This window comes from Aquisalimonas sp. (assembly GCF_007120195.1).
Classification (GTDB): domain Bacteria; phylum Pseudomonadota; class Gammaproteobacteria; order Nitrococcales; family Aquisalimonadaceae; genus Aquisalimonas.
The window spans coordinates 1-57,671 of record NZ_SKOG01000022.1 but is presented as its reverse complement, the minus strand read 5'-3'; the positions used below and the strand labels follow the sequence as shown (position 1 = coordinate 57,671).

Annotated in this window: 46 protein-coding genes (1 of these 46 running past the window's edge); 35 read left to right on the top strand and 11 right to left on the bottom strand. The window is 65.1% G+C overall.

The features are described 5' to 3' along the window. From QZT63_RS02605 to QZT63_RS02520, 18 genes are all read left to right on the top strand, one after another. Positions 1–271, top strand: the final stretch of a protein-coding gene (locus tag QZT63_RS02605; RefSeq protein ID WP_290648319.1) for a TIGR02270 family protein. The gene continues 959 nt to the left of window position 1, outside the view; the window shows 271 of its 1,230 coding nt (coding positions 960–1,230); the start codon falls outside the window, past its left edge; the stop codon is at positions 269–271. Between the two features lie 280 nt (positions 272–551). Next, on the top strand, positions 552–1,568 hold the full coding sequence (gene tssA / locus QZT63_RS02600; RefSeq protein WP_290648317.1) for a type VI secretion system protein TssA: 1,017 nt from the start codon (positions 552–554) through the stop codon (positions 1,566–1,568). Between the two features lie 118 nt (positions 1,569–1,686). Beyond that, on the top strand, positions 1,687–2,205 hold the full coding sequence (gene tssB / locus QZT63_RS02595) for a type VI secretion system contractile sheath small subunit (protein WP_290648316.1): 519 nt from the start codon (positions 1,687–1,689) through the stop codon (positions 2,203–2,205). Positions 2,206–2,208: 3 nt separating this feature from the next. Then, the gene (gene tssC / locus QZT63_RS02590; RefSeq protein WP_290648315.1) at positions 2,209–3,705 is read left to right on the top strand and encodes a type VI secretion system contractile sheath large subunit; all 1,497 of its coding nucleotides are present in this window, start codon (positions 2,209–2,211) and stop codon (positions 3,703–3,705) included. A 111-nt stretch (positions 3,706–3,816) separates the two neighbouring features. Further along, positions 3,817–4,299, top strand: coding sequence for a type VI secretion system tube protein Hcp (locus tag QZT63_RS02585; RefSeq protein WP_290648314.1), 483 nt, complete (start codon positions 3,817–3,819; stop codon positions 4,297–4,299). Positions 4,300–4,406: 107 nt separating this feature from the next. Next, positions 4,407–5,156 (top strand): type VI secretion system baseplate subunit TssE, encoded by a 750-nt coding sequence (tssE, locus tag QZT63_RS02580; RefSeq protein WP_290648313.1) that lies wholly within the window; start codon positions 4,407–4,409, stop codon positions 5,154–5,156. An 11-nt stretch (positions 5,157–5,167) separates the two neighbouring features. After that, positions 5,168–7,036 carry a type VI secretion system baseplate subunit TssF gene (gene tssF, locus QZT63_RS02575; protein ID WP_290648312.1) on the top strand — a complete coding sequence of 623 codons (1,869 nt, stop codon included), beginning with the start codon at positions 5,168–5,170 and terminating at the stop codon, positions 7,034–7,036. Continuing rightward, positions 7,033–8,040, top strand: coding sequence for a type VI secretion system baseplate subunit TssG (gene tssG / locus QZT63_RS02570; RefSeq protein WP_290648311.1), 1,008 nt, complete (start codon positions 7,033–7,035; stop codon positions 8,038–8,040). The genes tssF and tssG overlap by 4 nt, the downstream gene beginning before the upstream one ends. Next, entirely contained in the window at positions 8,033–10,750 is a 2,718-nt protein-coding gene (gene tssH / locus QZT63_RS02565) for a type VI secretion system ATPase TssH (protein WP_290648310.1), read from the top strand. The genes tssG and tssH overlap by 8 nt, the downstream gene beginning before the upstream one ends. Positions 10,751–11,044: 294 nt before the next feature. Continuing rightward, positions 11,045–11,323 (top strand): hypothetical protein, encoded by a 279-nt coding sequence (locus tag QZT63_RS02560; RefSeq protein ID WP_290648309.1) that lies wholly within the window; start codon positions 11,045–11,047, stop codon positions 11,321–11,323. A gap of 115 nt (positions 11,324–11,438) precedes the next feature. After that, positions 11,439–12,743 carry a type VI secretion system-associated FHA domain protein TagH gene (gene tagH, locus QZT63_RS02555; RefSeq protein WP_290648308.1) on the top strand — a complete coding sequence of 435 codons (1,305 nt, stop codon included), beginning with the start codon at positions 11,439–11,441 and terminating at the stop codon, positions 12,741–12,743. Between the two features lie 42 nt (positions 12,744–12,785). Beyond that, the gene (gene tssJ, locus QZT63_RS02550; RefSeq protein ID WP_290648307.1) at positions 12,786–13,343 is read left to right on the top strand and encodes a type VI secretion system lipoprotein TssJ; all 558 of its coding nucleotides are present in this window, start codon (positions 12,786–12,788) and stop codon (positions 13,341–13,343) included. Positions 13,344–13,460: 117 nt separating this feature from the next. Next, positions 13,461–14,807 (top strand): type VI secretion system baseplate subunit TssK, encoded by a 1,347-nt coding sequence (gene tssK, locus QZT63_RS02545; RefSeq protein WP_290648306.1) that lies wholly within the window; start codon positions 13,461–13,463, stop codon positions 14,805–14,807. Then, a complete protein-coding gene (icmH, locus tag QZT63_RS02540; protein WP_290648305.1) occupies positions 14,804–16,138 on the top strand; it encodes a type IVB secretion system protein IcmH/DotU in 1,335 nt (444 codons plus the stop codon). The genes tssK and icmH overlap by 4 nt, the downstream gene beginning before the upstream one ends. Then, on the top strand, positions 16,135–19,623 hold the full coding sequence (gene tssM, locus QZT63_RS02535) for a type VI secretion system membrane subunit TssM (protein ID WP_290648304.1): 3,489 nt from the start codon (positions 16,135–16,137) through the stop codon (positions 19,621–19,623). The genes icmH and tssM overlap by 4 nt, the downstream gene beginning before the upstream one ends. A 4-nt stretch (positions 19,624–19,627) precedes the next feature. Next, positions 19,628–21,112 carry a type VI secretion system-associated protein TagF gene (gene tagF / locus QZT63_RS02530; RefSeq protein WP_290648303.1) on the top strand — a complete coding sequence of 495 codons (1,485 nt, stop codon included), beginning with the start codon at positions 19,628–19,630 and terminating at the stop codon, positions 21,110–21,112. Between the two features lie 80 nt (positions 21,113–21,192). Beyond that, positions 21,193–22,770 (top strand): serine/threonine-protein kinase, encoded by a 1,578-nt coding sequence (locus QZT63_RS02525; protein ID WP_290648302.1) that lies wholly within the window; start codon positions 21,193–21,195, stop codon positions 22,768–22,770. A 237-nt stretch (positions 22,771–23,007) separates the two neighbouring features. After that, positions 23,008–24,807, top strand: coding sequence for a caspase family protein (locus QZT63_RS02520; RefSeq protein ID WP_290648301.1), 1,800 nt, complete (start codon positions 23,008–23,010; stop codon positions 24,805–24,807). 15 nt (positions 24,808–24,822) lie between these two features. Here the strand turns inward: QZT63_RS02520 and QZT63_RS02515 are convergent, their stop codons facing one another. The 5 genes from QZT63_RS02515 to QZT63_RS02495 form a co-directional block, all read right to left on the bottom strand. After that, complete coding sequence (locus QZT63_RS02515) at positions 24,823–26,190, bottom strand: energy transducer TonB (RefSeq protein ID WP_290648300.1); 1,368 nt, start codon at positions 26,188–26,190, stop codon at positions 24,823–24,825. Next, entirely contained in the window at positions 26,187–26,606 is a 420-nt protein-coding gene (locus QZT63_RS02510) for a biopolymer transporter ExbD (RefSeq protein WP_290648299.1), read from the bottom strand. The genes QZT63_RS02515 and QZT63_RS02510 overlap by 4 nt, the downstream gene beginning before the upstream one ends. Continuing rightward, positions 26,603–27,043, bottom strand: a complete 441-nt coding sequence (locus tag QZT63_RS02505; protein ID WP_290648298.1) for a biopolymer transporter ExbD — start codon at positions 27,041–27,043, stop codon at positions 26,603–26,605. The genes QZT63_RS02510 and QZT63_RS02505 overlap by 4 nt, the downstream gene beginning before the upstream one ends. After that, a complete protein-coding gene (locus QZT63_RS02500; RefSeq protein WP_290648297.1) occupies positions 27,000–27,722 on the bottom strand; it encodes a MotA/TolQ/ExbB proton channel family protein in 723 nt (240 codons plus the stop codon). The genes QZT63_RS02505 and QZT63_RS02500 overlap by 44 nt, the downstream gene beginning before the upstream one ends. Positions 27,723–27,789: 67 nt before the next feature. Further along, positions 27,790–28,200 (bottom strand): Tat pathway signal sequence domain protein, encoded by a 411-nt coding sequence (locus QZT63_RS02495; protein WP_290648296.1) that lies wholly within the window; start codon positions 28,198–28,200, stop codon positions 27,790–27,792. A 251-nt stretch (positions 28,201–28,451) separates the two neighbouring features. Between QZT63_RS02495 and rpoZ the strand changes: the two genes are divergently transcribed. The 13 genes from rpoZ (at position 28,452) to QZT63_RS02430 (ending at position 47,215) form a co-directional block, all read left to right on the top strand. Continuing rightward, positions 28,452–28,718 (top strand): DNA-directed RNA polymerase subunit omega, encoded by a 267-nt coding sequence (rpoZ, locus tag QZT63_RS02490; RefSeq protein WP_290648295.1) that lies wholly within the window; start codon positions 28,452–28,454, stop codon positions 28,716–28,718. Between the two features lie 26 nt (positions 28,719–28,744). Next, positions 28,745–30,904, top strand: a complete 2,160-nt coding sequence (spoT, locus tag QZT63_RS02485) for a bifunctional GTP diphosphokinase/guanosine-3',5'-bis pyrophosphate 3'-pyrophosphohydrolase (RefSeq protein ID WP_290648327.1) — start codon at positions 28,745–28,747, stop codon at positions 30,902–30,904. A 62-nt stretch (positions 30,905–30,966) separates the two neighbouring features. Then, entirely contained in the window at positions 30,967–32,661 is a 1,695-nt protein-coding gene (locus QZT63_RS02480) for an ExeM/NucH family extracellular endonuclease (protein WP_290648294.1), read from the top strand. An 84-nt stretch (positions 32,662–32,745) separates the two neighbouring features. After that, entirely contained in the window at positions 32,746–33,135 is a 390-nt protein-coding gene (locus tag QZT63_RS02475) for a RidA family protein (RefSeq protein WP_290648292.1), read from the top strand. Positions 33,136–33,139: 4 nt separating this feature from the next. Then, positions 33,140–35,230 (top strand): ATP-dependent DNA helicase RecG, encoded by a 2,091-nt coding sequence (recG, locus tag QZT63_RS02470; RefSeq protein WP_290648291.1) that lies wholly within the window; start codon positions 33,140–33,142, stop codon positions 35,228–35,230. 29 nt (positions 35,231–35,259) lie between these two features. Continuing rightward, complete coding sequence (locus tag QZT63_RS02465; RefSeq protein ID WP_290648290.1) at positions 35,260–35,859, top strand: chorismate lyase; 600 nt, start codon at positions 35,260–35,262, stop codon at positions 35,857–35,859. Continuing rightward, a complete protein-coding gene (gene ubiA / locus QZT63_RS02460; protein ID WP_290648325.1) occupies positions 35,856–36,734 on the top strand; it encodes a 4-hydroxybenzoate octaprenyltransferase in 879 nt (292 codons plus the stop codon). The genes QZT63_RS02465 and ubiA overlap by 4 nt, the downstream gene beginning before the upstream one ends. Before the next feature lie 80 nt (positions 36,735–36,814). Beyond that, the gene (gene cls / locus QZT63_RS02455; RefSeq protein ID WP_290648288.1) at positions 36,815–38,239 is read left to right on the top strand and encodes a cardiolipin synthase; all 1,425 of its coding nucleotides are present in this window, start codon (positions 36,815–36,817) and stop codon (positions 38,237–38,239) included. 236 nt (positions 38,240–38,475) lie between these two features. Continuing rightward, entirely contained in the window at positions 38,476–39,750 is a 1,275-nt protein-coding gene (locus QZT63_RS02450) for a nitrate regulatory protein (protein WP_290648286.1), read from the top strand. A gap of 365 nt (positions 39,751–40,115) precedes the next feature. Then, complete coding sequence (gene nirB, locus QZT63_RS02445; RefSeq protein WP_290648284.1) at positions 40,116–42,548, top strand: nitrite reductase large subunit NirB; 2,433 nt, start codon at positions 40,116–40,118, stop codon at positions 42,546–42,548. Between the two features lie 81 nt (positions 42,549–42,629). After that, positions 42,630–42,983, top strand: coding sequence for a nitrite reductase small subunit NirD (gene nirD, locus QZT63_RS02440; protein ID WP_290648283.1), 354 nt, complete (start codon positions 42,630–42,632; stop codon positions 42,981–42,983). 145 nt (positions 42,984–43,128) lie between these two features. Further along, positions 43,129–45,804, top strand: coding sequence for a nitrate reductase (locus tag QZT63_RS02435; protein ID WP_290648282.1), 2,676 nt, complete (start codon positions 43,129–43,131; stop codon positions 45,802–45,804). A 133-nt stretch (positions 45,805–45,937) separates the two neighbouring features. Then, the gene (locus QZT63_RS02430) at positions 45,938–47,215 is read left to right on the top strand and encodes a nitrate/nitrite transporter (protein WP_290648280.1); all 1,278 of its coding nucleotides are present in this window, start codon (positions 45,938–45,940) and stop codon (positions 47,213–47,215) included. Positions 47,216–47,225: 10 nt separating this feature from the next. On the opposite strand, the gene QZT63_RS02425 is transcribed toward QZT63_RS02430, so the two are convergent. Continuing rightward, a complete protein-coding gene (locus QZT63_RS02425) occupies positions 47,226–47,858 on the bottom strand; it encodes a glutathione S-transferase N-terminal domain-containing protein (RefSeq protein WP_290648279.1) in 633 nt (210 codons plus the stop codon). Between the two features lie 175 nt (positions 47,859–48,033). Here QZT63_RS02425 and QZT63_RS02420 point away from each other — a divergent pair, with 175 nt between their 5' ends. Beyond that, on the top strand, positions 48,034–48,261 hold the full coding sequence (locus QZT63_RS02420; protein ID WP_290648278.1) for a hypothetical protein: 228 nt from the start codon (positions 48,034–48,036) through the stop codon (positions 48,259–48,261). 3 nt (positions 48,262–48,264) lie between these two features. Here QZT63_RS02420 and QZT63_RS02415 read toward each other — a convergent pair whose 3' ends face one another. The 3 genes from QZT63_RS02415 to QZT63_RS02405 all read right to left on the bottom strand — a co-directional run bounded on the left by QZT63_RS02415 (position 48,265) and on the right by QZT63_RS02405 (position 51,331). Continuing rightward, positions 48,265–48,858 carry a tetratricopeptide repeat protein gene (locus QZT63_RS02415; RefSeq protein ID WP_290648276.1) on the bottom strand — a complete coding sequence of 198 codons (594 nt, stop codon included), beginning with the start codon at positions 48,856–48,858 and terminating at the stop codon, positions 48,265–48,267. Next, positions 48,855–49,091: a hypothetical protein gene (locus QZT63_RS02410; protein WP_290648274.1), complete on the bottom strand. Its 237-nt coding sequence runs from the start codon at positions 49,089–49,091 to the stop codon at positions 48,855–48,857. Before QZT63_RS02410 ends, QZT63_RS02415 begins: the two co-directional genes overlap by 4 nt. Before the next feature lie 89 nt (positions 49,092–49,180). After that, positions 49,181–51,331 carry a sodium:solute symporter family protein gene (locus QZT63_RS02405; protein WP_290648273.1) on the bottom strand — a complete coding sequence of 717 codons (2,151 nt, stop codon included), beginning with the start codon at positions 51,329–51,331 and terminating at the stop codon, positions 49,181–49,183. Between the two features lie 466 nt (positions 51,332–51,797). Here QZT63_RS02405 and QZT63_RS02400 point away from each other — a divergent pair, with 466 nt between their 5' ends. After that, the gene (locus QZT63_RS02400) at positions 51,798–53,666 is read left to right on the top strand and encodes a putative nucleotidyltransferase substrate binding domain-containing protein (RefSeq protein ID WP_290648272.1); all 1,869 of its coding nucleotides are present in this window, start codon (positions 51,798–51,800) and stop codon (positions 53,664–53,666) included. Positions 53,667–53,754: 88 nt separating this feature from the next. Further along, positions 53,755–55,875, top strand: a complete 2,121-nt coding sequence (locus QZT63_RS02395) for an exonuclease domain-containing protein (RefSeq protein ID WP_290648270.1) — start codon at positions 53,755–53,757, stop codon at positions 55,873–55,875. Between the two features lie 52 nt (positions 55,876–55,927). On the opposite strand, the gene QZT63_RS02390 is transcribed toward QZT63_RS02395, so the two are convergent. Next, positions 55,928–56,314, bottom strand: coding sequence for a hypothetical protein (locus QZT63_RS02390; protein WP_290648268.1), 387 nt, complete (start codon positions 56,312–56,314; stop codon positions 55,928–55,930). A 125-nt stretch (positions 56,315–56,439) separates the two neighbouring features. Then, positions 56,440–57,246, bottom strand: coding sequence for a class II glutamine amidotransferase (locus QZT63_RS02385; RefSeq protein ID WP_290648266.1), 807 nt, complete (start codon positions 57,244–57,246; stop codon positions 56,440–56,442). A gap of 117 nt (positions 57,247–57,363) precedes the next feature. Between QZT63_RS02385 and QZT63_RS19915 the strand changes: the two genes are divergently transcribed. Then, positions 57,364–57,671: ectoine synthase (locus tag QZT63_RS19915; protein ID WP_366635651.1), on the top strand; the 308-nt coding region annotated here is incomplete at its 3' end.

The following is a 57,671-nucleotide window of genomic DNA, read 5'->3' as shown; positions in this document are numbered from 1 at the left end:
CGTCGCCATGGATGCGGACGAGGATCTGCCGTGGCCGGATCCCCGGCTCATTGCCGACTGGTGGTCGCACCATCACGGGCGTTTTCCTCCGGGGCAGCGCTATCTGCTGGGCAAGCCAGTGACGCCGGAGCACCTGCAGTGGGTGCTGCGTTACGGCATGCAGCGCCAGCGGCAAGCCGCGGCCCTGGAGTTAAAGCTGAGCCATCCCGGTGAACCGTTGTTCGAGACCCGCGCGCCGGGGTTTGTGCAGCAACCCATCCTCGGCCTCTGAAGTGTCTCCGTTGAAGGCCAGTGCGCGGCCCGCTGCAGGACTGGCATATGTTCCCGCAGCGGCTACATTTTCAGGAGAGGTATGAGTTCCTCCGGGTGGTGCGGCTGCGCGGGTTGCTCGTGCCGAAGGTGAGGATGACGCAGCAGGGCTGCATGTGGGGTGCGCGCCCATTGCGTGGTCGTTATCGGCCGGGGTACAGGGTCCGTGGTACCGCCAGTGGCGTTGGCAGATCCGTAGGTTTTGCAGGCAGGATGCCCGGTGGTTCCCTGACGGGGGCGAAATGGAGCTGGATCGCATTCTAGAGCCGTTGTCGAATGATGCACCGGCAGACGTTGATCTGGATGCCGGAGGGGAAATCCTGGCTCTGGACATGCTCGCACAATGGGGTTATCCGGAGCGCGAACCTGACTGGCGCGAGCTGCAGCGCTCCTGCCTTGAGGCCCTCGAAAAGAGCAGAGATCTCCGCCCGGGCGCCTATCTCGCGGCTGCTTTGCTTCACACCGAGGGGCTGTCTGGGTTTGCCGATGGGGTGCACTGTCTGCGCCAACTTGTGGAGTCACAGTGGGACGCAGTCCATCCACCCCTTGATGAGGACGGGGACGCCACGGAACGTGCCAACGCGCTCTTCAACCTCACCAACTACCAAAAGGTCCTCAAGCCCTTGCGGCGAGTGCCCCTGGTGGATGACCGCGCGACGGGGCGATTCAGCCTCCTTGATATCGAGATCGCCGACGGCAAGGCGGATGTGCCCGAGGGCTACGAAGGCGACCCGCCCCGGCGCGAACTCATAGAGGCGGCATTTGAGGCGGTCGGCAACGACGCGCTGCAAGCCCTTGCATCCCCGGTCAAGCGAGCCGTTGACGATCTGGCGGCAATCGAAGCGGTGTTTCGCGATCGCTGTGGTGTGGAACAGGCCCCGGACCTGGCCCGTTTGAGGGACGTGCTCGGGCGTATCGACGGCGCCCTGCAGGCGTTCATGCCGGCGCCCGACCACGCTGCGCCGGAACCCCCGCTTGCGGACGCGTCGGCGGATCGACAGGGTAATCCCGGCCCCTCTGGGGTTGCGAGCGAGTCTGCGAGGGCGCCCGGGGAGATTCGCACACGTGCCGAAGCCGTGGCCGCCATGGACGCGATCGCCACGTACTTTCGCACCCAGGAACCCTCCAGTCCGGTGCCATTGCTGATCGAGCGCGCCAAGCGGCTGGTGGACATGGATTTCGTATCGATACTGCGCGATGTGGCACCGGATGCCGTGGATCAGGTGAAAAAGCTGCGTGGTGCGGACCCCGAGGAGTGATCGCCCCATGAGATCAGGCGCGATGCCAGTTAGCCGAACCTGGAGTGACCTAAGTGGCGTCGCCGCCCTGCGGATCTGCGACATGTTGAGTGAGCTTGAGTAGACGGAGAAGGCAACGATGGCCAAGCCCAGTTCTCAGAAGTTTATTGCGAGAAATCGTGCGCCGCGCGTGCAGATCGAGTACGACACCGAGATCTATGGTGCCGAAAAGACCGTGCAGTTGCCGTTCGTCATGGCGGTCATGGCCGATCTCGCCGGTGACAGCAAGGAGGAATTGCCCCCGGTGGATGGCCGCAAGCTGCTGGAAATTGACGTCGATAACTTCGATCAGCGCATGAAGGCGCTCAAACCGAGCCTCAAGTACGCCGTTGAGAACAAGCTTACCGGCGAGGGCAACCTGGAGGTGGAGCTCGCGCTCGAGAGCATGGAAGACTTCTCGCCGGCGGCCATCGCGCGGCAGATCGAGCCGCTGCGCAACCTCCTCGAGGCGCGCCAGCAGCTTGCCAATCTCGCGACGTATATGGACGGCAAGTCCGGTGCCGAGGAGCTGATCGCGAAGGTCTTGAATGATCCGTCATTGCTGGAGACGCTCAGTGCGCGCCCCAGCGAGGAGTCGGAGCAGAAAAGCGAGGGCTAAGCCGTGGCAGAGTCAGACAAGGAAACCCAGCAACAGCCGGAAGCGGAAGCGCTGACCGCCGACGACTTCACGCAACTGCTGCAGAAGGAGTTCCGCCCCAAATCGGATCGGGCGAGAGAGGAAGTCGAATCGGCGGTGCGCACGCTTGCCGAACAGGCGCTGCGGGAGACGACGGTCATCTCCGACGATGCGCTGAGCACCATCAATGCCATCATCGCCGAGATCGACCAGAAGCTCACCGAGCAGGTCAATGAGGTGATGCACCACGAGAAGTTCCAGGAGCTCGAGGGGGCCTGGCGGGGCCTCCACCATCTCGTCAACAACACGGAAACAGACGAGATGCTCAAGATCCGCTTTATGCCGATTGCGAAGAAGGAGCTGCACAAGACCCTGCGTAAGTACAAGGGCACGGCCTGGGATCAAAGCCCGATCTTCAAACGTGTGTATGAGGAGGAGTTCGGCCAGCTCGGCGGCGAGCCGATCGGTTGCATCGTGGGTGACTACCATTTCGATCACGGCCCGCAGGACGTCGAGCTGCTCTCCGGTATGGCACAGATCGCTGCTGCCGCCCACGCACCGTTTATCGCCGGCGCCGCCCCGGGGCTGCTGCAGATGGACTCCTGGCAGGAGCTGACGAACCCGCGCGACCTGGCCAAGATTTTTTCCACGCCGGAGTACGCGGGGTGGCGGTCCCTGCGCGAGTCGGAGGACTCCAAATACGTGGCCCTGGCCATGCCGCGATTCCTGTCGCGGCTGCCGTATGGCGCCAAGACCGAGCCGGTGGAGGAGTTCGACTTTGAGGAGGATACCGCGGGCCCGGACGCGAGCAAGTACACCTGGGCCAACTCGGCCTATGCCATGGCCGTGAACATCAATCGCTCGTTCAAGCAGTACGGGTGGTGTTCACGCATTCGGGGTGTCGAATCCGGGGGTGCCGTGGAGGGGCTTCCCGTGCATACATTCCCCAGCGACGATGGCGGTGTCGATATGAAATGTCCCACCGAGATCGCCATCAGCGACCGTCGCGAGGCCGAGCTGGCGAAGAGCGGTCTCATGCCGCTGATCCACCGCAAGAACACCGACATCGCGGCGTTCATTGGCGCCCAGACGCTGCACAAGCCGGCGGAGTACGACGACCCCGACGCAACCGCGAATGCGCAGCTCGGCGCCCGCCTGCCGTACCTGTTTGCCACGTGCCGGTTCGCGCACTACCTCAAGTGCATCGTGCGCGACAAAGTCGGCTCATTCAAAGAGCGGGAGGACATGCAGAAGTTCCTCCAGGGCTGGATCATGAAGTACGTCACCGGTGATCCGGCCAACGCCACGGAGGAGACCAAGGCGCGCAAGCCACTCGCCGAGGCGGAGGTCCGGGTCATGGAAGACGAGGCGAACCCGGGGTACTACAACGCGACGTTCTATCTCAGACCCCATTATCAGCTCGAAGGGCTCAGTGTGTCGTTGCGGCTTGTGTCCAAGCTGCCGTCGGCCAAGGGGCAGTAGCGCGAGCGTCGCCGAGTGGCTCGGGCCGCCGTTGCCCATGGCCTGTCGGTGGGGTGGCGGTATAGGGCGGCGAAAGGCGTGAAAGCGCCAATGGGAGTAAGGAGAGCAATCATGGCATCGGAATGTTTTCTGAAGCTGGAAGGAATTCAGGGGGAGTCCAGTGACCACGCGCACGAGGGCGCAATGGAGGTGACCGCCTGGAACTGGGGCGGAACCAATACCGGCTCCATGCACGAAGCCCGCGGTGGTGGTTCCGGGAAGCCCGAGTTCAAGGATTTGTCGGTAACGAAGTTTACGGACATGGCATCGCCGGCGCTGTGGCAACACATGGCCACCGGCAAGCATATTCCTTCCGGCGAGCTCATTATGCGCAAGACGGGTGGTGACCCGGTGGAGTTCCTGAAAATCGAGCTGGAGCAGATCCTGGTCAGTGGTATTGAGGCCAGTGGCGCCGAAGGCGAAAAGCGGGCAACCGAGGAGGTCAGCCTGAACTTCGCGCGGTGGAAGGTCATTTACACCCCGCAGGAGGCCGACGGCACTCCGGGGGCGGAGGTGGATTTCGGCTTCGATATCGCCAGGCACGAACCGATTTAACCGGGGCGCCCCACGGAAAATACCGGCGCTCGGTAGTGCCCTGCATAAGTCCGTCGGCGGAACAGGCCGCGGTGAACTGAATCAGGTAAGGTCTTCGGACATGCGCTATGGCGGAACTTGTCAGCGGCGAGAACCTGCAGCCTTCGCTACTGGATCGCCTGACGGATCGCTCGCGCTTTGTTGAGAGAATCACGCTTGCCTACCTCGTTGAGGCGCTCGCCGCAGCCGGTGGTACTGCGGATCAGATCCGCGAGATGCTGGGCTCCCTTGGTCTGCGTCGGGTGCGGGGTCTGGAGCAGGCCGACGTCGAGGTGTGGGATAACCATTCCAGCCGTTATGGTCTGCGCAGCATTTTGGAGCTGCGACCCCGCCCCGAGCTACCGCCGCTCGCGGACTTGATCGAGGTGCGCGGCCGCCAGTTGGTGCCCAATGTGGAGGAATCCAGGGAGGAGCGGCTCATCTCTTCGCGTCGGCTCCGGCAACTGGTGCTGCGGGATCTGGGCTGGTTGCTGAACACGGGCCAGCTTACCGCGGTGGTCCCCATGGAGAACTACCCGGAGGTCCGCCGCTCGGTGCTCAATTACGGGGTTCCGGATCTTGCCGGCATGAGCGTCTCCGGGGCGGATCTGCAGCGGCTCGCCGAGAGCCTGCGCTTGGCCATCACCACCTTCGAGCCACGGCTTCGGCATGTGAGCGTAACGCCCCTGGACGGCGACCAGGAGGGACGCCAGAACAGACTCTCATTTCGCATCGCAGGAGAACTCTGGGGCCAACCGCTGCCAGAGCAGCTGTATCTGCACACCGAGTTTGATCTCGAGGACGCCACTGTAACAGTACACGAGACGGATAACCGCTGAGGGGCCACGGGATGGATGCGCGTCTGCTGACGTTCTACGAACAGGAATTGCGCTTCATCCGCGAGATGGGTGCCGAGTTCGCCCGGGAGTATCCGAAGATCGCGGGCCGTCTCGGCATGGAGGGGCTGGATTGTGCCGATCCCTATGTGGAGCGGCTGCTGGAAGGCTTCGCCTTTCTCACCGCGCGCGTACAGCAGAAGATGGATGCGCGGTTCCCGGAGTTCACTCAGCAGTTGCTCGACCTGGTCTACCCGCACTTGACCGCGCCCCTGCCCTCCATGGCCGTGGTCGGGTTTCAACCGGATCTCAGTGCCGGCGCCCTGGGGTCCGGTTACCGGTTGCCACCGGGGACCGTGCTGCGCAGCCTGCTTGGCAAGGGGGAGCGAACCGCGTGCGAGTACCGCACCGCCCATGAGGTCACCCTGTGGCCGTTGCGGCTCGCCTCAGCCCGGTATCTCGCCAACCCCGGGGTCATGGCCGCCCGGGGCTTGCCCACCCCCGACGGTGCGCGCGCGGCCATACAGATCGATCTGGAGCTGACCAGCGGTGAACGCCTCGGGGATCTGCCTCTGGAGCGATTGCCCGTCTACCTGCGTGGTGGCGACGAGTTGCCCATGTGGTTGTACGAGGCGTTGCACGCGGGTTTCATGGGCGTGACGCTCCGCGATGACCCGGAGCAGCCGGCACGCCTTTGCCCCGGTGCCGCGCTGCGCCAGCCCGGCTTCGAGCGCGACGAGGCGTTGCTGCCTTCGGTCCGCCGTGCCTTTGATGGTTACCGGCTCCTGCAGGAGTATTTTGCCTGTCCCCAGCGGTTTCTCTTTGCCGAACTCACCGGGCTGGGCGCCGGAATCAAGCGTCTGGACGGCGCCCGGCTGGAGGTCACCGTCTTGCTTGACCGCAGCGATTCCCGCCTGGAACAGGCCGTGGATGACAAGGCCTTCCTGCTGTATGCCACACCGGCGATCAACCTGTTTCACCACACCGCCGACCGCGTGCATGTCAACCAGCAGGACACTGAGTTCCATGTCGTGCCCGACCGCAACCGGCCCATGGACTTCGAGGTCCACACGGTCCTGGGGGTGACCGGGCATGGACGCAGCCGAGACAGCGCCCGGGTGTTTCAGCCCTTCTATCGCGTGGACCGCGAGACGCAAGACCATGAGCCGGGCGCCTATTACGCCATCCACCGGCACCCGCGACTGCTCTCTGCGCGCCAGCGCCAGCGCGGCACACGAACGGGCTACCTGGGCAGTGAGGTCTATCTTTCGCTCGTGGACGGGGCCCAGGCGCCCTATTCCGGGGACTTGCGGCAGCTTGAGGTGCGAACGCTGTGTACCAACCGTGATCTGCCGATTCAGATGGCCGTGGGCAAAGGCACGACCGACTTTACCCTGGAGGCTGCGGCCCCGGTCAATTCCGTGCGAGTGGATACCGGGCCAACGCGGCCCAGGGCGGCCTTTCGCTCCGGGGAGACCACTTGGCGCCTGATCAGTCAGCTGTCGCTGAACTACCTGTCCCTGGCGGATACGGATCGCGACCGGGGGGCCGAAGCACTGCGCCAGCTGGTGGAGCTGTACGTGGACACCAACGACCCCTTGGCACGTCACGTGGAGGGCGTGGTTTCCGTAAGCTCCAAGGCCGCCGTGCGGCGCATGCCCACGCGGGGGCCCATCTGTTTCGGCAACGGGCTCGAGGTGCGCGTGCGCCTGGATGAGGACTGTTTCAGGGGCGTTGGAGCGTTTCTCCTGGGCGCGATCCTCGATCGATTCTTTGGCAAGTATGTCTCGGTGAACTCCTTCACCCAGACCGTCGTCGAGTCTTCACAGCGAGGGGAGATCATGCGATGGCCAGCCCGAGCCGGCCTGCGGGAAGTCCTGTGAGGTTGCCTGCGCGCCTGCAAGAAGCGCCGGAGCGGTTTTCTCTGTTCGCCGCCTTGCGCCTCCTGGAGGCGGCGGCACCGGAGCGGCCACGGCTGGGCCGTTCCCTGCGGGCCGCCGCGGACGGGGTGCGCCTGGCGCAGACCCCCTCCCTGCGCTTTGCGCCCGGGGAGATCACCCGCATTGTGGATGGACCGCTTCCCACTGTTTACGGAGAGGGCTTCGGCTTGCTCGGGCCCAACGGACCGCTGCCATTGCACTTAACGGAATACGCCGATGAGCGCCGGCGCCAGGATCACGACCCGGGATTCAGCGATTTTCTCAACCTTTTTCACCATCGCCTGGCCTCGTTGTTCTACCGCGCCTGGGCCGACGCCGAGCCCAGCGTGGAGGCCGATCGGCCGGACGACCGGTTTTCCTGGTATCTGGGCGCGTTGATGGGCCTGGGAACACCCGGGGTGCGAGGGCGCGATACCGTTGGCGATTGCGCCAAGCTGCATCGCGCCGGTCGCTACGCGGCGCTGCAGCGCTCGCAGGAAGGTCTCGAAGACATTCTCGAGGACCACTTCAACTTGCCGGTGCACGTCGAACCCTTTCGCCCCGCCTGGCTGGAGATTCCTCCGCAGGAGCGGCTGCGTCTGGGTCACACCGGTCCCGTGGGCCGTCTCGGCCGGGACGCCAACCTCGGGGGCCGCTCCTGGCAGTGCCAGTTCAACGTTCGTATCGTGCTCAGCCACCTCTCCCGGGAGCAGGCACAGCGCTTTCTGCCGGGGCAGCGGGATCTGGTCGCGCTGGGCGATCTGGTTCGCGCGTACCTCGGCGATGAATTTCGCTGGGACCTCGAGCTGCGTTTGGCACCGGGGCGCGCACCGCCGCTGCGCCTGGCCCGGGGCGTGCGCCTGGGCTGGTCGACCTGGCTGGGGCGCCGGCGCAAGGACCATGCGCGCATGCTTATTCGTGATGCGCATACGGGGGCTATGCCGTCGGGGAGGGTAAGCCATGACTGATATCAGTCGTACTGCCTTGTTCGGGAAGTTGCACCCACTGGCCTACAAGGCCATTGAGAGTGCGACCACCTTCTGCCGCATGCGCGGCAACCCCTACGTCGAACTCGTGCACTGGCTGCACCAGTTGCTGCAGTACCACGACTCCGACCTGCACCGCATCGTGCGCTATTTCGAGCTGGACCCCGCACGCCTGGCGCAAGACCTCACCCGCACACTGGATGGGTTGCCCCGGGGAGCGAGTTCCGTGACGGATCTGTCGTCCCACGTCGAGGACGCGGTCGAGCGCGGCTGGGTCTGGGGCACCCTCAAGTTCGGTGAACACCGTGTCCGCAGCGGTCACCTGGTGGTGGGCCTGCTTAAGACCAAAGGCCTGCGCGCTGCGCTTTCGGGCATCTCGGGCGAGTTCTCCAGGATCTCCCCCGACACGCTGGTGGACAACTGGGAAGCGATCGTCGGTGGCTCACCGGAGCAGGACCAGGAGGGCGGCGCCCACGCCACCGCCGCCACGGCCGACGAGGCGGCAGCTGGACCAGTCCCGCCCGCGGAGATGGGCAAGCAGGAAGCGTTGCGCCGCTATACCGTGGACCTCACTGAGCAGGCGCGGCAGGGAAAAATCGATCCCGTCATTGGCCGGGACGGCGAAATCCGCCAGATGATCGACATCCTCATGCGGCGGCGTCAGAATAACCCCATCCTCACCGGCGAGGCCGGCGTCGGCAAGACAGCGGTGGTCGAGGGCTTCGCCTCACGCATCGCCGAGGGGGATGTGCCGCCGCCGCTGCGGGATGTCTGCCTGCGCTCCCTGGACGTGGGCCTGTTGCAGGCCGGTGCCAGCGTTAAGGGCGAGTTCGAGAACCGGCTCCGCCAGGTTATCGAGGAGGTACAGGCCTCGGAGCGGCCCATCGTGCTGTTCATCGACGAGGCCCACACCCTGGTCGGTGCGGGCGGTGCCGCCGGCACCGGCGACGCCGCGAATCTGCTAAAGCCCGCCCTCGCCCGGGGCACCTTGCGCACCATCGGCGCCACCACCTGGGCGGAGTACAAGAAGTACATCGAGAAGGATCCGGCGCTCAGCCGTCGCTTTCAGGCGGTGCAGGTGCCCGAGCCCGAGGAGGAAAACGCCGTTGCCATGATGCGCACACTGGCATCGGTGCTGGAGGCCCATCATCGCATCCTGGTGCGTGACGAGGCGCTGACCGCTGCGGTCCGCCTGTCCCATCGGTATATCCCCGCGCGGCAACTGCCGGACAAGGCGGTCAGCCTGCTGGATACCGCTTGTGCCCGCGTGGCGATCTCCCAGGAAGGGGTGCCGGCGGAGGTCGAAAACTGCCGCCGCCGCATCGAGATTCTTGAGACCGAGTCGGCGATCATTGCACGCGAGCGCGCCGTCGGCTTACCCGTGGAGAACCGTGATACCAGCGTCGCCGAGGAACTGGAGACCGAGCGGGCGCGTTTGCAAGAGCTGGAAACGGCCTGGCAGGAGGAAAAGGCCATCGTCGATGACATCCTCGATCTGCGCGCAAAGCTCCGTGCCCAAACGGGCGCGGCAGACACCCCCGCGGAGGCCGCCGAGGCTGCCTCCGCAGCCGCTTCCCCGGGGGTGGAGGGTGAGCCGTTCGATGCCGAAACGGCCCTCGCACGGCTTGATACCTTGCAGAAGGAACTCGAAGAGCGCCAGGGCGAGACCCCGCTGATTCTTCCCAGCGCCGACGCCCAGGCGGTCGCCGGGGTCGTGGCGGACTGGACGGGTATCCCCGTCGGCCGCATGGTCAAGGACGAGATCACCACCGTGCTCAATCTCGCCGAGCGCCTGGCCGCACGGGTCAAAGGCCAGGACCATGCCCTGGAGATGATCGCGCGCCGGGTACAGACCTCGCGCGCCAACCTGGATAACCCGGGCAAGCCGGTGGGGGTCTTCCTGCTGGCCGGGCCCTCGGGTGTCGGCAAGACGGAATCCGCCCTTGCCCTGGCGGAAACGCTGTTCGGTGGTGAGCAGAACGTAATCACCATCAATATGAGCGAGTTTCAGGAAGCCCACACCGTCTCCACACTCAAGGGCGCACCCCCCGGATACGTCGGGTACGGCGAGGGTGGCGTGCTCACGGAAGCGGTGCGGCGGCGTCCGTACAGCGTGGTGCTGCTCGACGAGGTGGAGAAGGCCCACCCGGACGTGCACGAGATCTTCTTCCAGGTGTTCGATAAGGGGGTCATGGAGGACGGCGAAGGCCGGTTGATCGATTTCAAGAACACGCTGATCATCCTCACCACCAATGTGGGGACGGACCTGATTATGGAGGCGTGCGAAGCCGGTCGCGAGCGCCCTGACCTGGACGGGTTGAGCCGGGCATTGCGCGCGCCTTTGCTGGATGTGTTTCCTCCGGCCCTGCTCGGCCGCATCGTCGCGATTCCCTATTACCCCCTCAGTGACGACATGCTGCGCGACATCATCCGCCTGCAGCTCGGGCGCGTCGCGCAGCGGGTGCACGACGCTCACGCCGTACCATTGAGTTACGATGACGGTGTACCGGAGCTGATTCTGGAGCGGTGTACCGAGCTGGAAAGCGGCGGGCGCATGATCGACGCCATCCTGACGAATACGCTGCTGCCGGTGCTCAGTCGTGAGTTCCTGTCCCGACTCGCGGACCGCCGCCCTGTGGAGCGCGTTCACGTCGGCGTGGAGGAGGCCGAGTTCACCTACACGTTCCAATAGACAAGCGCTGCCTTGCAATCCTGGCACGCCTTGACGCCCTGGAACCCTTGGGCGAGGCTTTAAGTAAGGAATTGTTAAGTGTTCCATTCAACAGCAATGGCTTTTGGCAATACAGGTATTGCTAGTGTCCTGTCCCGTGAATAAGTTGCGAAAATTGGCGTGGATCCTGTCGGTTCCTGGCAAGGCGCGCCGACGAGGCGTAGCGGGGCCTACGGCGAGGAGGCGCAACGCCGCCAGGGGCCGTCAGGGCCGCGACAATCGTAACGTTATTTGCGGGACAGGACACTAGGCAATATGGCTAGAGCGCGCATGGTCGATGTGGACTTCTACAGCTTTCGGAAGTTGCTCAAGGAGGCGACGCAACGGGGAGGTCGCATCGACAAGCGTGATACGCAGCGCTGGAACGCCTACGTGAAGGAACACAAAGTCAATGAGGTGGCTGCCCGGGCGATCGCCGCCTCCCGATTCGACTCGCCGACACCGGTGATTATCGAGCTTGGAGGTGAGGGTGACGGGCTGTACGTGTACTCCGATATCGAAGAGGGGTGTCTGCGGTTGGTCTACCGGGACTGATTCGCCAGCCGGGCTTGCCCGGGCGCGGGTGGGACAGGTCCTGATGGTTGGCGGAGCCAACCACGAAGTGACTCTTGCACACCGCCTGTAGCGCCCGTTGCGTTGGAGTGACGGCATGCGGCTTACGCTGACAGTGATCAACGAGGCGGCCTCCCGTCTTGGCGCAAACGCCAGCTGTTGCTGGCGGGAGCGGGGCGGGACGCTTGGCCGTGCTGAGAACAATGACTGGACCCTGCCGGATCCGCACATGGAGATCTCGCGCTGTCACGGACGCGTTCGCTACCAGCAGGGCGAGTACTTTCTCGAGGATACCAGTGCCAACGGGATCATCCTGGCCGATGGCATCACCCGCATGGATCCCGCCGAACCGCGCCCGCTGCGCGACGGCGACGAGTTCCTGATCGGCGACTATCGCATTCGCGTGCGTCTTGGTGCCGAAGCGCCGTGTGCCCCGCCGGCTGACACAACCGACGCCTCGGGTCTTGCACAGGAGGGCAGCGTCGCTGATCCTCTCGAGCTGTTTGGTGGGCCGGTGGAGCGGCCACGGGAGTCTTCCCCGGAACGGCAGCGGGGCTATTCGTACCTCAGTGAACACTTCACCCCCCCGCGATTGAGCCCGAGCCCGCAAGAGCCTGGTCGAGCACCGTCAAGCGATGACAGCAGCGGTGAAGCCGGCGTGCTGTTGCCGGAAGACTGGTGGCGCGATGCCCCGATCGCAGCCCCACCGCGGCCGAACCCCGGCGGCCGGGGCGAGAAGCCGCAGGCGCGGGAAGCTGTCACCCCGACCATTGGCGCCGAGGCGGCAGGTGACGACACGTCGGCGGTCTCCGGGCAGGCATTGCGCCAGTTGCTCGCCGGCGCCGGGTTGGACCCGGATCAGGTTCCAGCGGACAAAGCCGAAGAGCTGGGGCGGATTTTGCGGGTGGCCGTGCACGGTGTCATGGATCTGTTGCGGGCGCGAATGGAGATCAAGAATCAGTTCCGCATGTCCGTGACGCTGATCCAGGCCCGCGAGAATAACCCGCTGAAGTTCTCTACCAACACGGAAGACGCGCTCCACAATCTGTTGGTGAAGCACAACCCGGACTATATGGCACCGGCGGAGGCGTTTGAGTCCAGCTTCGAGGATCTGCGCTTTCACCAGTTGGCGTTATTGGCGGGAATGCGTACAGCGTTCTTTGAAATGTTGCGGCAGTTTCGGCCCGATGAACTGGAGCGGCGTTTCAGCGAGGCAGCGGAGCGGTCCGTGCTCGGGCGTATGACCGGTCCTAAATGCTGGGATCAGTACAAGGCATTCTTTGCCGAGATTGATCGCGACACCGAAGACTATTTCAACCGGCTCTTCGGCGACGCCTTCGTTGCGGCATACGAACAGCAGATGCGGGAACTCAAGGCCGCCGCCCGCCGTGGCGACGACTGAGACGCACCGAGGTTGCGCGGCGAGACCACGAGGTGGTTCCTGATGGCGCGGATTGCAAAGGGTGGCATTGGCTTGGCCCGGGGCCTTCTGGCCGTTGTCTGCGCGCTGTTGCTGGCGGCCTGCGCGAGCGGTTCCGAGGAGCGTCCGGACGCCGTCGATGGCCGTATTGTCGTGCTGCCCGGGTTGAACCCCAATATCGAAGGGCGGCCCTCACCTGTGCGCATCCGCGTCTACCAGTTGAGCGACCGCGATGCGTTCATGGATGCGTCCCTGCGGGAACTGCTTGCCCGGGACCAGGAAGCCCTCGGCGGCGCCCTGTTGAGCCGTGACGCCTTCGAGCTTTGCCCGCTGGAGATGGAAGACAATGCCGCGGAGTACGCCGGACTGCGCTGTCAGGGCGAGGAGCTGGCGGTCACCCTCGACATCTATCCCGACGTTCGCTTCCTTGCGGTGATGGCCGAGTTCTACGACGTCCAGGATCCGGCCAGCCAATGGCGCGCCGTCACGGAAGTGCCGCGCGAGGGATTCTGGGATTTCATGCGATCGAACTCGTTCACCATCACGCTGGATCGGTCCCGGGTGGCCGTGGAGTTTGACTAGTGTCCTGCGGGCACTGCGCTGGAGTGTGGTTTGATTCAGGGGCAAGGAGCGGGGACGCAGGTACAAGGAGGACGGGCGGGGGCGTGAGGTCGGGTTAACGGGACCGAGGGGGTGGTGATGTCACGGGGCAGTCGTGTGTTATGGACCGAGGGGCTGTTCCTCGAACCGCAGCATTTCCAGCAGCAAGATCGGTTCATGGAGGCCTACGTCGGTGGGCGGCTTGCCGCGTATGGGAACTACGCCTGGGGTTTCCAGGAAGTGGAACTCGACGGTGACCTGCTTGGTATCGGCAAGCTGGGGCTGCGCCGGGCCAAGGGTATCTTCCCGGATGGCACACCCTTCAATATGCCGGCGGACGACCCCTTGCCCGAGCCATTAGACATCGACGACAGCGTACGCGATCAACTGCTGTACCTGGCGCTCCCCCTGCAGCGCGATGGTGCGCTGGAAGTGGGGCGCAGTGAATCCGCCCCGGGGCTATACCGCTACCGTGCCGACGATCTGGAGGTGCGCGACGGGGTATTGGACAGCTCCGCATCCGCCCTCGTGGAGGTCGGTCGCCTCAATATACGGCTTGCCATCGGCCGCGAGGCCCTGGAACAGTACGCCTGCATTCCCCTGGCGCGGGTGGTGGAAGCGCGCGCCGACGGTCAGGTGATTCTGGACGAGGATTTTATCCCCACGGTGCTGCGGTGTCGCGGTTCGGAACGCCTGCAGGCCTATCTCAGCGAATTGCGGGGACTGCTGCAGCAGCGCGCCGATATGTTGGCATCTCGCGTGACGGCGAGTGACCAGGGAGGCGCCGGAGAGATTGCGGATTTCCTCATGCTGCAGATCGTCAACCGGCACACGCCGGTCGCGGCCCATTTCGCCGAGGCAACCCATGTCCACCCGGAAACCCTGTACCGGTTCGTTATCGGTCTGGCCGGCGAGCTGGCGACTCTGACCCGTCGCAGCCGGCTACCGCCCGACATTGCGCCCTATCGCCACGATGCACTCCAGGAGCCGTTTGATGCCGTATTCGCGGCGTTGCGCGAGGAGTTCCGCACCGTGCGGGAGTCCCCGGCAATTCAGATCCCACTGGAGGAGGCCGGGGCTCACGGCGTGCGGGTGGCCAGGGTACCGGACCCGGCTCTGTTTTCCAGCGCCGAGTTCGTGCTCTCGGTCGGCGCCAGCGTGTCCACCGAGGAGCTGCGTGCGTACTTCCCGGCGCAGGCCAAGGTGGCCCCGGTGGAGCGCATTGCGGAGCTGGTGAACAACAATCTACCCGGCATCGGGCTTGCGCCTATGCCCACGGCACCACGCCAGATTCCGTACATCAGCTCGCGCGTGTACTTCGAGCTCGATCGCGCCAATGCCCTGTGGGAACAGGTCAGCCGCTCCGGCGGACTCGCTGTCCACGTTGCCGGAAAATACCCGGACCTGCGCCTGGATCTCTGGGCGATCCGAGGAGGGGGTTCATGAGCAACAATGAACCACCGCCAGGGTCCGGCGACCGGACCATCATCCGCCCAACGCCGGGCCGGCGCTCCGGCGGCTCGTCAGCGACCGCCCGCCCGCAGCAGCCCGGAGGACCGAACCTGTCCGGCCAGGGCGCGGTAGCCACTGGCGATGCACCGGATCTCGATGCCTTTGGCGCCAGTACCCTCAACCCCCTGGTGCAGGCGTCTACTCCGCTGCTGGTGCTCGCCACCGGACTGCGGGGCACCCGTGAGCACCGGGACGTGGATGGGCTGCGGGCACAGGCCGTGCGGGAGATCCAGGCCTTCGAACAGTCTGCTGCCGAGCGCGGTGTCGCCTCGGAGTCAGTGCTGGCGGCCCGATATGCGCTGTGCACCTTCATCGACGAGGTGGTGATGAACACCCCTTGGGGTGCAAGGAGTGCCTGGGCAGACCGCCCCCTCCTGTTGACGTTCCACCGCGACAGCGCCGGCGGCGACAAGGTGTTCGAGCTGGTCGAGCGGGTGCTGGCCGACCGTGAGCCGCGCCGGGACATCATCGAGTTCTTCTACGTGTGCCTGGCGCTGGGTTTGCAAGGCCGCTATCGCGTCGCCGACGGTGGTCAGGCTACCCTCGCCGAGCTGCAGGAGCGGCTCTACGGGCGCATTCGCGCCTGGCGCGATGCGCCGCCGGATGAGCTCTCGCCGCACTGGCGAGGGGTCGAAGACCGCCGTGCACGCTTGGTGCGTGCGGTACCTGCCTGGGTGCTCGCGGCCGCGGTGGCGCTCATTGGCGGCGGTGTGTTCCTGACCCTGCACAACTGGCTTAACGCGGCCTCCACCCCTCTCACCACCCAGCTGAACGCGGTCAAGGAGGCCACCTTCGAGTCCCCGGCCGGCCCCCGGGCGGTGGAAGGGCCTACCCTGGCCAGCGTGCTCGAGGCTGGCGATCGCGAACGACTCCACATCGAGACTGGCCCCGACGGGCGCACAACGCTGATTCTGCACGGAGAGGTTTTCGCCTCCGCCAGCACCGAGGTCACGGAGGAATTCGTCCCGGTCCTGGAGGAGATCGCCGAGGCGCTGAACCGGGTACGCGGGCCGGTGCTGGTCGAGGGGCACAGCGATGACCGACCGATCCGCTCGGTGCGTTTCAGGGACAACCACGAGCTCTCCCGTAAGCGGGCGGCCAGCGCCGCCGAGCTGCTGCGGGAGATCCTTGTCGACCCGGAACGCGTGGACTATGTGGGCTTGGGTGCCGATCGCCCGCGGTTTGAGCCCGCAGATGACCCGGGCAACCGCGCGCTGAACCGGCGGGTCGAGATCGTGCATCGTCCCGGTGGAGGTGGGTCGTGAGGACGGTGCTGGCCATGTTCCGGCAGCGCTGGGTCACGGGCCTGGTCGGCGTGATCCTGCTGGCGCTGTTGATCTGGTTCATCGGCCCCTATGTGGCGGTGGGTCCGTTCGTGCCGCTGGCAACCCCCCTGGCCAGGGGCGGGGCGATCGCTGCTGTGGTTGTGGTCTGGGCGGCGCTCGCGCTGCTGCGATGGCAGCGTGCCCGGCGTGCCAGTCAGCGCCTGGGGGCGGCCATTGTTGCCAGCGACCAGCCGGGCAATGGGCGCGACGCGGAGCTCGCGCGGCGCTTCGAGGAGGCCATCACCTTCCTGCGTCGGTCCAAGGGTAGCCGCAATCTCTATGAGCTGCCCTGGTACGTGATTGTGGGCCCTCCCGGTTCGGGCAAGACCACGGCGCTGATTCATTCCGGTCTCAACTTTCCCCTGGACCAGAAGTTCGGGCGTGATGCCGTGCGCGGTGTGGGCGGTACCCGCAACTGCGACTGGTGGTTCACCGACGATGCGGTGCTGCTCGACACGGCGGGCCGGTACTTCACCCAGGACTCCGACGCCGACTCGGATGCCGACGAATGGCGGAGTTTTCTGGACCTTCTTTGCCGGTACCGCAAGCGGCGCCCCATCAATGGTGTGCTGGTGACGCTCAGCGCCACGGATCTACTCACCCAGTCGCCCGGCGCCCGGGACCATCACGTCGCCACGGTCCGCCGCCGTATAGATGAGCTGCAGCGGCATTTGCGGGTGCAGGCGCCCATCTATTTCCTGGTGACCAAGTGCGATCTGATCGCCGGTTTTGTCGAGTTCTTCGACGACCTGGGCCATGACGGCCGGGCTCAAGTCTGGGGGATGACCCGCCCCGAGCCGGTGGTCGGCGTGGATCCGGCCGAGTGGTTCGCGGGCGAGTATTCGGCGCTGCTGGAACGGCTGGACGCCCGGCTGTTCGCACGCCTGGATCGCGAACGCGAGCCGCAGCGGCGCGCACGCCTGTTCGGTTTCCCACGGCAAATGGGGGGTCTAGGCCGCAACCTGCTTGATTTCATCCGCGAGGCCTTCCATGGCACCGGTTACGATCGACCGGTGATGCTGCGCGGGGTGTACTTTACCAGCGGCACGCAGGAAGGCACACCGATCGATCGCATGATGGAAAGCCTGAACCGCGCCTACGGGCTGTCCCTGCCGGCGGCCAGCGGCGTCCCACACGCCGGGGGCGGGCAGGGCCGCAGCTATTTCATACACCGGCTGCTGCGGGATGTGGTTTTCGCCGAGTCCGGCCTGGCGGGGGTGAATTGGCGCGCCGCGGTGGGCAGGGCCGTGGCCCAGAGCGCGGCCTATGCAGTGTTGCTGGCGACGCTGGGGCTGCTGATTGCGGGCTGGTCCATCAGTTATCAATCCAACCGCGCCTATCTCGCGGATGTCTCTTCGGCGCTGGAGGCGCAGGCCGAGACGGCCACGCGCTCCGTCCCCGCCGATGCGGGGCTGCTGGACGTCCTGCCGCGCCTGGATGCGCTCGCCGAGGTGGCCGAGGAGGCGAACCGCTACCGTGACGACACACCCTTTCTGATGGGGCTCGGCTTGTACCGCGGGGACGCCATCGGCGAGTCTGCCAATGAGGCCTATCTCCAGGGCATGCGCGAGCTGCTGGTGCCCCGTGTGGTGCTGCTGCTCGAGCAGCGGCTGCGTTCCCCCGATACTCCGCCCAGTGACATCTATGTCTACTTGAAGGGCTATCTGATGCTGGCCAGGCCTGAGCGACTGGACCGCGATGAGCTCGACGCCATCGTCGGTGGCACGCTGACGCGGGAGTTCTCCGACCAGCAAGCCCTGGCCCGGGCGCTGGGCCAGCATTTCCGAGCGTACAGCGGTGGCGCCGATTCCCTCCCGGGGCTGGATCCGGACGCGGATCTGGTGGCCCAGGCGCGGGCGACGCTGGAGGAGGTGTCGATCCCCGCGCTGATGCTCAGCCGCCTGGAGCGAGTGTACGACCGGGATCACCCAGCTGCCCTGCGATTGGACTTACAGGCAGGCCTGGGGGGCGAACGGGTGTTTCAGCGTCGTAGTGGTACTCCCATGTCTGAGCCGGTGCCCGCGCTCTACACCCGTGAGGGATTCGAGACCATCACCGGGGATGTCGTCGGCGAACTGGTGGAGCGCTTCCAGGAGGAACGCTGGGTCTTTGGTGAGGAGGTGCTGCCCGATGGGCACACGGCCCGCCTGGAGCTGGCTGCCGAGTTCGTGCGCCATTACGAGCGCGCGTATGTCGATTTCTGGCAGGAGCTGCTGGGCGATCTGGAGATGACCCCGCTCCTGGAGGTGGATCAGGCCACCGAGCTGCTCGCCGCGGTCACGGGTCCAACCTCCCCGTTGCGTCGGCTCATGCGCACGGTGAGTGAGCAGACCCGATTCCCGGAACCGGAAGAAGAGGACGAGACCCGGGACAGTCGCCTACAGGCACTCACGGGGTTCTTTGAGGATGTGCAGATCGACGACCCGGGGCCGCGACCCGGGGAGCGGGTCCACGCGCATTTTCGTGAGTTTCGCCATTTTGTTACCGGTGCCGACGGGGCCGACCCGCCGCTGGAGGACCTGATCGCGCTGCTGGACCAGCTCTACGGCGAGCTCAGCGCCCTCGGGAGGGGTCTAGGCGACGAGGATGCAATGACGCTCCTGAGCCGGGAGGGCGGCGACGTGCTGCGGCGCCTGCGCGGTGAGGCCGCGCGCCATCCGGAGCCGTTTCGTGACTGGCTGGAGACGCTGGCCGGCTCCGGCGAAGAGGTGGCCCTGCGCAGCCTGCGCAGCGAATTGAATCGCCGCTACCGCAGTGATGTGCTGCCGGTGTGCGAAGCCGTCACCGCCGAGCGGTATCCGTTCGATAAGGACAGCGACCGGGAGATCCCCTTGCGCGATTTTGAGCGCCTGTTTGGCCCTGAGGGGGTCATGGACGCCTTCTTCCGTGAGCATCTGGCCGAGCTTGTGGAAACCGCGGAGTCGCGCTGGCGCTGGCGTGGCGGTGAAGTCGCCGAGATGGGTATCCCGCAATCGGTACTGGATGAGTTCCAGCGGGCGCAACTGATTCGCGAGCTGTTCTTCTCCCGCGCGGGGGAGGGCCCGCGCACGGCATTTGAGCTCACGCCGCAGTATCTGGATGCGCGGGCGCGGGAGTTCCGGATCACCCTGGGCGATCAGTCTCTGGTCTATCGCCATGGGCCGCCGGTTCCCGAGCGTTTCTCGTGGCCTGCAGAAAGGGGCAGAAGCACGGAGGTCGCGTTCGAGGACCGTGGCGGACAACGTCCCAATCAAAGCTTCCCCGGGCCCTGGTCCTGGCTGCGTGCCCTGGAAGCGGCGGATCCTGCGCCGCAGTCCGAGACCACCTTCCTCGCCAGTTACTCCGTGGCCGGGTACTCGGCCCGGGTTCATGTGGAGTTCGACTCCGCGCGTAATCCACTGCGAAACGCGGAATGGCGGCGTTTCCGTTGTCCGGGGGGGATGTGATCGGATGCCGGAGCCGCACCGCATGGGGTTTCATGGCAAGTTGCCCAGTCATGGCGATTTCGTACGCCGGCGGGTGACGGGGGAATTTCTGGGTGTCTGGGATGCCTGGCTGGGTCAGTGTCTGCATCACACCCGCCGGGCCCTGGGGGACGCCTGGCTGGACGCGTACCTGACCAGTCCCATCTGGCGTTTCGCCCTGTCGGCGCGGGTGTGTGGCGCTGCGCCCAGTACCGGGGTGTTGATGCCCAGCGTCGATGCCGTGGGTCGCTACTATCCGCTGACGCTGGTGCGTTCTTTGCCGGCTGGGAGCTGCCTGCCGGCACTTGCCGTCGAGGAGCACCAGTGGTTCACATCCCTCGAAGAGCTCGCCCTGAGCGTGCTCGAGACGCACGAGGCATTCGATCTGCAGGTCTTCGACGAGGCCGTGCTGGCACTGGGTGAGCAGCTGCTCCCGCGGGTCGCCGGCGACAGCGCCGCAGTGGTGACAGTACCACGCGGTGCGACCCGGTTTTGCCTGCAGGGGCTGGAGGACCTGGGGCCGGCCGTGCTGCTGGTCCAACAGGTGATGCAAACCGGTGACCAGGGGTTCAGCCTGTGGTGGACCGAGGGGTCCGACCGGATTGCCCCCTGCCTGTTCGTGCATCCGCACCTGCCCCCGCCAGAGCGCTTTCCGGCCATGATCGATGGTGAATGGGCGCAGCATGGCTGGGATTCGCGTTCGCTCCACTGGGACACCTCGCAAGCGGTTGCGGTCAATGCGCAGACGCCGAAACCGTTGCGGTTCCGCTCCGCGGCCGTGAGCGACGCGGGCAAGGTTCGGGAGATCAACGAGGATGCCTGGCTGGATCGGCCGGACCAGGGGCTGTGGGCCGTGGCGGATGGCGTTGGTGGCAGCGCGGCCGGCGATGTGGCCAGCCGCAACGTTGTGGACGGATTGCAAGGGATTCCCGTTGGTGGCGATCTGCAGGAGCGGCTGAATGCCGCCAGGGAGGTGCTGCAGATCGTGAACGGTCGTCTGAGTGCAGCTGCCCGGCGCCGGGAGGGGGCGGTGGACAGTGCCAGCACGGTGGTGGCGCTGCTGGCCGGGGCCCATGAGTGCTGCTGGCTGTGGGCGGGCGACAGTCGCCTCTACCGGCTGCGCGGCGGCGCGCTGGAGCGCTGCACACGTGACCACAGCATGGTCGAGGAGCTGCTGGATAGTGGCGCGCTGGATGAGCGTGCCGCCGCCAGCCACCCGCAGGCGAACGTGATTACCCGGGCTGTCGGTGCTGCGGGGGATCTGGCGCTGGAGAGCCGGTTTTCAGATCTCCAACCCGGGGATCGGTTTCTCCTGTGCTCCGATGGTGTCCACGGTTGCCTCGAGGAGTCGGCCATGCGTCAGGCCATGAGCGGTGATTCGCCCCAGGCCTGCGTGGACGCGCTGCTTGCGCAGGTGCTACGGGGCGCGGCGGCTGACAACGCGACGGCAGTGGTGGTGTTTGTCGACTGAGACGGCCTGGTCCGGGCGGCCGGCGGTATCCCGCGACGTGCTACTGCCGCCGGCACTTCGCATTCACTTGGAGGCTCGGCATGGGTGGAAAGGAGCGTGACAAGCGGAGCGGCACCACGTCGTCCGGCGGGGATGAGCGGACACCGGGTGACGGGGCACGACGGGACCGTGACCCCGATGACCGGTCGAACGCCGCAGCGGATGATGACCGGACTCGCACCCCCGGGTCGGCGGCGCGCGGGGGCCTGCAGGCGGAAGACGCAGAACACTCCGGCAGTAGCCTCGCCAATTGGGCCGATCCCGAACGCTGGGAGGCACCCTCGTCGGGCCCGATTGGCCCTGGTGCGGTTGTCAAGCAGCGCTTTGTGCTTGAGGAGTTGCTCGGCCAGGGCGGCATGGGCACCGTGTACAAGGCCCGGGACTTGCGCAAGGAGGAGGCCGCGGACAGCCAGCCCTACGTGGCCCTAAAACTGCTGAACGAGGATTTCAAACGGCACCCGGATGCCCTGGTGGCGCTGCAGCGTGAGGCCAAGAAGGCCCAGAGCCTGGCCCATCCGGACATCGTCACGGTCTTCGATTTCGATCGCGACGGTCCCCACGTCTTCAAGACCATGGAGTACCTCGAGGGGGACTCCCTCGACGTGGTCATCCGTCGCCGCGGCGGCACCGGCGGGCTTCCCCGGGCGCAGGCGCTGCAGACCATTCACAGCATGGCCCGGGGGCTGGCCTACGCCCACGAGAAAGGCATCGTTCATTCCGATTTCAAGCCCGGCAATGTGTTTCTGACCCGTGAGGGCAATGCCAAGATTCTCGACTTCGGAATTGCCCGGGCAGCCCGTGTCGGACAGGCGGCCGGCACGGACCCGACCCGTTTCGACCCGGCGACCCTGGGTGCCATCACGCCGGCCTACGCCAGTGCCGAAATGTTGGTCGGCGAGGCGCCGCAGCCTGCGGACGACGTCTACGGCCTCGCGTGCGTCGCCTATGAGCTGCTCACCGGGCACCATCCGTTTCTGGATCAATCCGGGCGCAAACTGCCGGCCCACGAGGCGGCGGCGCGCCGGCTGCAGGCGCCGGTGCTGCGCAACGTGCCCAAGCGTGTCGCGCGTGCCGTGAGCCAGGGGCTTGCCTTCAGGCGGGAGGATCGCCTCCCGGATGCCGGTGCGTTCCTCGAGATGATCAAGCCGCCGGCGCGTGTCGGGCGTTTGGTGATCCTGACCGTCGCCGCGCTGGTGGTGGTCGCCGCAGGATCCTGGTGGATGGTGATTCGCGATGCTGACTTTCTGGTCACTCTCGACGATCTGCCGCCGACGCTGGAAGAGCCCCGGGGGCTGATCATGGAGGGGCAGCGCCATCATGATGCTGGCGACATGCCCCAGGCGCACCGCTATTACGTTCTGGCCTGGCAGAAGGGCGAGGACATGGATCAGGTCAGCTCTCGGGACAGGGAACGGTTGCGGGTGATCGTGGACCGCCGCACCGATGAGATTGTGGACCACTACATTCGCGAATCCGAACGGGATGATATCGACGCCTTTTCCCTGGAGCTTGTCCGGATCAGCCTGGAGTCCCTGCGTCGCTCGGATCTGGGAACTCGGGATGATCGCATCGACGACGCATTGGAGCGAATCGATGCGCGCCTCGACGAAGCCCAATAGCGCGAGGCCGTCGCCGGCGCGCCAGCCCACCCGGCAGCCCTGGTCCGGGCCGCCGGCCTGCGGTCGGCCATCATCGCTGGAGCAACCGGCATCAAGGGCTATACTAAGGGCAAGCACGGTGGCCTGCCGGCCGCGTAAAGTTTCCGTGCGGGCACCTGCGGGCCCATTCCACCACGCGAATGTCCCGCGCGAAGGTGACGAGGAAATCAACAGGCATTGTCAGCAAGAGTCGCGTTGATGTTCTGTGCCAACCGTCCACTTCGTTTGCTGCCGCCGTGGCGTCACGGCGGTGTGCGGCTTGCCGTGCTGGTGGCCGCTGTGGCGCTGTTGGCCGGCTGTGCCACCGCTTTGGATGAGGACGACCCGGAAGCGATGGCCGCTGCCGAGGGCTATGCCGAGGTTGACGACCTCTACATTGTTGACTGCCTGTTGCCGGGGCAGGTACGACGGCTTGGCGGGACGACCTACTTGACGCCGCGTCGGCCGACCCGAACAACCGCCCAGGATTGCCGAATTCGTGGCGGTGAGTACGTGGCTTACGATCGCGCTGATTACCGCTCCGCCCTCAATGTCTGGCTGGAACGGGCAGAGGACGGAGATGCCGAGGCGCAGAACTACGTCGGTGAGATCTTCGAGAAGGGCCTGGGACAGGAGCCGGATTACGCCTCGGCCGCCTCGTGGTATCGGCGCGCGGCTGAGCAAGACTATGCGCGGGCGCAGATTAATCTCGGTTTCCTCTATGAGCAGGGGTTGGGAGTCGACCAGGACTCCGCGACCGCCCTGAACTGGTACCGCAAAGCCTCCGGCGTCGATGAGGACGACATCGTCTACCGCTCCGAGCTCGATGCCCAAGTGGCCCAGGTGCGCGAGGAACTCACGGCGCAACTCCACCAGGCGACAAGCCAGGTTGAGGCGCTGGAGGAACAGCTCGAACGCCTGCGTTCCGAGCGCGAGGAGCTGGAGGAGCGTCTCGCGGAGGCCAAACGAGCCGAGGAGGAGGCCAGGGCCGCGGCCGAGGAGCATCCGGAGGGCGAGGTTGAGATCGGGGAGATCGCCCTCGCCTCCCCGTCGGAACTGGAAGGGGAGCTCGCCGCGGCGCGGGATCGGCTCGAGTCGCTGGAAGGGCTGTTCCAGAATGTCAGCATGCAGCGCGAAGATCTGGAGAATCAGTTGGCGGAGCTCCCCGAGCCCCAAGAGAGGGAGCGCGAGGGGCTGACCTTCGAGCCGCGTGCGCCGGCGGAGCTCGACGGGGTGGAATTCGGGCGTTACTACGCATTGATCATCGGCAATCAGGAGTACCGCTACCTGGACGATCTAACCTCGCCGGTCACCGATGGCGAGCGCCTCAAGCGCGTGCTCGAGGACCGTTACGGGTTCAACGTGGTGTTCCTGCCCAACGCCGACCAGATTCAGATCCTCAATGCCCTGAACGATCTCTACGATCAGGTCGAGCCCGAGGACAATTTACTGATCTACTACGCCGGGCACGGCAACCGCTCCCGTCCGGATAACGGTCGTCGCGAGCGTGGCTATTGGCTGCCGGTGGACGCCGAGGCCGATCGTCTTGTGCGGTGGATCAACAACGCCGTGATCAGCGACCATTTGGACCGCATTCGCGCGCGCTCGATCCTCGTGATCGCCGATTCCCTATTCGCGGGGTCGCTGACTGCCGACTCCAGCCCCATGCTGCTCGGCAGCGGTGAGCGCGCCTTGTCCGAAGAGGCGATCCGCAGCGGCCTGGAACGGCGCTCACGGGTTGTCATCTCCTCCGGCGGCGACAAGCCGGTGCTCGACGCGCTCGATCCGCAACACTCGCTGTTCGCGCGGTCATTGATCGATGTATTGGAAGACAATGACCAGGTGGTGCGGGAGAACATGCTGTTCGCGCGCGTCGCCGTTAATGTTCGCCGCCGCTCGCAGGGCGAGGGCGTGGAGCAGACCCCCGAGATGCGACCCATTCGGGACGCAGGCCATGAAGGCGGGGACTTCTACCTCGTCCCCGTCGGCAACGCAGCGGTTACCGCCGAGGCATTGTGAGCTCCGTGGTGCAGCTCAGCGCAGGGTGAACCGCACGGGCACGCGTATGGTCAGGCGATCCCGGGCCATGTCCTCCGGGATCGCTGGAAACGGGTCGGCGCGGTGAACCATGTTCTGGACCTCCTGGTCGAGCCTGATGTGGCCCGAGCTTTGCTCGATCCTGTAGTCAATCACATGGCCCGACTGGTTGATGACGATCCACAGGAGAGCGGTGCCTTCCTCGCCGTCTCGGCGCATTTCGCGAGGGTACTCCTTGTGTTCGTCGAGATGCGCACGCAGGCTGGCCAGGTACGCATCCACGCGCTCGGCGGCCGCCTCATCGGGATGGGGCACCTCACGGGCCGTGATCTCCGGCACGCGGACGTCGCCCGGTGTTTGCAGGGGTGGCGCGGTTCTGGCGAATTCCGGTTCCCATTCCCACTCGCGTTGGGGTGGCGGCAAGGATTCGGGTATTGCCGGGCGCCGGTCCGGTGCCTGGGCAGGGGCCGTCGCGGGATCGGGATCCGGCGTGGGTTCCGGCGCCCGCCCGAAGGGGCTCAAGGCTGCGCCAGGCTCGGGAGGCTGCGGAACAGCCGCGATCGGGTGCTCCGGTGACTGCGCATCGACGGTGGTCTCGGGCGCCGAGGGTGGGGCGAGGGCGGTATCCGCTGGAGCCTCCTCCAAGGTGTCTCGCGCCACGGGTGGCCCCGGTTCTGCTGCAGCGGGGGGCAACTCCCGCGGCGCCGGGGCCGGTGGTGCCGCGGGGTCGACCGGGTCGAGGGCTTCCTGCCATTCGCGCCGGGGTTGCGGCAAGAATTCAGCGACCGTTGGGCCGGGGTCCGGCGCATCGGCCGGGGCCAGCACGGGTTCCCGGTCCGGCGGGGGCTCCGCCACCCGCTCAGCGTCGAGCACGGCTTCGCCAAGCTCCAAAGGCGGCGGGCGAGCCGCGGCCGGGCGCTCCGGCAACTGCGCATCGACGCTGGTCTCGGGCGCCGAGGGCGGGAAAAGGGAGGCAGTATCCGCTGACGCATCCTCCAGGGCGTCGTGGGCCAAGGATGGAGCCAGGTCTGTTGCGACGGGCAACTCCGGCGGCGCCGGGGCGGGCGGCGCTGCCGGGCTGAACGGCTCGAGGGCCTCGGCGGGTGTCGTTCGCTCAGGCGGCACGCGATCGGTTGATTCCAGAGCGGGCTCGAGGGCATCCGCTGCTTCCTGGGGATGCTGCGCCGTGATCGGCTGCGCGGGCGCGCGCTCGCCACGGCCGACTTGAACGGTCATGGGGCTGGCGGAGCGCCTTTCCGCCGTTGGTGCAGGGTCGGTGGCGGAGAAAGCCAGCAGCAACGCCACATGCAGCGCGACGGCGACCAGGAACGCGCCACACCAGTGCCGTGCATCCGGCGGACTCATGACTGCCCGACGGTGACGAGCTGCAGGTGTTCAACCCCCGCAGCCCGCAGCCGCTCCATGAAGAGGACAACGCGGCGACTGTCGGCTCCGGCGTCCGCCTTGAGCCAGACGGTCAGCTCCGGCGAGGCGGCGATCCGCTCGCCGAGTTGCTCGATCAGGGCCTCCTGGGGGAGCAGTTCACCATCCAGTACCATGCGCCCATCTGCCGCCACCACGATTTGTACACCGGTTTCTCCCATGCGTTCGTCGCTACCGGAGCGCGGCGGTTCGACATTCAGTGGCTCGATCGCCGCCATGCCGCCTGCAAGCATGACAAAGATCAGCAACAAAAATACGATATTGATCAGCGGCAGCACGCTCGCATCGACGTCGACGCCGTCTTCCCCTTCCCTGCGGCGCAGTCCAAGGCTCATCATTGCACCTCCAGGCTCGCGATGAGGGAGACGTTGCGCGCGCCCGCGGCCTCGAGCAGATCCAGGGCCGCGACCGATTGCTGCAGCGGCACGTCATCCGCCGGACGCACCAGTACCCGTCGCTCGGGAGCCCCCTTGACCGCTTGCGCGATGCGCGCGATCAATTCATCGGGAGCGACCATCTCGCCACTGAGGCGAAAGCCATCCGGACGCACCTCCACGAGCAGGGCACCCTCGAGCGGTGCTGCCACGGCCCCCTGCGCGGGGGTATGCAGCGGGATGACCCGCCAGTCCAGGTAGGAGGTTGCGAGCATGAAAAACACCAGCAGGATAAACACGACGTCGATGAGCGGCGCGAGCTTGATGATTGAGCGTCTTCGACGCCGCCGCGTCGGCTTAGTTGCCCACAGGGTGTGGCTCTGCAAGGTTGCCGGGTTCATCGGTATCGTCGCTCTGGCCTGGGAGAGGCGCCGTGAGGACGCGGCTGACCGTGGTTTCCATCTCGTGGGCGGCGCGATCCACGCGGCGCTCGAGCCAGCTGAGCATCGCCACCGTCGGAATTGCCACGCCCAGACCCACGGCAGTGGTCAGCAGCGCCTGCCAGATGCCACTGGACAAGACGGCGGGACTGACCTGGGTGCCGGCCATCTCCAGCTCCCGGAAGGCCTCGATCATCCCCAGCACGGTGCCGAACAGGCCAAGCAGCGGTGCCAAAGTGGCAATGACCTCCAGGGGGCGAAGGTAGGAACGCAGCGCCTCGAGCTGATCCGCCGCGATGCGCGCGAGCGTCTCCCGGAGGGATTCCAGCGCGCCATCACTGCTAGCGCGCCCGGCCATGGCGCGGTCCAGCACGATCTGTACAGGTTGCCGGGGATGGCCTAGCAGGGCTCTGGCCGCAGTGGAATCCCCGGTGGCATAAAGCTCCGCGGCCCGCCGGGGGGTGCGGATATCGCCAATCCCGGCAGCCCGGAATTGCCAGAGCTTCATGGCAACGATGGTCGCCGCCAGCACCGACATGCCCAACAGGATAATCACCACAGGGCCGCCCGCCTCAACAAGTCGGCTCAGGGTTGCAAGCGCACTATCGGATATGCCGCGCACCGCGGTCGTCATCTCCATGGAACCCATCCCTCGCAATTACAGGCGCGCGCTGAACGGCAGTTTTGACGATCGACCGGAAACCGACTCATTTGATGAAAGGCACCTCAGTCCGCGCCGTGACATGGGTGTACGCCGTGCAGTCAGGGGCGGTGCCGTCCCCGGCCTCGCAGTCAATGACCTCGTTCAGCAGAACGCGCCCAAGATCCTGGCAAGGGAGGTCGGTGATATCGAACATCTTCACCGCGGTCTTGCCCTCCTCCAGAGGGCCGGCCTCCAGGGCGAGGCGGCGGGCGATTATGCCGTCGGTATCGAACATCACCAGATCCAGCCGGAATGTTTCGAAGCGCACGCCGACATCGTTCTCCAACACCAGATACGCCAGGCAGCTGCCGTTCCGGGGCTCGAGCTTGTTCAACTCCACCGTCATGGCGCCGGATTCGGCATCGGCGTTGGTCCCAATTACGCCGATAACAAGCGCCAGCAGGATTGCGCGCATAATCGCCTCCCCACAAAGGATCTCCCGGATCGCGCCTTGTACGCGGGCAGGCATTGAGCCGTCGGGATCATCGGGGCCGCAATGGTGTACTCACATAACCAGTATAGCGACTCATGCCGGCCCCATCAGCGGGGGCGGCAGGCATCGACGACGCAGGATCGGATCGTGAATGGTGCGGGGCATCACGTTGCCCGGTGTTTCAGGTACACTGTATGCGTAAATGGATCCATTTGGAGTCAGGAGTCAGCTTAATGGCACGTGTGACCGTCGAGGATTGCCTCGAAAATGTAGACAACCGCTTCGAACTGGTGCTAGTTGCCACGAAACGGTCGCGCCAGCTCGCTCACGGGTTGGAGCCGCGGGTGCCCCTTGAGAACGACAAGCCCACCGTGCTCGCCCTGCGCGAGATCGCAGCAGGGCATGTGGGGGCCTGGATTCTTGAAGACAACCCTGAAGCGGAGTACCAGGTGGCGGCCGAGAAAACCCGGCCGTTGCCTGAAACTCCGGATCGAACCTGAGGTGACTCGTGGCCCGTGCGGACCCGCTGCTGGCGGCAGGTAAACAGGGAGAACCCCATCCGGGTCACAGAATTGGCGAGCTCTGCTCGCTGTTAGAGACGTATCTGGAACCAGAACAGGTCCAGACCGTTTATCGTGCCTATCAGTTCGGGGCGAGCGCCCACGACGGCCAGCGGCGCCTCTCCGGCGAACCCTACATCACCCATCCGATGGCCGTCGCCAAAGTGCTTGCGGAGATGCGCCTGGACTACCAGAGCATCGTCGCCGCCATTCTCCACGACGTCATCGAAGACACCCCCACCGCCAAAGAACAGATCGAGGTGGATTTCGGCAAGGAAGTCGCCGAGCTTGTCGACGGCGTCTCCAAACTGACTCAGATCCATTTTGAGAGCAAGGCCGAGGCCCAGGCCGCCAACTTCCGCAAGATGATGATGGCCATGTCCCGGGATATCCGGGTGATCATCATCAAGCTGGCGGATCGCTTGCACAACATGCGCACCGTCTGGGTCATGCCGCCTCACAAGCGCCGCCGCATCGCCCGCGAAACCCTCGACATCTACGCCCCCATCGCAAACCGACTCGGCATCAACAACGTGCGCCTCGAGTTGGAAGATCTTTGCTTTGCGGCCATGTACCCCATGCGCTATCGCGTTATCAAGGCGCAGGTCCGCAAGGCGCGGCGTAATCAGAAGACGCTGGTGGGCAAGGTCAACGACGCACTCCAGGAGCGGCTCGGGGAAATGGGTATTGAGGCGGCGATCGACGGGCGGGAGAAGCATCTCTTTGGCATCTATCAGAAGATGCGTGGCGAGGTGGGGGATCGCAAGGGTTTCAACGCCGTGTTCGACGTCTACGGTTTTCGCATCGTCGTGGACACCGTGGATGCCTGCTACCGGGTGCTCGGTGCCATGCACGGGCTCTATAAACCTGTTCCAGGCCACTTCAAGGACTACATCGCCATTCCCAAGAGTAATGGCTACCAGTCCTTGCACACCATGCTCTGGGGCCCACAGGGCATCCAGATCGAGGTTCAGATCCGCACCACCGAGATGCATCGGGTGGCCGAGATGGGTGTGGCGGCGCACTGGATGTACAAAGTCGGCGAAGCGGCCCAGAACACGGCGCAGAGCCGCGCCAGGGAATGGGTCAAGGATCTGCTGGAGATGCAGAAAAACGCCGGTAACCCGATCGAGTTCATCGAGAACGTCAAGATCGATCTCTTCCCCGACGAGGTCTACGTCTTCACCCCCAGCGGCGATATCCTCGAAATGCCGCGTGGGGCGACGCTGGTGGATTTCGCCTACGCCGTGCATTCCGATATCGGTGACACTTGCCTTGCCGCCAAGGTGGATAAGCGTCTCGTGCCACTGCGCACGCAGCTGGAGACCGGCCAGACCGTCGACGTCATCACCGCCCCCGGGGCGCGGCCGAATCCGGCTTGGCTGGATTTCGTCGTCACTGCCAAGGCGCGCTCGGCGATTCGGCACTCGCTGAAGAACCTGCGCCACGAGGAAGCCACCAGCCTGGGCCGGCGGTTGCTGGAGCAGGCCTTGGAGAGCCTGGCATTGGACCTGGACGAACTTCCCGCCGAGCAGGTGGAGGAGGGCCTTGAGGCTCAGGGCTTTGAGACGATGGAAGGCCTTCTGGAGAACATCGGTTTGGGGCGGCGCATGCCCTGGCTTGCGGCGCGACATCTCGCCGGCTTGTCGAAAGAGTTGCTGGAATCCGAAAGCGAGACTCGCCAGCGGTTGACCATCCGTGGTACCGAAGGCGCCGTGGTCACCTTCGCCCGTTGCTGTAATCCGATCCCCGGGGACCCGATCATCGGTTTCGCGAGCTCCGGCCGTGGCATGGTGATTCACCTGCAGGACTGCAAGAACCTGCAGGAGTACCGCAAGCACCCGGAGAAATGGCTGGACGTCCAGTGGGAGCCCGCGATCAATCGCGAATTCCCGGTGCCGGTGCGCGTGGACGTGGTGAATGAGCGCGGCGTCCTCGCGGAGGTCGCATCGACCATCTCCGAGAGCGAAGGCAACATCCTTAACGTCGCAGTGGACGAACGCGATGGTATGATCGCCACCATCAACTTCAGTATCGCCGTGAAAGGGCGGCGCCATCTCGCCCGCGTGATGCGCCGGCTGCGTGTGGTCAGCAGTGTGCTGCGCATCAGCCGCATGCGGGGCTGAGCGCCATTCGTCTCGGCGACTGAATCTCACTGCAATGGATTGCCAGGCAGCGAGAGTAGACCATGAAACAGTGGTTATTGCGCAAGGAAGCGCTTTGGGCGGGCGGGATGCTGGCCCTGTTTGCGGGTTACCTGGCATTCGGCGACAGTACCGACCCCTGCAGGGACGACGCGGTTGGGCTGGCGGCCGCGGCGGGGCACGGGTCCGACCCGCTGGCGGAGGGAGAGCACGTGACCGTGGAGGGTGTGGTCACGGGTGAATTTTTGGGCGGCGAGCAGCTCAATGGTTTCTTTATGCAGGCCGAGGGGGGCGAGGGTGGGCCCGCGGCGCTGTTCGTGTATGCCCCGGGCCTGGACGAGGCCGAGCGCCAGCGCGTCCGCCCCGGTGTGGTGCTTCAGGTTCAGGGGATCACCGACCGCTTCCATGGCCGCCCGCAGATTGGCCAGGTGGATACCATCTACCGATGCGGCCGTCCTGGCCGGCCGGAGCCGAAGGAACTGACGCTGCCGCTGACGCAGGCGGATCGGGACCGCTTCGAAGGGCTGCTGGTCCGAACCACCGCTCCGTTGACGGTCACGGGCAACTATCAGCTCGGCCGCCACGGTACCCTGAAGTTGGCGCCAGAGCGCGCCTACCGCCAGCGTAGCGGTGATGACCCCGGCTCGCGGGTCCTGCTGGACGACGGCAGTTACCGGGGGGCTCCCGAGCCGGTGCCGTATCTCGACGCTGACTCCGGCACACGGCGGGTCGGTGACCGTGTGAACTCCGTTGAGGGCATTCTCACGTATGCGTTCGACCGTTGGCGGCTTCACCCAGTTGAGCCCCCGGAGTTCGAAGTGGCGAATCCCCGTCCGGAGGCGCCGGAGCCGGTGGATGGCACTGCGCGGGTGGCGGCGTTCAACGTGGAGAACTACTTTCTTACCCTGGGCGAACGCGGTGCGGCCAACCACAAGGAGCTGGAAGGCCAACGCGGCCGGCTGCTTCCAGCACTACGGGCTTTGGATGCCGATCTGCTGGGGCTGGTGGAGGTGGAAAACGACCCGGACACCCTGAAGGATCTGGTTCGCCGTGCGAGCGAGGCCGCCGACGGCCCGCCTTACCGTGCGGTGATCGGCGGTGCGACCGGTGGTGATGCCATCAAGGTGAGTCTCGCCTACCGCCCGGAGCGAATAGAGTTGGTGGACGGGCCGTTTCGCGACTCCGACCCTGTGCACCACCGTCCTCCACAGGCCGCCGTCTTCCAACCGCACGGAGAAGCACCCTTTCTCGCCGTGGTCGTGCACTTCAAGTCAAAGATCGGTTGTCCCTCGTCGGGCGATGTGGACCGGGGCCAGGGCTGCTGGAACGAGCGGCGAACGACGCAGGCGGAGTCCCTTGCCAGGTTCGTTCACTCAAAGCTCACGCAGACCGGTACCGGTGATGCAGTGCTCCTGGGCGATTTCAACAGCTACGCCGGCGAGGATCCGATTCGCGCTCTGGCAGAGGCCGGTTTCCTTGACATTGTGGCCGAAGAGCTGCCGCCGGAGCGTCAATATACCTATGTGTTCCGGGGCGCATCGGGCACCCTGGATTACGCGCTTGCTAACGAGAGCATGGCCGCACGTGTCACGGGCGCGACTGTGTGGCACATTAATGCGGACGAACCACCCGTGTTCGGCTACGACGGCCGGCTTGCCGAGGATCCTGCCGCCGCGGGGCAGCCGTTCCGGTCCTCCGACCATGATCCAGTCCTGCTGGGCATCGATCCCAACGGCTAATCTCTTGACTCATACGTGCGTTTGATTTCTGGTACGTTTGTTAGAACCGACTATCCCTAATAGCACGAGGAGAGGACCAGTACCATGACGCGGGAAGTGATCCACACGGATCGGGCACCTGCGGCCATCGGGCCGTATTCACAAGCCATTCGGATCGACAAGACCGTTTACCTCTCCGGGCAGATCCCGCTGGATCCGGAAAGCATGGAATTGGTCCGTGGCGATATTCGTTCCCAGGTCGAGCAGGTGTTCAAGAACCTGCGCGCGGTCTGCGAGGCGGCCGATGCCACCCTGGAAGACATCGTCAAGCTCAATATCTATCTCACGGATCTGGGTAACTTTGGCCTGGTCAATGAGATGATGGAAGAGCATTTCAACGAACCCTACCCGGCGCGGGCTGCCCTGGGTGTCGCCAGCCTGCCGAAGGGCGCGGGCGTTGAGATGGACGCCATTGTGGTGCGCGACCAGGGCTGACACGGTGCCGGCCGCCGCTGACAGGGACGCTCTGGGTCGGCCCGTGACCACACTCCCGGGGGTGGGTGAACGCCAGGCGCAGCGCCTGGCGCAGCTCGGTGTTCACACAGTGCAGGATCTCCTCCTGCACCTGCCGCTTCGCTATGAGGATCGCAGCCGCGTCCGCCGCCTAGGGGAGCTGCGCCCCGGTGAACAGGCCCTGATCACCGGCACCGTGGAGATCACAGAAGTCGCTCGCGGCAGGCGTGCTCGCCTGCTCTGCCGGATCACGGACGGCACTGGTGCGCTGACCCTGGTGTTCTTCCACTTCCATGCCAATCAGCAGCGGCGTCTCGCCCGTGGTATCCGCATCCGCTGTTTTGGTGAGGTGCGCGAGGGCCCGTCCGGGTTGCAGATGATCCACCCCGAGGTGGATGTCGGTGGCAGTGATGCCGAAGGCGGCGACGGCCTGCTGCCGGTCTACCCGGCCACGCAGGGGCTCAACCAGACCGGCCTGCGCCGGCTGGTGGATCGGGCCGTGGCGCTGCTCCAGGCGGTGCAGCCCGAGGACCTACTGCCGGATGATCTCCGCGCCGCCGAGCAGTTGCCCACGTTTACCGAGGCCGTGCTGACCCTGCACCGACCACCCGATGACAGCAGCGTCGCCCGCCTTGAAGGCCCGGAGGAGCCGGCCCGACGGCGCCTGATCATCGAGGAGCTACTCGCCCATCACCTGACCCTGCGCCGGCAGCGCCATCACCTGCGCGACCGGGCCGCGGCGCCCGTGCTACGCGGCAACGGCCGGCTCGTCTCGGCGTTTCGCGAGAGCCTGTCGTTTGCGTTAACCGGTGCCCAGGACCGCGTGGACCGGGAGACGGCGGCGGATATGGCCCGCCGCGCGCCCATGCTGCGTCTGATACAGGGGGACGTGGGTTCCGGCAAGACCGTCATTGCTGCGCTCGCGGCGCTGCGGAGCGTGGAAAGCGGTCTGCAGACCGCTATCATGGCGCCAACGGAGCTCCTGGGAGAGCAACACTACCGTAATTTTCGCGACTGGCTCGCGCCGCTGGGCGTCACCGTGACATGGCTGTCGGGGCGCCTGCCGCCGGCCGAGCGTCGGCAGGTGCTGCGCCTCCTGGCCGATGGCGACATCGACATTGTCGTGGGGACCCATGCGCTATTCCAGGAGAACGTGGTCTTCTCGCGCCTTGGGCTGGTGGTGGTCGACGAGCAGCATCGCTTCGGTGTGCATCAGCGCTTGGCCTTGCGGGAAAAAGGCCAGACGGAGCAGGCCCAGCCGCACCAGCTCATTATGACCGCCACCCCTATCCCGCGGACCCTGGCCATGACCGCCTACGCCGATCTCGATGTCTCGGTGATCGACGAACTCCCGCCCGGTCGTACGCCCGTGAAGACAGTGGCCGTGCCCGACACCCGCCGCGACGAGGTTGTAGAAGCCGTGGCCAACGCCTGTGCCGATGACCGCCAGGCCTATTGGGTCTGTACCCTGATCGAGGAGTCCGACACCCTGCAGGCGCAGGCGGCTGCGGAGACTGCGGAGCGGCTGCGCGAAGCGCTGCCCCACTTGCGCATCGACCTGGTGCACGGGCGTCTGAAGGCCGCCGACAAGGATGCCGTCATGTGCGCCTTTGCCGCGGGCGAGCGGGACCTGCTGGTGGCTACAACCGTGATTGAAGTGGGTGTGGACGTGCCCAACGCCAGCTTGATGGTCATTGAAAACCCCGAGCGCCTCGGCCTCGCCCAACTCCACCAGCTGCGCGGGCGCGTGGGGCGCGGTACCACGGCCAGCAGCTGCGTGCTGTTGTATCGTGCGCCGCTGACGGATGCTGCGCGGGCGCGACTGTCGGTGCTGCGGGAATCCGGTGACGGCTTTGAGATCGCGCGCCGGGATCTGGCAATCCGCGGCCCTGGAGAGCTGCTCGGCACCCGCCAGACAGGGGCCTGGCAGCTGCGGGTGGCGGATCTGGTGCGCGACAGCGAACTCATACCCACCGTGCAGCAGGCGGCGGATCGGCTATTGCAGCATCATCCGCATGTCGCAGACCGGCTGATCGATCGCTGGGTGGGGGAAGCCGCCCAGTACGGTCGCGTCTGACGTCATTGCGATCGGGATGCACCAGCGCCATGGGCATGCGATACTGCCGGCCGTTTTGCGGTGCGGGGGCGAGCGTGCGGCAGGCCTTTTGCCAGTGGCGGATTCGTGACGGTCGACCGGGTGCGCGCGTGCCGTCGCCCGAGCGCGCTTGGGTCGTGGAGACAGGGTCGCTGACGGCGGGTCTTCGCCAGCGCTGCGGTCGGGCGTTCAATGTGCGCGTGCTGGACCAGGGCTGGTATCGCCCGGCCCTGGACGAGGCCTGGCGCTTGCACCTGGAGCGCCGGCATGTGGCCTGGGTCCGGCAGGTGGCGCTGTGTTGCGGCAATCAGCCGCTCATCCTGGCGCGCACGGTGATCCCGCCACACTCGCTGCGCAGCGGCAACGAGACGCTGCGTCACCTGGGCGCGCGCCCGCTTGGCGAGCTCCTGTTCCGCGGTGGTGGCACACCCCATGAGCCCATGGAGGTTGCGCGCCTGCGCGCCGGCGACTGGCTGGCGGAGCGCATGGGCGGGGCCGGGTTATCACCGGCGTCGGGTTGCTGGGCACGGCGGGTTGTTCATTACCTTCGCGGCCGCCCGCTGTTGGTTGCGGAAATCTTTCTGCCGGAGCTGTTTCATTGCCAACCCTGACCAAGGCATTCGTTGCGGATCGGTTGCTTCAATACGCGCGGCTGGCGCGCCTGGACCGCCCCATCGGCAATTTCCTGCTGCTCTGGCCCATGCTCTGGGCCCTATGGCTGGCCGCCGAGGGCTTCCCCGACCCGCTGGTATTCACCGTGTTCGTCCTTGGCGTACTGGTGATGCGCGCCGCCGGCTGCGTGATCAACGATTACGCCGATCGCAACGTGGACGGCCATGTGAAGCGCACCACCCACCGCCCGATGGCACGGGGCGCCGTCAGCGAACGCGAGGCCTTGACTTTGTTCGCGGGGCTTTGCCTGGTGGCCTTCGCCCTGGTCCTGCTCATGAATACGCTCACGGTCCTGCTGGCGCTGGTGGCGGTGGTGCTGGCGGCCACGTACCCGTTTGCCAAACGCTACACCCACCTGCCGCAGGTGCACCTCGGGGCGGCCTTCGGCTGGGCCGTGCCCATGGCTTTCGCCGCGCAGACGGGCACCGTGCCTGCGATCGCCTGGCTGGTGTTCATTACGGCGGTGCTGTGGGCCACGGTTTACGATACCCAGTACGCCATGGTGGACCGCGACGATGACGTCAAGATCGGCGTCAAGTCGACGGCCGTTCTCTTCGGTGATCTTGACCGCCTGATCATCGGGCTGCTGCAGGCGCTGATGACCTTGACGCTCGTCTTCATCGGACTGCGGGCGGAACTCGGCGCCCCTTACTACGTCGCCCTGGTCATCGCAACGTTGCTGTTCGTCTACCAGCAATGGCTCATTCGTGAGCGCAGCCGGGAGGGCTGCTTCCAGGCCTTTTTGAACAACAATGTTTACGGTGGCGTGGTTTTCGTGGGCATCCTGCTGAGCTATGGCTGGGCGGAACTGTAATCACCCTGTGGCGCGTGTCATAGCATTACCCGGGCGACCCATAGACCACCGCTTCCTCTACACGGGACAGGCTGCACGCCATGGATGTCTGGTACAGCATCGCCGCGGTGATCGCGCCGTTACTCGCCCTGATTGCCTCGGGGCATGCGGTGCTCACGAAACGGGATTCCCGTAGCGCCCTTGCCTGGGTGGCGCTGCTGTGGCTCGTGCCGGTGATCGGTGCCGTGCTCTATCTGTTGTTCGGAATCAACCGGATCAATCGGCGCGCCTCGGCGCTGCGTCGCAAGGCCCTGGAGAGTTTCGAGCGCGTCTACGAATGTGATCTCGACACCCTGCGCACCCTCCTCGGCGCCGAGTCGCAGAACCTCGAAGACCTCGCCCGCGCGACGAACCGCATTATCGTGCGCCCGCTGGTCCAAGGGAACCGCGTCGAGCCCTTGGCGGACGGCGATGAGGCCTACCCGGCGATGCTCCATGCCATCGAGCAGGCGGAGTACACCGTCACCCTGGCCACCTATATCTTCGGTAACGACCAGGTGGGGCATGCCTTCGCCGATGCACTCCAGCGTGCCGTGGAGCGCGGGGTGGAAGTGCGGGTGCTCATCGACAACGCTGGCGAGCGGTATACCTGGCCTTCGATGGTCGGCGATCTGCGTCGGCGCGGGGTCCCGGTGGCCCGTTTCTTTCCCGGCTTTCCGGTCCGCCTGGTGGGCATCAACCTGCGCAACCACCGTAAGCTGCTGGTGGTCGACGGCAGCGTCGGATTCACCGGCGGCATGAACATCCGCCGCCATCACCGTCGCGACGCCAGGCGTCGCGCGACCCGGGACATCCACTTCCGTCTGCAAGGGCCGGTGGTGCGCCACCTGCAGGAGGTTTTTTATGAAGACTGGCTGTTCGCCGCGGCGGAACCCCTGGAGGGTCCCGATTGGTTTCCCGAGCTGGCGCCGGTGGGCAACGCTGTCGCCCGCGGTGTCCCGGACGGCCCGGACGACAACTTCCTCATCCACCAGATGACTTTACAGGTCGCGGTGACCACGGCGCGGGAGTCCATACGCGTCGTCACGCCCTACTTCTTGCCCGAAGCCCCCCTGATCGCCGCGCTGAACACGGCCTCCATCCGAGGCGTCGCTGTTGATATCGTCCTGCCGGAACACTCCAACCTGCCCTTCGTGCACTGGGCCACGATGGGGCAGATCCGCCAGGTGCTGACCTACGATTGCCGCGTCTGGCTGACGCCGCGGCCTTTCGACCATTCCAAACTCATGGTCGTCGATGACAGCTGGTCCTTTGTTGGTTCGTCGAACTGGGACCCGCGCAGCCTGCGGCTGAATTTCGAGTTCAACGTGGAGTGCTTTGATCGCACCCTCGCCCAGGATCTCAGTGCCCGCGTCGACGCCCGCATCCGCCATGCCCGCCCCCTGACTGCCGGCGACATCGAGGCCCGCGCGTTGCCCATTCGGCTTCGTGACGGCGTTGCCCGGTTGATGACGCCGTACCTTTGACGCCCCCCGGAGCCCTGCCGACGAACGCGCTGTGCGGTTGGCCGCCATGGTCGCACTCGTGCGGCGGGTGGCCCGGGTGGATGCACCATTGTTGTGCGTCCGCGCCCGGGTGTGACTTGCCATGATTGGGCAAGCGACGGAAAACGATGCTTTTTTCCACCCTGGCCCGAATCTTGTTAGACCCACAACAGCCATGCCGAATCCACCGCTCCACAGACAACCGCGGGTAGTAGCTTATGGACAAGTCTTCGACCAGCAGCCGGAGCGTCGCCGATTACCTGATTGCCTCGAAGAATTGCGAAATCGTCAGTCTCGAGCAGTTGCTGCGGACCGGGCGGTTGGTGGTCAGTATCAGCAATCTCGTGCATGCCTTGCAGCGCGAGCGCGGTGCGTCGAACCTGTATCTGGCGTCGGCTGGCGAGCGGTTCGCCCATGAGCTCCCGGGTCTGCGGGAGCAGGCGCTGGCCAGCGAACGCCAGTTTCGGGACTGCCTGGGGCAGATAGACCTGCGCTCCGGTGCCATTCCCGGTGCCAGCCGGCTCTTCAGCCGTATCGCCTATGCCATACAGGGGCTGGAGGAGGTTCGGGCGGTGCGCGACGAGATCACCCCACAGCGGGTTGCGCCCGAGGCAGTGCTCGAGGGCTACAGTGCCCTAATACGGGGCTTGCTGGCGGTGGTGTTCGAAGCCGCGGATACGGCGCTCGATCCCGATATATCACGAAAACTGGTGGCCATGTTCCACCTCATGCAGGGCAAGGAGTTCGCCGGGCAGGAACGGGCCGTGGGCGCGGCGGGGTTCGCCCGCGGCGGTTTCGATGCACCGGCCGTCGAGCGCTTGCGCCACCTGATCGAAAATCAGGAACGTTGTTTCCAGATTTTCGCCAGCTTCGCCGATACTGAAACCCTGGCTGCGTGGGAGGACACCGAGACCGGCGGTGCCAGTGGTGAAGTGGAACGGTTGCGACGCATCGCGTGCACCTCTGCTCCGGGGCGCGTGACCGATACGGCTATCAGCGATGTCTGGTTCAATGCGACGACCCACCGCATCGACGGCATGAAGCGGGTGGAAGACCGCGTGGAGGCGAGTCTGGAGGCGCTTTGCCAGCAGAAGATCGCCGACGCGAGGGCAGACCTCGACTCGCACGCGCATCATATCGAGGCGTTGACCCGGCAGCCGGGTGACCAGCCGTCATTCGCCATCTTCTTCAGCGATGGCACCGAACCGCTCAATTCGGACTGCGCGGGCCCCCAGCTCGGCCGTTCCCTGATCGATCTGGTGCAGTGCCAGTCCGCGCGCCTGCAGGCCATGAGCGACGAGCTGAACGAGGCGCGCGCGGCACTCATGGAGCGAAAGAGCATCGAGAAGGCCAAAGGGCTCATCATGCGCCACCGCGACATCAGCGAGGAGGAGGCCTACAGGTTCCTGCGCCAGGTGGCCATGTCGCAGAGCCGGCGACTGGCGGAGGTGGCAGCGGATACGATCGCCATGGAAAAGCTCTTCAAGTGTTGAAAGCCCTCCGCCCTCATTTGATGCATCGATTTGCTGCAGTGCACCGTCGCAGGGCGGAACCCCCGGCCACGGAAACCAAGGTGTTGCCCGTCGAAGTCGCGCCACGCCTCGTCTCCAGGCGGATTCGTGCGTTTCGGCACGGTCCTTGTATCAGCAATGGGCACCACGCGGTCTTGCCCCACTGATGGGGGCGACAGCACAGCGTGTCCGCGGCCATTGATCGGCTGCACCGTGAACAAAGGCGTTCACCAGTCCGAGCGTGTGTCTGCACACGCACTCGGGCAGGTGGATGCTTTTTTTTGCCTGTTGCGCGGATGTCCACCCCGCAGCAACGGTGATAGAGACGAGCCCTGAAGGAGGACGTGATGAAGGAAAAGCTGATTCTCGTAGGCAATGGCATGGCCGGCATGAAGGTCATCGAGGAACTACAGACCATCGCCCCGGAAAAATACGACATCACCGTATTCGGCGCCGAGCCCTACGGGAACTACAACCGCATCATGCTCTCGCCGCTGCTCGCCGGGGAGAAGTCCCTCGACGACATCATGCTGAATGGCGATGACTGGTACACCGAGCACGGCATTACCTTCCACAAGGGCAAGGAAATCATCGAGGTGGACCGCATTGGCAAGCGCGTTTTCGCCGCCGATGGCACCGTGGAGCACTACGATCGCCTGCTGCTCGGCACCGGCTCCCATCCGGTGGTGATTCCCGTCCCCGGGCACGATCTCGCCGACGTGGTCTCCTACCGCGACGTGAAAGACGTCGACAGCATGCTGGAGGCCAGCCGCAAGCATAAGAAGGCGGTGGTTATCGGCGGCGGGCTGCTGGGGCTGGAGGCCGCCTATGGCCTGATGCAGCAGGGTATGGACGTTACCGTGGTGCACCTCATGCCTTGGCTGATGGAGCGCCAGCTGGATGAGACCGCGGGCAAGTACCTGCAGCAGTCTCTGGAGGCTCGCGGCATGCACTTCCGCATGGAAGCCCAGACCTCGGAGATCGTCGGCGACGACAACGGCATCGAGCGCGTGCGCTTCAGGGATGGCACCGAGGAAGAAGCCGACCTCGTGGTCATGGCCGTGGGTATCAAACCCAACAAGGAGCTTGCCGAGAAGGCTGGACTGTACTGCGAGCGCGGCGTGGTGGTCTCGGACACCATGCAGACGTTCGACCCCAGCATCTATGCCGTCGGCGAGTGCGTGCAACACCGCGGCACCTGTTACGGTCTGGTCGCTCCGTTGTTCGAGCAGGCCAGGGTGTGCGCCAACCACCTTGCGGGGTACGGCTTTCGTCTTTACGCAGGCTCGGTGACCTCTACCAAACTCAAGGTCACCGGCGTGGACCTGTTCTCCGCTGGCACATTCCAGGACGAAGACGGCGTGGAGAATGTCCTCTACCAGGACCCGGCCACCGGCGTCTACAAGAAACTCTGCGTCAAGGACAACCGTATTGTCGGCACCGTCCTCTACGGTGACACGGGGGACGGCACCTGGTACTTCCAGCTCATGCGCGACGCCACCTCCGTGGCCGATTTCCGTGACAGCCTGCTGTTTGGCCAGGCCCATCTCGGGGATTCGGGCCATGGCGGCGTCAGCCAGGTGAGCAATCTCGCCGACGACGCCCAGATCTGCGACTGCAACGGTGTGTGCAAGGGCGAGATCGTCCAGGCCATCGCCAAGGAAGGCCTGTTCACCCTGGATGACGTGAAATCCCACACCAAGGCCGCAGCCTCTTGCGGTTCCTGCAGCGGTCTGGTGGAACAGCTCCTGGCCGCGACCATGGGTGGCGACTATGAGGCCGGCAAGGGCAAGCCCATGTGCGGCTGCACCGAGATGAGCCACGATCAGGTGCGCCAGGCCATCCGCGAAGGCCGGCTCACCAGCCTGCGGCATGTGTTCGACAACCTGGGCTGGAACACCGACGACGGCTGCGACAAGTGCCGCCCGGCGCTGAACTACTATCTCATCTCCACGTGGCCCGACCAGGCCGAGGACGACACGCAGGCGCGATTCGTCAACGAGCGCATGCACGCAAACATCCAGAAGGATGGCACGTTCTCCGTGGTGCCCAGGATCTGGGGCGGTGTCACCACGCCGCAGCAGTTGCGTTCCATTGCCGAGGTGGCGGAGAAGTACGAGGTGCCCACGGTGAAGATCACCGGGGGCCAGCGCATCGACCTCCTGGGCGTGAAAAAAGAACAACTCCCCGGCGTCTGGGGCGATCTCTCCGATGCCGGTTTTGTCTCGGGCCACGCGTACGGTAAGGCGCTGCGCACCGTCAAGACCTGTGTCGGATCCGAGTGGTGCCGCTTCGGCGTGCAGGACTCCACCACCTGCGGCATCGAGCTCGAGGAGATGACCTGGGGCACCTGGACGCCGCACAAATTCAAGATGGCCGTCTCCGGCTGCCCGCGCAACTGCGCGGAGGCCAGCATCAAGGACTTCGGCGTGGTCGCCATCGAGTCCGGCTGGGAGCTCCATGTCGGCGGCAACGGGGGCGTGAAGGTTCGCGCCACGGACGTGCTTTGCCGTGTCGAGACCACGGACGAGGTGAAGGAATACTGCGCCGCCTTTCTGCAGCTCTACCGCGAGGAGGCCCGCTACCTGGAGCGCACCGCGCCGTGGATTGAGCGGGTGGGGTTGAGCTACCTCAAGGAGCGCGTGGTGGAAGACGACGACGGCCGCAGGGCCCTGGCCGAGCGCTTTCACGCCTCCCAGAAGCAGGCACAGGAAGACCCCTGGAAGTTCTACAGCAAAAACCACGACGACAAGTTCGAGCCCCTGCGCCGCGCCAGCTGACCTGCCTGGGCCGCAACCCGCGCAAGCGGACCGGCCCGATGGGTAGAAGTCAGCTCCGGACACCAGAACATAGGTGAACACATGACCGCTGCACAACCGCAAGCCGCAACCCAAACCCCTGACTGGCTCCCCGTGGGTCGCCTCGGTGACATCCCGCGGCTTGGCTCGCGCGTCGTCGAGACCGCCCACGGCCCCGTGGCCATCTTCCGCAACGGCGTCGACGAAGTCTTCGCCCTCCTGGACCGGTGCCCACACAAGGGCGGTCCGCTCTCCGAGGGCATGGTCCATGGCCGCCTGGTCACCTGCCCCCTGCACGCCTGGAACATCCACCTGGACAAGGGCGAGGCCAAGGCCCCAGACCACGGCTGCGTACCGCGCTTCGAGGTCAAGCAGGAAGGAGATGCGCTGTACCTGAACCGTGAGCCTGCGAGCTGATGCCCCGGGTATCGCCGCTGACGTCGCCCGACAACGAGGTGTACCGGCCGCCCGTCCGGTGGGCGGAGCCCCGCCCACCGCCGCCGCGGGTGGACCGCCCCTCGGCTGGTCGACACGTACAGCCTAAACCCCAACGGGGGACACGATGACGACACCACAACCACCATCCACGCAAACCACCTGCCCCTACTGCGGCGTTGGCTGTGGGGTGCTGGCTGCCCGCGCTGCCGATGGCACCGTGTCGGTCCAGGGTGATCCGAGCCACCCCGCCAACTACGGCCGCCTCTGCTCCAAGGGCGCTGCCCTGGGGGACACCGTGGATCTCGACGGCCGGTTGCTGCAGCCGGTGGTGCGTGGCGAGCAAGCCGATTGGGACAGCGCCCTCGACGCTGTGGCGAACGGTTTCCGCCGCATCATCGCCGAGCACGGCCCGGAAGGCGTGGCTTTCTATGGCTCCGGCCAGATGCTGACCGAGGACTATTACGTCTCCAACAAGCTCTTCAAGGGCTTTATCGGCACGCCCCATGTGGATACCAACTCGCGACTGTGCATGGCCTCCGCGGTGGTTGGCCACAAACGCGCTTTCGGCGCCGATACTGTGCCTGGCAATTACGAAGACCTGGAGCAGGCGGAACTCCTGGTTCTCACCGGCTCCAACCTGGCCTGGTGCCACCCGGTGCTTCATCAGCGTGTCAAGGCCGCCAAGGCGGAGAACCCGGAGATGCGCGTGGTCGTGATCGACCCGCGCCGCACCGAGACCTGCGAGATCGCCGACCTGCACCTGCCGTTGGCGCCTGGCACGGACGTCTGGTTGTGGAATGGACTGCTGGCGCATCTGGCCCAGGAGGGCCAGGCGGACTACGCCTTCCTGGAGGCACACACCGAGGGCTTCGGCGAGGCCATCAACCAGGCCCGACGGGCCGGAAGCGTGCCGGAAGTGGCTGCCCAGTGCGATCTGCCGGAAGGCGATGTCATGCAGTTCTTTCGGTTGTTCACCCGTACCCGGCGCACGGTGAGTCTTTACTCCCAGGGTGTGAACCAGTCGTCGGTCGGAACGGACAAGGTCAACGCCATCATCAACTGCCACCTGCTCACCGGGCGCATCGGCCGCCCGGGCACCGGACCGTTCTCCATCACCGGCCAACCCAATGCCATGGGCGGTCGTGAAGTCGGTGGCCTCGCCAACCAGCTTGCCGCCCACATGGACTTCGCGCCGGAGGACGTGGAGCGGGTGCGCCGCTTCTGGGGCGCCCCGAATCTGGTGGATGGCCCGGGCAACAAGGCGGTGGACCTTTTCCAGGCGATCGAGCGTGGCGAGATCAAGGCCGTGTGGATCATGGCCACCAACCCGGCTGTCAGCCTGCCGGACGCCGACCGCATGCGCGTCGCGCTCGGCGAGTGCGAGCTGGTCGTGGTCTCGGAGGCCATGCGCAGCACCGACACCACCGCAGTGGCTGACGTGCTGCTGCCGGCGCTCACCTGGGGCGAGAAAGACGGCACCGTAACCAACTCCGAGCGGCGTATCTCGCGCCAGCGCGCCTTCCTGCCGCCGCCCGGGGAGGCACGGGCGGACTGGTGGGCGTTGTCCCAGGTGGCAAGGCGCCTGGGCTTCGGCGAGGCCTTCGCGTACGACCGGGCGCATCAGATTTTCGATGAACACGCCAGGCTGTCTGCCTTCGAGAATGACGGCACCCGCGATTTCGACCTCGGTGGCCTCACCGGTATGGATGCCGCCACCTTCGCTGCCATGACGCCGCGGCAGTGGCCAGTGCGCGCCGATGGCGAGGACACGGCGCGGCTGTTCGGTGCGGGCGGATTCTTCACCCCCTCCGGCCGTGCACGGTTCGTTACTGTCGAGCCTCGTGCGCCGGAAAATCGCCCGGAATCGCGCTTCCCGCTGGTGCTCAATAGCGGCCGCGTTCGCGACCACTGGCACACCATGACACGCACCGGGAAAGCGGCGCGGTTGTCCTCCCACACCGTGGAGCCCTTCGTTCAGGCGCACCCTGACGACGCCAGCGCCTCTGGTGTGTCCGACGGTGCCTTGGCTCGCGTCGCCAGCCGCTGGGGCGACATGCTGGGCCGCGCGCGCATCGATCGCGGCCAGCGTCGGGGCAGCGTGTTCGTGCCGATGCACTGGAACGATCAGTACGCCAGCCGCGCCCGGGCGGGTGCGGTCGTGAATCCGGTGACCGATCCGCTCTCCGGGGAGCCGGAGTTCAAGCACACACCGGTCAGCCTGGCGCCGGCGGCCTTCGCCTGGCACGGGTTCTTACTGCTGCGGGAGGCACCTGACCGGGGACCCGACTGCGACTGGTGGGCGCTCGCCCGCGGTGAGTGTTTCGTGCGCTTCGAGCTGGCCGGGAATGATTCAGCGGAGGACCTGCCGCAGGTCGCCGAGCGCCTCATGGGTGGGCGCGGGGAGTGGATGGAATTTGCCGATCCGGCCCGGCATAGCTACCGCGCCGCCTGTCTTCGCGACGGCCGACTCATGGGCTGCCTGTTCATGGGTCAACTGGAGACCCTGCCCCCGCGCAGTTGGCTCGCTGGTCTCTTCCGGGACCAGGAACTGGACTCAAGCGACCGCATGGCACTGCTGTCGGGCCGCCCGCCCGCGGGTGAAAAGGATGTCGGCAGGACTGTGTGTTCCTGCTTTGGCGTGGGCGAGAACACGATTGTTGATGCCATCGCCGACGGAGCCATGGAGCCCGCCGCCGTGACCCAGGCCTGCCAGGCGGGCGGTAATTGCGGCAGCTGCCTGCCGGAGCTCCAGCAGCTGATCGTCCAGCATGCCGTCCCCGCCAACAGGAGGAGTGCCTGATGACGAACGGAGTCAGCGCATCGCAATAGCTGCGGTTGACGCCGCTCGGCCAAGTGGTCAACGCCGGCGATCATGCAGTGCTCGCAACGGCGGCCGGTGGCGCCGCGATACTCACCGCGTGAGGGCAACCTCCATGACAACAGACGTGACAAAACGCAACACCGTGCTCGGGATGAGTACGTTCGGTTTCACCATCTGCTTCGCCGTCTGGGTGATGTTCGGGGTGATCGGCAATCCCATTGCCCAGGAGCTTGGTCTCTCGGAGACCCAATTCGGCCTGCTCTCCGCGATGCCGATCCTCACCGGCTCCCTGGCGCGGTTGCCCGTTGGCATCCTGACCGACCGCTTCGGTGGACGTCCCGTGTACGCGCTGCTGATGCTGTTCACGGTGCCACCCATTTACCTGATTTCCTATGCGACGAGCTACTGGCAGCTGCTGGTGCTGGGGCTGTTCGTGGGGCTGGCGGGGGCGTCTTTCTCCGTGGGCATCGCCTACGTGGCACGCTGGTTCCCCCGCGAGCGCCAGGGCTTTGCCATGGGCATCTTCGGCGCCGGCAATGCCGGGGCGGCGCTCACCAACTATGTCGCACCCACCTTGGTCGTGTTGTTCGGCTGGCAGTTCGTGCCCACGGTATACGCCATCGCCATGCTCATCACCGTGGCGCTGTTCTGGTGCTTGACCTGGAACGACCCGAATCACAGCCGCGGTGACACGCCCTCTTTGCGGGAGCAATTGCAGGTGCTCCGCGATCCGCGGGTGCTCAAGTACTGCCAGTACTACTCCGTGGTCTTCGGCGGTTATGTGGCGTTGTCGTTGTATCTCACACGCTATTTCATCGCGGAGTACGGTGTCGGCATCCAGCTTGCCGCGCTGATCGCAAGCATCTTTGTACTGCCCTCCGGCGTCATTCGGGCCCTTGGTGGCTGGTTCTCCGATTGTTTCGGTGCCCACACAGTGACCTGGTGGTGCATGTGGGCAAGCGCCATCTGCCTGTTCTTCATGGCCTACCCGCATGCCCAGCTGCTCATTCAGACGGTCGATGGTGGCACCGTCAGCGTGAGTGTTGGCCTGAATATCTGGCTGTTCACGGCGCTGCTGTTCGTTGTCGGCATCGCCTGGGGCTTTGGCAAGGCGTCGGTGTTCAAGTACATCTCCGATGATTTCGACCGCAACATCGGTGTCGTCTCGGGGATCGTCGGCCTCGCCGGCGGCCTGGGCGGCTTCTTCCTGCCCATCATGTTCGGCGTGTTGATCGACCTCACCGGTGTGCGTAGCACCGTGTTCATGCTCCTCTTTGGCGTGACGGCTGTATCGATTGCCTGGATGTGGTGGACCGAGCGGAGGCCGACTGCAACGCGGGATCGCGCTGCCCCCGATTCCGGATCCGAGATGGCGCACCGGAGCGGATGACCGTGATTCCTCAGACCACCTTGTCGGAGATCGGCTGGGCGTAAGGCACGGACTCCCGGAACGAGCATCGCTCCTCTAGACGGTCGCTCAACGCGGCAAGATCCGGGTAGAGCGTTCGCCAGTCGAGTTCCGGAAGCCGGACTGAGAGATAACCCACCGCGGTGCCTGCAGCGATGTCACCCAGGCTGAAGCGCTCGCCCACCGCCCACTGGCGATTGCCGACGATGCGCGCAATCTCCCTCAGCCCGCCGTCAATCTTTCGGCGCTGCCGCGCGATCCACTCCGGGCTGCCGCCCTCGTCGCGCATGCGTTCAAAGAAGGTCAGCACCAAGGCGTCGCATACGCCATCGCAAAGCACCTCGAGCTTTCGGGCCGTGAGCGCCGCGTCCTCGTCGTCCGGCAACAGGGACGGATGAGGGTGTTTGACCTCCAGGTACTGCAGAATGAAACGGGAATCATAAACGCTGGTGCCGTCTTCAAGCAGCAGGATTGGCAGCTTTTCCAGCGGATTGAACTCGGGCGTCGTGGTGGTGCTGTCCCAGGGCACCTCGGTGATGAGTTCAAAAGGCAGGCCCTTTTCGGCAAGGGCGATGCGCACCTTGCGGGCATAAGGGCTAGGCGTGGCACTGATGAGTCTGAACATGGCGTGCCTCAGTGATGCTCCCGGGAGTATAGCCAGGTGTTCGCCGACTGACCCTTGGGCGTGGTCTCGGACTCGAGATCGGCCGCTTAGGCGGTCTCACCCGCTTGCCCCGCGGCGGGGCAGTGGGCACGTCGACCGCCATTGTGACAGGCCGCGACAGAGTTCGCTGGCCGGGTTGAAACTTTTCCGTGGAAGCCTGAAAATCCAGGGTATGTCTCCCTGGATCTTCTTTCTGGTTACTGCGGCCATTGCCTGGCACGGCATTACGTACAAGGATGCCGACGGCGAACACCCCACTGTGCATCTACTGTTCGGGTGCATTGCGCTGATTTTCGCCCTGCGATTTCTATTTGTGGATATCCTTGGCCTGCCCGTCTGGGGCGTGGCGCCGCTTGCGCAGTAAACCCTATTCGATCCGCTGGGTGTAGGCGCGTTGCGCGGCGTCCTGCTCTTCGTCGTACAACTCACGTTCGTCTTGCGGCAGTGCCATCTGCTCGCGGATGTAGTCGGCGCGGTCGGCGATCGTGGGCTGGCCGTCAGGCGTCATGTGCAGAAACCGGGTCAACCAGCCAGGCCCGTCAGCCACTGACGGGTCCAGCATCAGGGCACGTTCGTAGTCCTCCAGCGCTGCTTTGTAGTTCCCCATGCGGTCCAGCGCGATGCCGCGGTTGGCGTAGGCCCCGGCGAAATCCGGGTGGCGGTCGATGAACTGGCCGAACGCATCCAGCGCCTGCTGGTAACGCTCGAGTTCCACGAAGGTGTTGGCCTTTCCGAGAAGGGCCTGACGGTGCTCCGGGGCATCGTCAAGGGCCTTGCGGTACTCCCTGAGCGCCGCCTCGTAGCGTCGGTCGGCAAACGCGCGGTCACCGGCAGTCGCTGCGATGTCGCCCGGCTGGCGATCCGGAACGAACCCCTCGTAGGCAAGCCACGCCACAGGGAGCAGCACCACCACGATGGCCATGATCTTCAGGACGCGGTATGTCTTCTCGGTAATGATCATTGCGGCATACCTACGGTGGAAAGATTGAATAACAACGAAAAGACCGGGCAGATAAACGCGGAAATCACCCATGCCCGGCGCTTCTGACCCGCGATCTCGTCCTCGGCAAGTTCGCGGTCAAGCCGCCTTTGCAGCCGCCGCACGCTCAAGGCCCAGATCCACTGGCTGACCGGATACAACAATAGGGCCGTCAGCAGCAATACATAGAAAGCAAACAACAATCCGGGCGTCATGATAGCGACAACTCACTCGGAAAGCAGGCGAGGAAGGCCGAAGCCCTCCTCGCCGTTGCTGGTCACGGATTGGCAGTATGCCCCCGTCCTTACGGGCGACTGACATCCATCCGGATCTCGGCATCCTCGTCGAAGAGGATCTCGATCTCCTTCTGGGGCACCGTGCTCATCTCCAGCTTGTAGCAGCAGAACCACATCATAAAGACACCGAGTGCCCACCAGATGATCTGCCATACCCAGATGGACGGCAACCCGAACACCCACCACGTCGCTGGATCACTCGGATCACCGAACAGCCAGTTGCCGATGACCATGCCCGGCCCGATGGCGAAGAAGAACCACACGATGACGATGGTCCAGCCGATCGGGATGAGATGGCGCTTCGACTCCGGCAACGCCGCGTGCTCCCGCAGGAAGTCGTGGAATTTCATGCGGTGGTCCAGCTCTTCCTTGTTCTGCGTCAAGGCAGAGACAATCACCGCCACGGCGATGTTGAAGATGATGCCCCAGCCCGCGGCATGGATCGTCAGCGGCCAGCGGCCCCACGGGACGTCGATGCCGAGGCCGGCCATGACGTTGATGCCAATGTTCTCCGACATCAGCACTGCAATGATCCCCACGGTCAGCCCCCAGACGGCGCCCGGGCGGGTAATCCATGGGAAGAAGCAAAGCGCCGCCAGTGGGACCCACATTTGCGTGCCGGCCGCCACCGCCAGGCCACCGAGTAGCACGAGGGCATCCGTGGTGAATGTCGCCACCGTCAGTGCGGCCAGCACCAGGGCTGTCACCAGCACTCGCCCGGCCCCGACCTGCACCTTGTGACTGGCGTTCGGAATCACGTAGCGGCGCAGCAGATCGCGGGTGAACATGCCACTGGTCGTGGACATATAGGCCGCCCCGGTGGATTGCATTGCCGCCAACGCGCACACCGCCAGCAGTGCCGCCAGCCATGGTGCCACCGCTTGCAGCATGCTCAGCAGCTGTGGTACCAGCGCGCCGTCGCCGCCGCCGTCGCGGATGAGGTCGACCCAGCCTGCCTCTTCCGGATTTTCACCGGCCCGCAGGGCATTGAGTCCGGCCTGGATGGTCGCTTCGACTTCGGCCGGGCTCAGGTCCGGGTTTTCCGTTGCGATCAACCCGCGCTGGAGTACCGCGTCCGCCCGTTCATCGAAGAGATCGCGGTATTCGCCCAGCGTTTCTTCATACTCCGGGTTGAAGATATCCTGGGCGAAGTCCGTGTTGGCCCCAAGAATGTGTCCGGACATTGCCTGGAAGGCCGTGAAGAAGAACAGCAGGAAACCGATGCCAAGCGGCGACATCCATGTCTGCTGCGGGGCGAACGGCTTGGGGTTGGTATTGGAGAACGCCCACATGGTGAACGATGGTGAGGCCATGATCCCCATCAGCGCAAACATGTAGGTCAGGTTCATGACGCCGGTCCACACCCCCCCTTGGGCGTCGCCGGCACCGCTAACCCATTGGATCACACCGGGTACCGCGACATATCCGCTGTGCCCCGCTGGCGTTAGCCCGGGTGAGGCATCGCTTGTTCCCCCAGTGAGCAGATCCCATTGCACCAGGGCAGCGATACCGCGGGTGAAGTCAGTCCAGCCGCCGACGTAGTAGAGGGCAACCACGCCGATGCTGAAAATACCGAGCATCAGCAGGATGCACTGCATGGCGTCGACGTACGCGACCGCCCGCAACCCGCCAGATGCCACGTAGAAGAGCACCACGGCTGAGAGCAGCCACATGCCCACCTCGACACCGAGGGCGCCGTCCGTGAGGACGTTGAACAGGAATCCGGATGCCCGAAGCTGGATGCCGAGGTAGGGTACGGCGAAGATCAACGCCACCACCAGGATCAGCATTCGGATCGAGTCGGTGCGGAAATAGTCGGCGAACATCTCACCGGGCGTGACGTATCCCCAGCGCTTGCCGATCATCCATTGGCGCTTGAGGAATACCATGCCGGTGAACGGGATGGTTACCGCGTAGAACGAGGCGTACGCGTATTGTAGCCCGTCCACATATATGAGCCCCGGGTGACCGACAAAGGTCCACCCCGAGAATGATGTCGCCGTCGCCGCCAGCATGAATACCCACATGCTGACCGAGCGACCGGCCACGAAGTAGTCGCTGGCTGTGCGCGACCAGAGGTACCCTTTGATACCCCAGAAGATACAGTAGGCCCAGTACAGGCCTACGAATATGAACAGCCAGATGGCCATTGCTGTCATGTGGCTCTCCCCCTTGTTGTGTCGACGAGCTGTTTTTTCTTACGCACTGATCTCGGTGAACCGGGACCGGCCTGAGCAACAACCCCTTGACAGGGGCTGCCTCAACCAGGATGCGAATCTTGTGCCGACGATCTTCCGTGCTGCAGCATGTCGGCGTTGCGTCAAGCGGGGCGTGGCGCTGGTATCGGGCCCGGGCCCTGGAAGGATACCTCTGAGGCAGGCCATTCAAGTGTTACCGGTGCGCTTCGGGTGTTACGGTTTGTTTCGTTCGGTAACAGGCGGTGTGGCAAAAGGTAATACCCCGGGCGCCGAGCGGTTGATTACTTGGCAATACTTGCGGAAGCTGGGTGAGCAAACATCCATGCGAGGCGGCCAGGGATCGCCCCCCTCCGAGGTCGCATGGTTCAGCCCCAAGGCGCTGCGCCCGTTCGTTAGTGGGGGTGGGCACGTTCAGGACGTCATAGCCATGGCCGTGGATGTCAACCCGCAATTGGAAGCCCTCGCCCGCTGTCCACCGTTCAGCGGCCTGGATGCGCAGACCTTCAACGCGCTCGCGCACGCGGGGGTGACAGAGTCCCGGCCTGTGGGGGACCGGCTCGTCCTAAACGCCCGGGACACCCATACATTGTTCATCGTTTGTTCCGGTGAGGTGGAACTGCTCACTCCTGGCAAGGTTGGCACGCGTGAGGGTTGCGGGGCCATGCTCGGGCTGGATCAGTACCTGGAGCAGGAGCCCCGTTATTCCGAGGCCGTGATCTTGGAGCGGACCGCGCTCTTGCGCCTCGAGTACGAGACCCTTCGTCGCCTGGAGCAAGCGCATCCCTCACTGTCGGGTATATTCAATCAGATCATTGCGCGACGCATCCGCGATCGCGGCATCTCCCACGCGAATCCCCAGGGTGCCCTCGCCGAACCGGTGCATCGGATCATGAATGCCCCTTTGGCAGGTTGCTCGGTGACCAGCAGCCTGTGCGAGGCTTACGAGTCCATGCGTCGCCGAAAGATTGGCAGCCTCGGGGTTACCGGCGAGGCGGGTGAGCTTGTGGGGGTGGCAACGCTGGACAGCCTTGCCGAGGCGACCATGGTGCATTGGCACTTGCCGGATGCGTCCGTGCGGCATGCGTGCCGATCCGTTGAAGCCGTGGATTTGAAGACCCCGTTGTGGCAGGCAGAGGCATTGCAGAAGCGCAAGGGCGTGAAATACCTGGTGGTCATGGATGGGGACCGACCCCTGGGCATGCTCTCGCAGACGAATATCCTCAATGCCTTGCTGGAACAGCAGGGTATGCTGCTGAACCGGGTCGCCGAGTCCGGTGATCTGGAGCGGCTTGCAGTCATCAGCGCGGAGGTCGCCGAGGTTGCGCGTGATGCGTGGGAGCGCAATCGGGATGCCACCCGGGCCGTGCTACTTCTCAGTGATTTCCATCTGGCGGTTCAGCGGCGTTGCATTGAACTGACGATTGCCGGCATGCGTGATGAGGGTTTTGGAGACGCGCCGCGGCGATTTGCGTTTCTGATCATGGGTTCTGGCGGCCGGCGGGAGATGTTGCTCAACCCGGACCAGGATAACGCCATCATTATCGATGACGATGCGGGCGATGCGCCCCTGAGCGATGCGGAGAAACGCTGGTTCCGGGTCGTCACCGAGCGCGTGAATGTCAACCTGGACCGGGTGGGGTATGTGCTGTGTCCGGGCGACATTATGGCCCGGAATCCGGAGTATCAACGCACCTTGTCGCTGTGGTGCCGGCGCATCGACCACATCACCGCGCACCCCAACGAGACAGCGGCCCGATGGGCGAACATCCTCTTCGATTTCGATCTCCTCTATGGCGACTCGAGACTTTCCCGCGCCCTTTGGGACCACACACTCCGGGCTCTTGCCGAGCGCCCCCGCTTGCTGCGGTTCATGGCGGATGACAACGCCCAGGGCCGACCCGCATTGGGATTATTCAACCGCTTGATCACGGCGGACGATGCCGAGCGCCGCGGCCGCGTTGACATCAAGCGCAATGGCTTGCGCCTGATCTGCGACGCTGCGCGCATCTTCGCGCTCCATTCCGGGGTGGCCGACGCCAATACGGTGGACCGGCTGCAGGCCGTCGTCAGGCAAGGGGAGCTTGAGGCGGAGTTCGTAGACTCCGTGAGAGCGGCCCACGAGGTCTTGATGGACTTGTTGCTCAGCCACCAGCTCCATCAGAGTGCCGAGGGCACAGTCCCGGACAAGCTGGTGCGGCCGGACGCGCTCGATCCGCTGGCACGGGAGAGTCTGCGCATGGCCATGTACGCGGTAAAGCGGTTCCAGGAGAGGCTCCAGGGCCGCTTCGGCCTCTAGTGTCCTGTAACCGACATTCGGTTACAGGACACTAGCAGGCTGTTCGCGCGGCACTGTCGCCCGCCGCGGGACCAGGGAGGATAGCGGCATGTCGCCAAGACTTAAACTCTGGCTATTGTTTGCAGCGGCAGCCGGCGCCGTCGTCGGCGCTGGTCTTGCCGCCGGCCTGGCCGGTCTCCACGGCCTAAGCCAGGGGGCGGCGCAGACCCGTTTCGTGTTTATTGCGGGCCTGGGCACGGTGGCGGCGGTTGTGGTGCTGTTCATTGTCTTCGGCGTGCTGGATGTGGCGTTAATCCGGCCAATCCGCTCCCTGGAGCGGGCGACCTCGATTATGGTAGCAAGCAACGCCGCCCACGAAGTGGAACTGCCACGCTCCCACCTCGTTGGCTCATTGGGCCGCGGTATCTCGCGGCTTGGGGCCGAGCTGTATGCGTGCCGCCGCGAGGTGGGCAAAGCCCTGGCGACGGGCGCCCATGGGCTTCAGGAGGAGAAGGAGCGCCTGGAAATCGTCCTGCGTGAAATCCGTCAGGGCGTGATCGTGTGTGATGCGAATGCCCGCATCCTGCTCTACAATCCGGCGGCACAGTCCCTCCTGGGCAATTGCGGGGAACTCGGGCTTGGGCGATCGCTGTTTCAACTTTGGACGCGGGCGCCGGTGGAGCAGTCGCTGCAGGTGCTGCAGCGCCGAGTGGCTCGGGGGAAGGGAGACGACGCGCAGGATGGCGCCGATGAGCACGTGGAATTTGTCTGCGCCACCCTCAATGACGGCCGACTGCTGCACTGCCGGCTGTCGCTGTTGCCCATCAGTGGGCCGTTACCAGCCGGTTTTGTGGTCACCTTCGACGATGTTACCGGCAAGCTGCGTTCACTGACGCGACGTGACGAGGCGATGCGCCAGGCAGTGGACTCCCTCCGGGCGCCACTGGCGAACCTGCGCGCTGCGGCGGAAAACCTGGCCATGGGGCATCAGCTCACTGAGGAGGAGCAGGCGAGTTTCCAGGGCATGGTGGTGCGGGAGTCTCGCGAGCTCTCGCGGCGCTTCGAGCAGATGGCCGGGGAGAGTCACCGGTTTGTATCGGCTCCGTGGTCCATGGCCGATATCCAATCCACCGATCTCATCGCCAGCCTCCAGGCCGCCTGGCAGGACGGCGCGATACCGCAGCTGATCGAGCATGGCATACCATTGTGGCTTCACGCCGACAGCCATTCAGTGCGTCAGGTTCTCGAGCATCTGCTCAGGCACCTGCGCCAGGACCACGGCGTGACAACAGCCCAGGTGGAGGCCCTGTTGGGCGATCGCCGCGTATACATGGATGTCAGCTGGCACGGCAAGCCAGTGCCGTCGGCTCTCATCCAACAGTGGATGCACGAGCCGTTGCCGCAGATGACGGGCGGATTCAGTGCCCAGTGCATCATGGCTCGACACAACTCCGAGGTGTGGAGCCAGCGTTGCCGCGAACGGCCCGAATGCAGCACCCTGCGTATCCCGCTCCCCGCATCCGAGCGCCAGTGGGAGACCCCCCTGGCGCGGATGCCAGCCAGACCTGAGTTCTACGATTTCTCCCTGGCCGAGCAGGCAGCGGACCTTGGAGAGGTGGCCGGGCGGGCGCTGCTGGACCAGTCCTTCGTCGCGTTCGACACCGAGACCACCGGTCTGCGTCCGTCGGACGGTGACGAGATCATCTGGATCGCTGCGGTGCGCATCGTCAACGGCCGAATCCTGCGCGGCGAGGTCTTCGATCAGCTGGTGGATCCGCAGTGCTCCATCCCCCGCTCATCCACCCGCTTCCATGGAGTTCGTGATGAGGATGTGCGCGACCAGCCGACCATCGACCAGGTTCTGCCACGGTTCAAGGCATTCGTGGGTGACGACGTACTGGTCGCCCACAATGCCGCGTTCGACATGCGCTTCATCCGTATGAAGGAGGATCAGTGCGCCACCTGCTTCAACAACCCGGTGCTTGATACGCTGTTGTTGTCGGTGTTCCTGCATGACCACACCGCGGAGCACACCTTGGAGGCGATCGCCTGGCGCCTGGGCACGGAGATCAGCGGCCGGCACACGGCGCTGGGTGATGCCATGGTGACCGCGGTGATCCTGACACGAATGATTCCCTTGCTGCGTGAACGCGGTATTACCACTGTGGGCGAGGCCATTGACGCGGCCAATCGCATGACGGCGGTGCGCCAGCAACAGGCCGTGTTCTGAAGGTCTGCCCGACGCTTGCTACCAATACACTGACCCACCAGTTGGCCGCGACTCAGAGCATATCGTAGAAAAGCAGAGTCACCACAACGATCATCAACATGATCTGGGTTACCGCGGAGAAGAGATCCTTTCGGTTGGCCTTGCGGGGTGGGTTGACGGCGAAACGGCTCGCCAAGAGTTCCCCCCGATCGTCGAGTTCCAGCACTTCCTTGGCGAGTCGGTGGGCCCAGAACGGTGGGGGCGAGCCGAACATGTAGGGGCAGAAATAGCGCTCCAGGGTTTTCTGGTCCGCGGGCCTGCCGTACCACTCGTGATAGGCCATCGCCATCAAATTGAACTCGGAAATCTCCAGCAGCCCTGCAGCCTCGATCACATCCCGGGAGTGGGGGTCAAGGAGCGGATCCACCGGCGAGCGCTTGAAGTCGGGAATCGGGTACATGGCACCGATAGTCCAATACAAATAAGCGAGGCACTGCATTTTGGTTAAGTGTAGCACCTGGTCAATAACTGCGGCCGCCTGGCCCACACAGCCCCAGTCCAGGCCATGGTGTCGTAACGTCTGCCTCAACCTGGCGCCGGGTGTGCCAGGTCGGGGACGCCCACCAGGCCCTGGGAGACGACCTCTCCCTTCCGCCACAGGCGCCACTCGCCAGGCCGGTAATGGTCCCAGCGCTCGTCGCTGGTCAGGGGCTCGGTGGCGATGACGCTGACGATGTCGCGCGGCGTGGTCTGCGATTCAAAATCCACGGTCACATCGGCGTCCTTAAGCCGTGCCGGACCGAACGGGGCGCGCCGGGTGATGGCGACCATGCGGGTGCTGCAGAAGGTCAGCAACCAGTCGCCGTTGCTCAGCAGCAGGTTGAACACGCCAAGCTGGGCGTACTCCTCGGCGGCGGCGACGATCGCCTCGAGCAAGGTTGTCTCCGGGGCGGTGCGCGGGACCTCGCTGCGCAGGCGGTTCAGCAGATCGCAGAAGATGTGTTCGCTGTCCGTATTCCCCACCGGTTGATAGACCCCGGCCCTGGCCTCGAAACCCTCGATTTGACCGTTGTGGGCGAAGGTCCAGTAGCGCCCCCAGAGCTCGCGAATGAAGGGGTGCGTGTTCTCGAGGGAGACGCCTCCGACGTTCGCTTGGCGGATATGGCACACGGCCGCTTCGCTCTTGATCGGATGCGTCTGTACGACCTCTGCGATCCGGGAGCTGGCGCTCGCCGCCGGTTCATGGAAAACCCGCACCCCGCGGCCTTCGTAGAATGCAATGCCCCAGCCATCCGCATGGGGGCCAGTGTCACCGCCCCGACGGGTCAACCCGGTGAAGCTGAAGCACAGGTCGGTGGGGGTGTTGGCACTCATGGCCAGAAGCTCACACATTGGCATTCTCCGCAGCATTCTCCGCTCGAAATTGAATGCCTGGACTGGCTCGAGTATAACCCGCGCAGAGGGAGCAAGAGCAGTCCGCCGATAACGGGAGTAAGATATTGAATCTGCATGTCTGAACCCTATATTGATGAGTTGAAAAGCGGTTGCATGCGGGCTTGTAGATGTGATCTAGAGCCATGTTGGCTGATTGTGCGAGGGCTAGAGGAGGTCAAGGGCACGTCCGATGAGGAGGGCTATGGCAATTGGCTCAGCCACCGTTTCGTGTTCGGACGCCGCGGTATGGGGTACTCCGTCCACGAGACCGTTTCCGTGCGGGCGAATCCCAGCGGGTGCAGTGCCGCAATCATCTCGAGTCGGTTTACTGCATTGAACATATTCTGCACGCCCACACCGATCTGCGGCTGGTGTGCGTGTTC

What these genes read in the sequence shown, in the direction of transcription:
- QZT63_RS02390 (WP_290648268.1), bottom strand. Translation starts at nt 56,314, where the DNA reads ATGTACCCGATTCCCGACTTCAAGCGCTCGCCGGTGGATCCGCTCCTT.
- QZT63_RS02520 (WP_290648301.1), top strand. Translation starts at nt 23,008, where the DNA reads ATGTTCTGTGCCAACCGTCCACTTCGTTTGCTGCCGCCGTGGCGTCAC.
- rpoZ (WP_290648295.1), top strand. Translation starts at nt 28,452, where the DNA reads ATGGCACGTGTGACCGTCGAGGATTGCCTCGAAAATGTAGACAACCGC.
- QZT63_RS02495 (WP_290648296.1), bottom strand. Translation starts at nt 28,200, where the DNA reads ATGCGCGCAATCCTGCTGGCGCTTGTTATCGGCGTAATTGGGACCAAC.
- tagH (WP_290648308.1), top strand. Translation starts at nt 11,439, where the DNA reads ATGCGGCTTACGCTGACAGTGATCAACGAGGCGGCCTCCCGTCTTGGC.
- cls (WP_290648288.1), top strand. Translation starts at nt 36,815, where the DNA reads ATGGATGTCTGGTACAGCATCGCCGCGGTGATCGCGCCGTTACTCGCC.
- QZT63_RS02425 (WP_290648279.1), bottom strand. Translation starts at nt 47,858, where the DNA reads ATGTTCAGACTCATCAGTGCCACGCCTAGCCCTTATGCCCGCAAGGTG.
- tssJ (WP_290648307.1), top strand. Translation starts at nt 12,786, where the DNA reads ATGGCGCGGATTGCAAAGGGTGGCATTGGCTTGGCCCGGGGCCTTCTG.
- QZT63_RS02505 (WP_290648298.1), bottom strand. Translation starts at nt 27,043, where the DNA reads ATGAACCCGGCAACCTTGCAGAGCCACACCCTGTGGGCAACTAAGCCG.
- QZT63_RS02415 (WP_290648276.1), bottom strand. Translation starts at nt 48,858, where the DNA reads ATGATCATTACCGAGAAGACATACCGCGTCCTGAAGATCATGGCCATC.
- QZT63_RS02465 (WP_290648290.1), top strand. Translation starts at nt 35,260, where the DNA reads ATGGGCATGCGATACTGCCGGCCGTTTTGCGGTGCGGGGGCGAGCGTG.
- QZT63_RS02430 (WP_290648280.1), top strand. Translation starts at nt 45,938, where the DNA reads ATGACAACAGACGTGACAAAACGCAACACCGTGCTCGGGATGAGTACG.
- tssH (WP_290648310.1), top strand. Translation starts at nt 8,033, where the DNA reads ATGACTGATATCAGTCGTACTGCCTTGTTCGGGAAGTTGCACCCACTG.
- QZT63_RS02400 (WP_290648272.1), top strand. Translation starts at nt 51,798, where the DNA reads ATGGCCGTGGATGTCAACCCGCAATTGGAAGCCCTCGCCCGCTGTCCA.
- tagF (WP_290648303.1), top strand. Translation starts at nt 19,628, where the DNA reads ATGCCGGAGCCGCACCGCATGGGGTTTCATGGCAAGTTGCCCAGTCAT.
- tssE (WP_290648313.1), top strand. Translation starts at nt 4,407, where the DNA reads ATGGCGGAACTTGTCAGCGGCGAGAACCTGCAGCCTTCGCTACTGGAT.
- nirD (WP_290648283.1), top strand. Translation starts at nt 42,630, where the DNA reads ATGACCGCTGCACAACCGCAAGCCGCAACCCAAACCCCTGACTGGCTC.
- tssF (WP_290648312.1), top strand. Translation starts at nt 5,168, where the DNA reads ATGGATGCGCGTCTGCTGACGTTCTACGAACAGGAATTGCGCTTCATC.
- QZT63_RS02560 (WP_290648309.1), top strand. Translation starts at nt 11,045, where the DNA reads ATGGCTAGAGCGCGCATGGTCGATGTGGACTTCTACAGCTTTCGGAAG.
- QZT63_RS02500 (WP_290648297.1), bottom strand. Translation starts at nt 27,722, where the DNA reads ATGGAGATGACGACCGCGGTGCGCGGCATATCCGATAGTGCGCTTGCA.
- QZT63_RS02395 (WP_290648270.1), top strand. Translation starts at nt 53,755, where the DNA reads ATGTCGCCAAGACTTAAACTCTGGCTATTGTTTGCAGCGGCAGCCGGC.
- QZT63_RS02515 (WP_290648300.1), bottom strand. Translation starts at nt 26,190, where the DNA reads ATGAGTCCGCCGGATGCACGGCACTGGTGTGGCGCGTTCCTGGTCGCC.
- QZT63_RS02385 (WP_290648266.1), bottom strand. Translation starts at nt 57,246, where the DNA reads ATGTGTGAGCTTCTGGCCATGAGTGCCAACACCCCCACCGACCTGTGC.
- QZT63_RS02525 (WP_290648302.1), top strand. Translation starts at nt 21,193, where the DNA reads ATGGGTGGAAAGGAGCGTGACAAGCGGAGCGGCACCACGTCGTCCGGC.
- QZT63_RS02410 (WP_290648274.1), bottom strand. Translation starts at nt 49,091, where the DNA reads ATGACGCCCGGATTGTTGTTTGCTTTCTATGTATTGCTGCTGACGGCC.
- QZT63_RS02585 (WP_290648314.1), top strand. Translation starts at nt 3,817, where the DNA reads ATGGCATCGGAATGTTTTCTGAAGCTGGAAGGAATTCAGGGGGAGTCC.
- tssK (WP_290648306.1), top strand. Translation starts at nt 13,461, where the DNA reads ATGTCACGGGGCAGTCGTGTGTTATGGACCGAGGGGCTGTTCCTCGAA.
- QZT63_RS02475 (WP_290648292.1), top strand. Translation starts at nt 32,746, where the DNA reads ATGACGCGGGAAGTGATCCACACGGATCGGGCACCTGCGGCCATCGGG.
- QZT63_RS02450 (WP_290648286.1), top strand. Translation starts at nt 38,476, where the DNA reads ATGGACAAGTCTTCGACCAGCAGCCGGAGCGTCGCCGATTACCTGATT.
- QZT63_RS02435 (WP_290648282.1), top strand. Translation starts at nt 43,129, where the DNA reads ATGACGACACCACAACCACCATCCACGCAAACCACCTGCCCCTACTGC.
- QZT63_RS02480 (WP_290648294.1), top strand. Translation starts at nt 30,967, where the DNA reads ATGAAACAGTGGTTATTGCGCAAGGAAGCGCTTTGGGCGGGCGGGATG.
- tssA (WP_290648317.1), top strand. Translation starts at nt 552, where the DNA reads ATGGAGCTGGATCGCATTCTAGAGCCGTTGTCGAATGATGCACCGGCA.
- nirB (WP_290648284.1), top strand. Translation starts at nt 40,116, where the DNA reads ATGAAGGAAAAGCTGATTCTCGTAGGCAATGGCATGGCCGGCATGAAG.
- QZT63_RS02405 (WP_290648273.1), bottom strand. Translation starts at nt 51,331, where the DNA reads ATGACAGCAATGGCCATCTGGCTGTTCATATTCGTAGGCCTGTACTGG.
- QZT63_RS02510 (WP_290648299.1), bottom strand. Translation starts at nt 26,606, where the DNA reads ATGATGAGCCTTGGACTGCGCCGCAGGGAAGGGGAAGACGGCGTCGAC.
- icmH (WP_290648305.1), top strand. Translation starts at nt 14,804, where the DNA reads ATGAGCAACAATGAACCACCGCCAGGGTCCGGCGACCGGACCATCATC.
- tssB (WP_290648316.1), top strand. Translation starts at nt 1,687, where the DNA reads ATGGCCAAGCCCAGTTCTCAGAAGTTTATTGCGAGAAATCGTGCGCCG.